The sequence below is a fragment of the Methanosarcina flavescens genome, from assembly GCF_001304615.2.
Taxonomy (GTDB): Archaea; Halobacteriota; Methanosarcinia; order Methanosarcinales; family Methanosarcinaceae; genus Methanosarcina; species Methanosarcina flavescens.
The window spans coordinates 1038089-1095759 of record NZ_CP032683.1; the positions used below are offsets into that span (position 1 = coordinate 1038089).

47 protein-coding genes, 2 tRNA genes and 3 pseudogenes (1 of these 52 cut by a window edge) are annotated in these 57671 nt (G+C 41.1%); 27 read left to right on the top strand and 25 right to left on the bottom strand.

Annotated features, from left to right (window positions below):
- Positions 1-116: 116 nt before the first annotated feature.
- The gene (thpR, locus tag AOB57_RS04695) at positions 117-662 is read right to left on the bottom strand and encodes an RNA 2',3'-cyclic phosphodiesterase (protein WP_054299250.1); all 546 of its coding nucleotides are present in this window, start codon (positions 660-662) and stop codon (positions 117-119) included.
- Between the two features lie 578 nt (positions 663-1240).
- On the opposite strand from thpR, the gene AOB57_RS04700 reads away from it, so the two are divergent.
- Both AOB57_RS04700 and AOB57_RS04705 read left to right on the top strand, forming a co-directional pair.
- Positions 1241-2116, top strand: a complete 876-nt coding sequence (locus AOB57_RS04700; RefSeq protein WP_054299251.1) for a DNA integrity scanning protein DisA nucleotide-binding domain protein — start codon at positions 1241-1243, stop codon at positions 2114-2116.
- 190 nt (positions 2117-2306) lie between these two features.
- Positions 2307-3026 carry a DUF1614 domain-containing protein gene (locus AOB57_RS04705; RefSeq protein WP_054299238.1) on the top strand — a complete coding sequence of 240 codons (720 nt, stop codon included), beginning with the start codon at positions 2307-2309 and terminating at the stop codon, positions 3024-3026.
- Positions 3027-3177: 151 nt separating this feature from the next.
- Here the strand turns inward: AOB57_RS04705 and AOB57_RS04710 are convergent, their stop codons facing one another.
- The 4 genes from AOB57_RS04710 to AOB57_RS04725 form a co-directional block, all read right to left on the bottom strand.
- A complete protein-coding gene (locus AOB57_RS04710) occupies positions 3178-4425 on the bottom strand; it encodes an S-layer protein domain-containing protein (protein ID WP_226999644.1) in 1248 nt (415 codons plus the stop codon).
- A gap of 773 nt (positions 4426-5198) precedes the next feature.
- Positions 5199-6251, bottom strand: coding sequence for an mRNA surveillance protein pelota (locus tag AOB57_RS04715; protein ID WP_054298259.1), 1053 nt, complete (start codon positions 6249-6251; stop codon positions 5199-5201).
- On the bottom strand, positions 6248-8446 hold the full coding sequence (gene rqcH, locus AOB57_RS04720; protein WP_054298258.1) for a ribosome rescue protein RqcH: 2199 nt from the start codon (positions 8444-8446) through the stop codon (positions 6248-6250). The genes AOB57_RS04715 and rqcH overlap by 4 nt, the downstream gene beginning before the upstream one ends.
- 252 nt (positions 8447-8698) lie before the next feature.
- On the bottom strand, positions 8699-9502 hold the full coding sequence (locus AOB57_RS04725) for a formylglycine-generating enzyme family protein (protein ID WP_193726278.1): 804 nt from the start codon (positions 9500-9502) through the stop codon (positions 8699-8701).
- A gap of 631 nt (positions 9503-10133) precedes the next feature.
- Between AOB57_RS04725 and priS the strand changes: the two genes are divergently transcribed.
- From priS to AOB57_RS04780, 11 genes are all read left to right on the top strand, one after another.
- Entirely contained in the window at positions 10134-11396 is a 1263-nt protein-coding gene (gene priS / locus AOB57_RS04730) for a DNA primase catalytic subunit PriS (RefSeq protein WP_054298256.1), read from the top strand.
- Positions 11362-12087 (top strand): DNA replication complex subunit Gins51, encoded by a 726-nt coding sequence (locus AOB57_RS04735; protein ID WP_054298255.1) that lies wholly within the window; start codon positions 11362-11364, stop codon positions 12085-12087. The genes priS and AOB57_RS04735 overlap by 35 nt, the downstream gene beginning before the upstream one ends.
- Positions 12088-12527: 440 nt before the next feature.
- A complete protein-coding gene (locus tag AOB57_RS04740) occupies positions 12528-12806 on the top strand; it encodes a 50S ribosomal protein L44e (RefSeq protein ID WP_054298254.1) in 279 nt (92 codons plus the stop codon).
- A 6-nt stretch (positions 12807-12812) separates the two neighbouring features.
- Positions 12813-13001 (top strand): 30S ribosomal protein S27e, encoded by a 189-nt coding sequence (locus AOB57_RS04745; RefSeq protein ID WP_048168571.1) that lies wholly within the window; start codon positions 12813-12815, stop codon positions 12999-13001.
- 72 nt (positions 13002-13073) lie between these two features.
- Entirely contained in the window at positions 13074-13880 is an 807-nt protein-coding gene (locus tag AOB57_RS04750) for a translation initiation factor IF-2 subunit alpha (RefSeq protein WP_054298253.1), read from the top strand.
- A 6-nt stretch (positions 13881-13886) separates the two neighbouring features.
- Complete coding sequence (locus AOB57_RS04755; protein WP_082384119.1) at positions 13887-14042, top strand: RNA-protein complex protein Nop10; 156 nt, start codon at positions 13887-13889, stop codon at positions 14040-14042.
- 9 nt (positions 14043-14051) lie between these two features.
- Entirely contained in the window at positions 14052-14822 is a 771-nt protein-coding gene (locus tag AOB57_RS04760; protein WP_054298252.1) for a proteasome assembly chaperone family protein, read from the top strand.
- Positions 14823-14877: 55 nt separating this feature from the next.
- The gene (locus AOB57_RS04765) at positions 14878-16215 is read left to right on the top strand and encodes a TIGR00375 family protein (protein ID WP_054298251.1); all 1338 of its coding nucleotides are present in this window, start codon (positions 14878-14880) and stop codon (positions 16213-16215) included.
- Positions 16216-16362: 147 nt separating this feature from the next.
- Positions 16363-16446: transfer RNA gene (locus AOB57_RS04770), tRNA-Ser, on the top strand.
- An 83-nt stretch (positions 16447-16529) separates the two neighbouring features.
- Positions 16530-16721: transfer RNA gene (locus AOB57_RS04775), tRNA-Trp, on the top strand.
- 315 nt (positions 16722-17036) lie between these two features.
- Positions 17037-17801 carry a hypothetical protein gene (locus AOB57_RS04780; RefSeq protein ID WP_054298261.1) on the top strand — a complete coding sequence of 255 codons (765 nt, stop codon included), beginning with the start codon at positions 17037-17039 and terminating at the stop codon, positions 17799-17801.
- 105 nt (positions 17802-17906) lie between these two features.
- On the opposite strand, the gene AOB57_RS04785 is transcribed toward AOB57_RS04780, so the two are convergent.
- The 6 genes from AOB57_RS04785 to groES form a co-directional block, all read right to left on the bottom strand.
- Positions 17907-19091: a pyridoxal phosphate-dependent aminotransferase gene (locus AOB57_RS04785; protein WP_054298250.1), complete on the bottom strand. Its 1185-nt coding sequence runs from the start codon at positions 19089-19091 to the stop codon at positions 17907-17909.
- A 247-nt stretch (positions 19092-19338) separates the two neighbouring features.
- Positions 19339-19968 carry a hypothetical protein gene (locus AOB57_RS04790; protein WP_167829545.1) on the bottom strand — a complete coding sequence of 210 codons (630 nt, stop codon included), beginning with the start codon at positions 19966-19968 and terminating at the stop codon, positions 19339-19341.
- Positions 19969-20080: 112 nt separating this feature from the next.
- Positions 20081-20908, bottom strand: a complete 828-nt coding sequence (locus AOB57_RS04795) for a ribonuclease H family protein (protein ID WP_054298249.1) — start codon at positions 20906-20908, stop codon at positions 20081-20083.
- A 129-nt stretch (positions 20909-21037) separates the two neighbouring features.
- A complete protein-coding gene (locus AOB57_RS04800) occupies positions 21038-22147 on the bottom strand; it encodes a transposase (protein ID WP_167829546.1) in 1110 nt (369 codons plus the stop codon).
- 606 nt (positions 22148-22753) lie between these two features.
- Positions 22754-24364 (bottom strand): chaperonin GroEL, encoded by a 1611-nt coding sequence (groL, locus tag AOB57_RS04805; RefSeq protein WP_054300015.1) that lies wholly within the window; start codon positions 24362-24364, stop codon positions 22754-22756.
- 122 nt (positions 24365-24486) lie between these two features.
- A complete protein-coding gene (groES, locus tag AOB57_RS04810) occupies positions 24487-24765 on the bottom strand; it encodes a co-chaperone GroES (RefSeq protein WP_054300016.1) in 279 nt (92 codons plus the stop codon).
- A gap of 236 nt (positions 24766-25001) precedes the next feature.
- Here groES and AOB57_RS04815 point away from each other — a divergent pair, with 236 nt between their 5' ends.
- Together AOB57_RS04815 and AOB57_RS04820 are read left to right on the top strand one after the other, a co-directional pair.
- Positions 25002-25409, top strand: coding sequence for an ArsR family transcriptional regulator (locus AOB57_RS04815; RefSeq protein ID WP_054300017.1), 408 nt, complete (start codon positions 25002-25004; stop codon positions 25407-25409).
- 101 nt (positions 25410-25510) lie between these two features.
- Positions 25511-26650: a DUF362 domain-containing protein gene (locus tag AOB57_RS04820; RefSeq protein WP_054300018.1), complete on the top strand. Its 1140-nt coding sequence runs from the start codon at positions 25511-25513 to the stop codon at positions 26648-26650.
- Positions 26651-26786: 136 nt separating this feature from the next.
- On the opposite strand, the gene AOB57_RS04825 is transcribed toward AOB57_RS04820, so the two are convergent.
- From AOB57_RS04825 to AOB57_RS04835, 3 genes are all read right to left on the bottom strand, one after another.
- Positions 26787-28751 carry a PRC-barrel domain-containing protein gene (locus AOB57_RS04825; protein WP_054300019.1) on the bottom strand — a complete coding sequence of 655 codons (1965 nt, stop codon included), beginning with the start codon at positions 28749-28751 and terminating at the stop codon, positions 26787-26789.
- A gap of 154 nt (positions 28752-28905) precedes the next feature.
- Entirely contained in the window at positions 28906-29700 is a 795-nt protein-coding gene (locus tag AOB57_RS04830) for a PRC-barrel domain-containing protein (RefSeq protein WP_054300020.1), read from the bottom strand.
- 143 nt (positions 29701-29843) lie between these two features.
- Positions 29844-30662 carry a PRC-barrel domain-containing protein gene (locus AOB57_RS04835; RefSeq protein ID WP_054300021.1) on the bottom strand — a complete coding sequence of 273 codons (819 nt, stop codon included), beginning with the start codon at positions 30660-30662 and terminating at the stop codon, positions 29844-29846.
- A gap of 567 nt (positions 30663-31229) precedes the next feature.
- On the opposite strand from AOB57_RS04835, the gene AOB57_RS04840 reads away from it, so the two are divergent.
- Complete coding sequence (locus AOB57_RS04840) at positions 31230-31448, top strand: hypothetical protein (protein WP_054300022.1); 219 nt, start codon at positions 31230-31232, stop codon at positions 31446-31448.
- A gap of 65 nt (positions 31449-31513) precedes the next feature.
- Here AOB57_RS04840 and AOB57_RS04845 read toward each other — a convergent pair whose 3' ends face one another.
- Complete coding sequence (locus AOB57_RS04845; protein ID WP_226999645.1) at positions 31514-32095, bottom strand: hypothetical protein; 582 nt, start codon at positions 32093-32095, stop codon at positions 31514-31516.
- Between the two features lie 435 nt (positions 32096-32530).
- On the opposite strand from AOB57_RS04845, the gene AOB57_RS04850 reads away from it, so the two are divergent.
- Positions 32531-33283 carry a DUF6438 domain-containing protein gene (locus AOB57_RS04850; protein ID WP_054300023.1) on the top strand — a complete coding sequence of 251 codons (753 nt, stop codon included), beginning with the start codon at positions 32531-32533 and terminating at the stop codon, positions 33281-33283.
- Between the two features lie 289 nt (positions 33284-33572).
- Here AOB57_RS04850 and AOB57_RS04855 read toward each other — a convergent pair whose 3' ends face one another.
- Positions 33573-35660: an MASE3 domain-containing protein gene (locus AOB57_RS04855; protein ID WP_226999646.1), complete on the bottom strand. Its 2088-nt coding sequence runs from the start codon at positions 35658-35660 to the stop codon at positions 33573-33575.
- A 127-nt stretch (positions 35661-35787) separates the two neighbouring features.
- A pseudogene (locus AOB57_RS04860) lies at positions 35788-36826 on the bottom strand (IS630 family transposase).
- Positions 36827-37449: 623 nt separating this feature from the next.
- Here AOB57_RS04860 and AOB57_RS04865 point away from each other — a divergent pair.
- Positions 37450-38103 carry a phosphoribosyltransferase gene (locus tag AOB57_RS04865; protein ID WP_054300028.1) on the top strand — a complete coding sequence of 218 codons (654 nt, stop codon included), beginning with the start codon at positions 37450-37452 and terminating at the stop codon, positions 38101-38103.
- Positions 38104-38170: 67 nt separating this feature from the next.
- Positions 38171-38851, top strand: a complete 681-nt coding sequence (locus tag AOB57_RS04870; protein ID WP_054300027.1) for a dienelactone hydrolase family protein — start codon at positions 38171-38173, stop codon at positions 38849-38851.
- Positions 38852-38901: 50 nt separating this feature from the next.
- Here AOB57_RS04870 and AOB57_RS04875 read toward each other — a convergent pair whose 3' ends face one another.
- The 4 genes from AOB57_RS04875 to AOB57_RS04890 all read right to left on the bottom strand — a co-directional run bounded on the left by AOB57_RS04875 (position 38902) and on the right by AOB57_RS04890 (position 44741).
- Positions 38902-39147, bottom strand: a complete 246-nt coding sequence (locus AOB57_RS04875) for a hypothetical protein (RefSeq protein WP_054300026.1) — start codon at positions 39145-39147, stop codon at positions 38902-38904.
- Entirely contained in the window at positions 39137-41230 is a 2094-nt protein-coding gene (locus AOB57_RS04880; RefSeq protein WP_167829547.1) for a CHASE4 domain-containing protein, read from the bottom strand. Before AOB57_RS04880 ends, AOB57_RS04875 begins: the two co-directional genes overlap by 11 nt.
- Before the next feature lie 342 nt (positions 41231-41572).
- Positions 41573-43069, bottom strand: a complete 1497-nt coding sequence (locus AOB57_RS04885; RefSeq protein WP_054298384.1) for an FAD-dependent oxidoreductase — start codon at positions 43067-43069, stop codon at positions 41573-41575.
- A gap of 130 nt (positions 43070-43199) precedes the next feature.
- Positions 43200-44741, bottom strand: a complete 1542-nt coding sequence (locus tag AOB57_RS04890) for an FAD-dependent oxidoreductase (protein WP_054298401.1) — start codon at positions 44739-44741, stop codon at positions 43200-43202.
- A gap of 315 nt (positions 44742-45056) precedes the next feature.
- Between AOB57_RS04890 and AOB57_RS04895 the strand changes: the two genes are divergently transcribed.
- Complete coding sequence (locus AOB57_RS04895) at positions 45057-46247, top strand: AAA family ATPase (protein ID WP_054298385.1); 1191 nt, start codon at positions 45057-45059, stop codon at positions 46245-46247.
- A gap of 165 nt (positions 46248-46412) precedes the next feature.
- Here the strand turns inward: AOB57_RS04895 and AOB57_RS04900 are convergent, their stop codons facing one another.
- A complete protein-coding gene (locus AOB57_RS04900) occupies positions 46413-46820 on the bottom strand; it encodes a DUF1699 family protein (RefSeq protein ID WP_054298386.1) in 408 nt (135 codons plus the stop codon).
- Between the two features lie 643 nt (positions 46821-47463).
- Here AOB57_RS04900 and AOB57_RS04905 point away from each other — a divergent pair.
- From AOB57_RS04905 to AOB57_RS15120, 4 genes and pseudogenes are all read left to right on the top strand, one after another.
- Positions 47464-48558 (top strand): NosD domain-containing protein, encoded by a 1095-nt coding sequence (locus tag AOB57_RS04905; RefSeq protein WP_054298387.1) that lies wholly within the window; start codon positions 47464-47466, stop codon positions 48556-48558.
- A 173-nt stretch (positions 48559-48731) separates the two neighbouring features.
- Positions 48732-49319, top strand: coding sequence for a pentapeptide repeat-containing protein (locus AOB57_RS04910; protein ID WP_054298388.1), 588 nt, complete (start codon positions 48732-48734; stop codon positions 49317-49319).
- 356 nt (positions 49320-49675) lie between these two features.
- Positions 49676-50176: an inorganic diphosphatase gene (locus tag AOB57_RS04915; protein WP_054298389.1), complete on the top strand. Its 501-nt coding sequence runs from the start codon at positions 49676-49678 to the stop codon at positions 50174-50176.
- A gap of 337 nt (positions 50177-50513) precedes the next feature.
- Positions 50514-53362: pseudogene (locus AOB57_RS15120) on the top strand (PAS domain S-box protein).
- 45 nt (positions 53363-53407) lie between these two features.
- On the opposite strand, the pseudogene AOB57_RS04930 reads toward AOB57_RS15120, so the two are convergent.
- The 3 genes and pseudogenes from AOB57_RS04930 to AOB57_RS04940 form a co-directional block, all read right to left on the bottom strand.
- Positions 53408-53521 (bottom strand): annotated as a pseudogene (locus tag AOB57_RS04930) (IS5/IS1182 family transposase); the annotation flags it as partial.
- A 323-nt stretch (positions 53522-53844) separates the two neighbouring features.
- On the bottom strand, positions 53845-54339 hold the full coding sequence (locus tag AOB57_RS04935) for a type IV pilin (RefSeq protein ID WP_226999647.1): 495 nt from the start codon (positions 54337-54339) through the stop codon (positions 53845-53847).
- Between the two features lie 335 nt (positions 54340-54674).
- A complete protein-coding gene (locus AOB57_RS04940) occupies positions 54675-55175 on the bottom strand; it encodes a type IV pilin (protein WP_054298393.1) in 501 nt (166 codons plus the stop codon).
- Positions 55176-55469: 294 nt separating this feature from the next.
- Here AOB57_RS04940 and AOB57_RS04945 point away from each other — a divergent pair, with 294 nt between their 5' ends.
- From AOB57_RS04945 to AOB57_RS04955, 3 genes are all read left to right on the top strand, one after another.
- The gene (locus AOB57_RS04945; RefSeq protein WP_054298394.1) at positions 55470-56438 is read left to right on the top strand and encodes a type IV pilin N-terminal domain-containing protein; all 969 of its coding nucleotides are present in this window, start codon (positions 55470-55472) and stop codon (positions 56436-56438) included.
- A 40-nt stretch (positions 56439-56478) separates the two neighbouring features.
- A complete protein-coding gene (locus tag AOB57_RS04950; RefSeq protein WP_226999648.1) occupies positions 56479-57480 on the top strand; it encodes a hypothetical protein in 1002 nt (333 codons plus the stop codon).
- Positions 57481-57547: 67 nt separating this feature from the next.
- Positions 57548-57671, top strand: the 5' end (the start) of a protein-coding gene (locus AOB57_RS04955) for a hypothetical protein (protein WP_054298395.1). The gene runs 1418 nt beyond the window's last position; 124 of the gene's 1542 nt are visible here — the first part of the coding sequence; it begins with the start codon at positions 57548-57550; the stop codon falls past the right edge of the window.

The following is a 57671-nucleotide window of genomic DNA, read 5'->3' on the forward strand; positions in this document are numbered from 1 at the left end:
AAAAAGTCACAAATACGATTTGCTCTAGGGCAGCATAGAAAGAAGATCTAACAGAGAAAACAGAAGTAAGAAGAGAAAAAAGGTGTTGAAGAGGAAGAAAATATAAAACCGAAAGTTTAATCCATGTACACTGTGTGCAGGGTTTCATAAATTGGTCCTTCAGGGGTAAGTGTGCTTTTCTTTAGAGCCACTTTATTTACCCACATGGTACCAATTTCAATATCCTTTAACTCCTTCACGGTATTTATAAAGGCATTTTTCTTATCTTTCTTGAGGAATTTTATCCTGGCAAGAGTAGCATGTGCGGTAAATTCCCTGTCATCTTTTTCGAACTTGAAAGGTTCCAGTAAATTCTCCACATTCTCATGTAACGCCCAGAAATTTCCAGTTGCACCCAGCCATAGCACTCTAGGATTCGAAGGTTTGGGGAAAACTCCAAGCCTCCCGATTTTTGTCTCAAAAGGTTCACACGTAATGGAATCGAGGGCTGCGGAAAGCGATGGAATCTTTGATTCGTCCACATTTCCAAGGAATTTCAAAGTTATATGAACGAGTTCAGGATCAACAAACTTTAGATCAAAACCGGAAAATCTATCCTGAAGCTCTCGAATCTTCTCTATAAATCCGGGATCTAATTCTACTGCTATAAATGTCCTGATCAAAACATTCACCAATCTTAATTGAAAAGCGAACCAGAAAAATCTTCCTGTTACTCTTTTCTATCTGCCTATTAACTATCTTCTGGAAAAAATTGGCTTCAGATCCCTGTTGAGGGGATTGTAAACCTTCCTGAAAATTTTTGAGAAAAAAAGAAGTTAGAGGAAAAATGCAAGAAAGCCGGAAAGAAAAAAGGAAAAAAACGAATGGATCACAGGGCAATTATAATATATAAGAGATAAGTGGCTCCGTAGAAATCCTCTTAAATAGCCAATCTTAACAAATTAAAACTAAATTGCCTGATTCATTTTGCTGAAGAACTTTAAGTCTATTGATGACGATTAAGTAGGTTTTCTACAGAGCCAGATAAGTACAGATTTGTAAATAAGCTTAAGTATTTATAAAGTTGGCTTCAATGTTAACCTTAGGTAGACAGTTATAACCCAGAGAAAAGCGGTAAATTAAAAAAATATAACCCTAAATTTAAGAAAAATAATATTAATTCAAAAAAAGTAATTTTAACTTTATAAATAAAATGTAGGAACCAAATCGGTTGCTGCAAAAAGAAAAAGCGGTGGATCATATGGATAGAGCACGTATAATTGCAGAAACGGCAGCCCGGATTTCCAAAGAACTTGATGCTGCCGCAATTATGGTTTCCGGGGAGCTGAGTTTTGAAGGGATTGAAACGGGGGGAATTCCGGTCTATTATATCTCCATGCGCCCGAAAAGCATAATAGACCACCTGGTCTCAACTGGAAAAGATGGAAAAGCCCCCTTAAAGGAGCTTGGTGATCAGATAAATCGGGAAGCTTCGGGGAACTCAGAAAACCTTCAGCAGGCTGCCGCCATAGAGTACGTGCTCGGGAATCAGGAAAGCGGGATTATTGTAGGCGTGGTTGAAACTCGTGGTTCCAGTTCGATTATTGTGCATAGCCTCGATGAAAACCCCCTTATAAAAGCCATGAAGGAATGCCAGGAAAGGATAAAATCTGAAGTGATGAGTGCAATCATGAAAATCTCATTTGATATTATCCTGACAGGCAGGGAAGGCAAGAAAATGGGTGCTGCCTTCATTATAGGTGATTCTGAAGAGGTTCTGAAACGCTCTCACCAGTTAATACTGAATCCGTATGCAGGCCACGATGAAACTTACCGGAGCGTCCTTGACAAAAGAAACTGGGAATCCATAAAGGAATTTGCCCAACTGGATGGAGTTTTTGTGGTGGATGAAAATGGTATTATCCATGCAGCAGGCCGTTATCTTGACGTTGATGGGAAAAATGTGGATATTGAAAAAGGACTGGGAGGCAGGCATGTATCGGCAGCCGCAATCAGCAGGGATACGGTTGCGATTGCAGTTACAATATCCGAATCAGGTGGAGTTCTCAGAGTGTATAAAGATGCAAAAGAAATAATCTGTATGGAGTGCCTGAAGCCTGCGGTGAGGTACATTTAATCCATAGTATCAAAAACTTTTTTCCTCAGGATTGGAAGCTCTTGATTGCACATTGGAAGTGTAGAGTTGTAGATTTTCAAGAGCGGATACTTCGAAGGAATATGAAGGAATAAGGGCAGTACATACACTCATAAACAAAGAGAAATATACTCCTGAATATGCGGGGAGATAAAAAGAACGGGGTAACTCCATGAGAAGGCAACTTTTTTACATTCCTTTTAGCATTACATTCCTCCTGTTTTTAATCATCTTTGTTACCTTTGGGCTTAGTTTTCTCTTTTTTGGAGTAATTATTTCAGCTTTTGTGAAAATAGGCTTCTCTATAGGACACGCATTTCTTATCCTGCTCCTGTCCCTTCTCGGAAGCGGCATCAATATTCCTCTGGCAACCCTCAGGTCTGATACTCCTGTAGTAAGAGACGCTTATATTCGCGTGTTTGGCGTAGCTTACAGGGTTCCAGTCCGGCATGTGACAAGAAATGAGACGACAATTGCTGTCAATGTAGGGGGAGCAGTTATTCCTATTTTGATTTCAGCTTACCTCATTATGAGGTTTCCCTCTTCTCTTCTGCTTACAGGAGCCGGTGTCCTGATAGTTTCAATCATAACTTATTCAGTAGCAAGGCCTATTCGCGGGATAGGTATCGCAACACCTGCACTGGTACCACCCCTTGCAGCCGCCCTTGCTGCGATTTTACTGACGTCTGCAGTTTCAATTTCTGATTGCCCGATTGACCAGTGCCGCGTTGTCACTGCCTATGCAGGAGGAGTACTTGGAACACTCATAGGTGCTGATCTACTTAATCTTGGAAAAATTAAGAATCTGGGCGCTCCAGTTGCAAGCATTGGAGGGGCAGGAACCTTTGATGGAATCTTTTTAAGCGGGTTCATTGCCCTACTTCTGATATAAAAGAAAATCAGTTAGAAATCAGTTACAAAAATAAGAAAGCAGTCATAAGGTTAAAAAACTTAAAAAATGGGGTAAAGGGGAAAAAGGAAGAAAAAAGAGGGGAATTTAAAGAGATTGTTCTTTTTTTATCTCATTCTTCAGGATAATCCTTTTAATACCTTCTTTTTAGGAGAGCATGGCAAAGAACTACCCCAAGAATTCCTGCAAGCACATCGAAACTGGGGGTTTTTGCGGAAGTTTCTATCGCCATTTTATCATGAGGGATGTCACTGTCTCTGGAGTCATTATCCTCATTCTGAATAAGAGAAGTGGAAGATGCAGATTTATTAGAGGTTTCAGGATCGCTGCTACTTATGGTTTCCGTTATATTTGCTTCTTTTGCAGAAGTTGTATTCTCTTTGGGTCCTGAAATACTTTTATCCTCTACAATGACGTCGGCTGCTGGATAGATAACATATCCTTCTGGAGAAATACTGCCTTTTCCCTCATCCGAAGTCTGGAAATACCAGGAATCAGTAAAATAGGTCTTTTTATCCTTATCAATATCCAGGGTAATGGATTTCGAATTCTTAAGAACAATTTCACTTTCGGAAGCCTCAGTTACCTCGAAACCCTGATACTCGTCTCCTTTCTCGATAAGCATCAGGTCATCTTTGTCAATGAGCCAGGTATATTTGAAGACTGCAAATGAATCAGTTGCACTTGTGAATACCTTATCTACATAAGTGATAAAGTAAAGCTGGTCTTTCATATCCCCGAAATCTGCGGTTGCAACAAAGGTTTTATCGTTAACTGTTCCATTTGAACTTACAATTCCGGACTCGATTTCTTCTCCGTTTTTACAGAGGGAGAACCAGACCTTCTCGCCTTCCACGTCAACCTGGTTAACGGTAAGAGAATAGTTTTTCCCGAGATCCCAGGACTCTCCGGTCTTTAACTGTTTTTTCTCTCCGGAAGCCTGAGAGATCACAAGGGTTGTAAGCTGGGTAGAATCATTTCCAATGGTAATGTATGGTTTTCCGAACCAAGCAAGCTTATAGTAGAACATTCCGCCAAGTTTCTCAGGGATGGTTTTTGAATTCAGTTCAAGGGCGGAAACAAGTGTGTATTTGGAGGAGAACGGACGGGTGGAATATACGAGTTCTCCTTCACCGATTACATGGTTTCCGGGGTTATTTTTGCCAAGTTCGTTCTGACCGTCTTTCTCAACATACTGGAGGCGTTCACCAGACCAGTTTTCAGAAGCTACGAAGCTTTTGTGCTGGTTTACAGGATAGTTAAAGCCGCCAAAGGTGGCTGCAGTCCAGACAAAACCATCAGAGGAGGTTTCGCCAGTGTCGAGGGGAAACCCAGAAACAGCTGGAGCCGGCGGAGCTGCAGAACCTAGGGGAGTTAGCATCAAACATGCTGTTAGCGAAGCAAACAGCAATAGTAAAACTCTTCGAGTACAGGGTTTCATAGGGAGTATCACTCTTTTCTATTTGTTATTGTATATAATTATAATAAGTCTCCATAAATAAGCAAGTATTATTATAAATTGAGCAAAAAGTAACAAGATGTAAGGCTAAATAGTTAATAAATTTTACTAATTTGAACTAAAAAAATAAAAATAATACTAAGCAGAACATAAAAAGAAAAAGTAAAAATCCACATTTTTATTAGCCAGAGAAGCGAACGCTGGAGATTAAAAATAAAATAAAATAAAATAAAATAAAATAAAATAAAATAAAATAAAATAAGGCTCTGTAGAAAACCTATGAGATTACGAATATAAACCAGTTTAAACTGAATAGCCTGATATATTTTTGCTTATCTATTTTTTCGCCTCTTGAAGCTGGTTTAGATAAGTTTTCTACAAAGCCCTTAGATAATCAATTAAAATTCGTCATCCAATTTATTCTCTGCAAATTCAATTTTTATATCGAGCTTATGTTCCAGTTTTTAATCTCATAAACTGCCTCTACGGGGATCTCTACAATGCCGAAATAATATAGATTAAATTAAGGATTTCTACAGAGCCTAAAATAAAATAAAAAAGCAAAGGAGCCTGTACATTCCAGTCCCAGCATCTGCAGGATCAGTTCCCTGTCTTGAAGCGAGCAAGGCTACAAAATTTTCTAACAAAATTGATCAAAAGCAGTGTAAGAGGGATGATAAAAGGCTTGGTTGAAATTAGCCTCTCACCTTGAAACGAAGTAGGGCTGCGATTCCTCCCAATTTCTGAAGTTTTTCTCCGGGCTCAAAGGCCGTACTGAAAACAACGACTTTCCCCTGAGCCTGTTCGACTCTCATAAGGAGTTTGTCGATATCCCCCCCTTTTTCTCGCCTCTCTCGTAAGGTTTCGTCAGCAACAAGCAGGGTTTCCACAGCCCCGTAATCAAGGGCATTCTTAACATCGGCAAGACCGTAGGCAGCTTTGCCGTCCATTGAGATTTCACGGATAAGGTCTTCCATCAGTGTGGATTCGCGGGCTATCCGGGATTCCTGCATAATGCGATCCACTGCACCTCTGCGAAGAACTTCCTGAAAACCGGACATTCCTATCATGGAAGTATCTTCGATCAGAGCTTTTGAAGCCATAGCCGGCTCAGCTTCCTGAAAATATTTAACAAAATCTTCTTTGGTAAATCCAGGGCCAGCAACGACTATAGATGCTTCCTCAGGAACGGCATGCCTGAGCTGTTCTACAACTTCCCTGAAGAATTCATTCCTCAAACCGGATTCTCGTTTGCCTGAGGACTGCCTGATATGAGAATAAAGCTCTATTCCATAGTGGTGCACAAAGCCGATATCGGCATCGCCCTCTTCTATTGCGACCATTACGACTTTCGGGCGTTTTGAAGCTTCTTCAGCGTCCTGTATCCGCTGGAGCTGATCGTTCTTCCAGTGTTCTTTGACTATAGAAAGATTGGTTCCAATCTCGATATTCAGAGTATGATAGGAGCCTGCATCCATCCCATGCTCTATCACTCCATGCACCCTCAGCCGATTTGCAAACTTATGAAACTCGATCTCCTCAACCCTGATCCCCAGTCTTACCTTTACTTTCTCAACCTTCTCAGGGCGGATCTTATCGCTTGCCGTATCGGCTTTCCTTTTGGTGACCGCAAAGACCAGGTCCCCTTTTTCGATTATGTATTTCAGATGCCAGAGATCATCGAGGGTTTCGGCTGTTACTGCAATTTCCCCTTCCCTTCCTCTGAGGGAGCGGTTTGTAACTCTCATACCTTTTTCACTCCACGAATTTCAATTTCCCCTTTAATTCCTTCTCTGCTATCCTCAGGCTCGTGCTCTATTTCGAGGGTTTTGTATTCTTCTCCGTACTCGACTTTCTCTCTCTTTCTTTCAGGTTTTTGGCTCTTTAAGTCCGATTCTCCGGGTGGGATCATCATGGCTATCTGATCAGGAGAAGCTATCTGTTTCACGAAGCGGGGGTCATTGAGCTCATCCACATAAATTCTGTAGATTTTTTTTGAAATATCGTTCTGATTAAAACTCCCAGGGACTATTTCGAGGATATAATCCCCATGTTTTCGGACAGCAGATGCAGGCCCGCCTATTACTCTGGTCTCGCCTCCTTTGAGCTCAAGACCAACTGCAACGCCCAGAGGAACGTCCTTAAAGTAATTACGTTCCCCACGGATAACAAAAGCCCCTTTTCTAAGATATTCTCCGGATTCCGGGGTCTTTGTAACCTGTTCGGCTTTGACTAAGTAGCAATCACCGCTGAAATGCCCGGCTTTCCACAGGCTGGAGTAGGAAACAGCAAACTGTGCCGCTTCCTGCAGGGTAGATTTGGGAACTTCTTTTCCGCCTGTCTTAATAATGGTAAGGGGAGCACCAGGCGCCTGGGTATGGAATACAAGATCTCTCTTTTCCAAGTATTTTTTGAAAACTTCCTCATTAGTATCGGCATCCCTGCCTCCTACAACAAGGAAGCCGTCCGAGGACACAAACCACCTGAACCTGTCGTACCAGTGCTTTTTCCGCGATACCTGAAGTTTCCTTCCTGCCTTTGTAGCTTTTGCCACGGCTTTTTTCTCCATAGCCTTCCTGGTATCTTCAATAGCTTTGAGAGCGCCTTCTTTTTTCTTGTTAAACTTTTTGATCTTCTCATAGTATTCCTGAGCGTTCTGTGGAACTGTCTTCCGAATATCAAGATTGACACTCTTTCCTTCAAGATCTACAGTTATGGTCCCGGTTCTTGGGTCGATATTTGTGATCTTTTGCGCAGCAGGTACGGTCTTTTTGGCCTGTTTCAGAATGGATCGTATCTCATCCCAGGAATAGCCCTTTGCCCTTGCACCATTAAGCACGGAAAAAAGCTCTTCGATAATCTGGTAATTTGCGTAGATAGTCTCAGCAAGGATGTTATTCTTCTCGATCTCTTTTTCAAATTTTTTAAGGCTTTCCTCCTGCTGGAGAAGCCTTCTCTCATAAACACCAAGAGTTTTCTCTTTTTTCTGAGCCTCTTTTACCTCTTCAACTTGCTCAAGCGCTTTTTTTCCAAAGAATTCATCAAGCGCAGTGTTAAAAGAATCGAAATATTCTTTTTCAAACCCGGAATAGCGAATAAGGTCAAAGGGAAGCACATCGAAGGTTTCCAGCTTTCCGTTAATTTCCTTTTTCACATGCTGGGGCCTGAGTTCAGGAGCTTCGGCTTCAACCCCGCTTTCTGTTTCTCTGATACCTTTCTCTCCGGCTCCTGTCCTGAACAGCGGGGAAAAGAGTTCATGCATTGCATTGCAGAGTCGCAATGCGTCTTCTTCGGTTGCTTCCTTCGAAGGCTTTGATTTGTCAATTCCTGCCCTGGCACACACTTCTTCTGCCAGAACCCCTCCCAAATTGAACTTTGTGGCAATCGTGCGGACAATATCTGCTGTAGACCTGGAAAAAGCCTCCATGAGGTCTGAAACCCTGGCTTCCAGCGGGCTCAACTGAGCCTCTGGCAGTTCGTAAATTTCTCCGCTCCGAAGCCGCCTATCCTTAAGTGTTACAGGATTCATAGGCAGGATAATCCTGTTTTCCGAATCGACAATAAGCACGTTTCCCCGGGCGAAAAGCTCCACAATAAGAGTACTTCTGATCCCTCCTCTTTCGATCCCGATCTTTACTATCCTGTCAAAATCGTGCTGCTCGATAGATACTATCCTGCCTCCCATAAGGTATTTTCTGAGCAGCATCGGAAAAGCCTGTGGAAGCTTAGGGCTTGCCCTGATATACTTGCTTAGATGAATTCGCTTTCCTGCCTCAATAACCAGGTTGTCCCTGCCCTGGTGAAAAACATAAAGATTGATGCGGATCTCCTCATTAGTGGGCTGGTAAATCTTCCCGATCTTCGCATCAATAATGGATTTTGGACCCGCTGACAGCTCGGCAACAACTGCAGCAACATCCGCACTTGACATATCCTGTTTCATGAAGTGGATATAATAGAGGCTTTTCGTATAAGTGTTTACTTCCCGAGTTTCGCTTCGGGAGCACGAAGTCCTTTTCGCTTCGCTCAAGAGGACTCATTGACGGTGACAGTATTGGATAAGTTTTGAAAGGGTACGGGAAAAGAAAAATGGACTGGACGCAAGTAGCCGGAAATATTGTCTTTAACCTGTGTCATATCCCGCACCTTCGGCGTTGCTTTCAAGAAATGGTCGCGATATAGGAGTGAAGAAAAATCATAGTTCTCTCAAAACTCGAAACCCAAGATTGGCGAAACGACTCTCAGGTTCGCGCTTGAAGCGACCAGCGGAACGGCAAAACCCTTTATTGCAGAGCCAGCTACACCCGCGAGAAACACGATTGGAACTATTTCCTTCCTCCCATGCCGTACCATCCAACGGAGCCCCGTTGTAATTTTCATGCCATTTATCCTGCACCCATTCCCAGACATTCCCGTGCATGTCGTAAAGTCCCCAAGGGTTTGGTTTCTTTAGACCGACTGCATGAGTTTTACCGCCTGAGTTCTCAATATGCCAGGCGTATTCATCAAGTATTGACTCATCTTCGCCAAAGAAGCATCTTGTCTGTGTGCCAGCCCGGCAGGCGTATTCCCACTCGGCTTCTGAAGGTAAGCGATACTTATCAGTTCCTTCTATTTCATTTAGCTTCATGATAAATTGCTGGGCATCTGCCCAGGAAATCATCTCAACCGGGCGGTCTTCACCCTTGAAGTGTGAAGGATTGTTTTTCATTATTGTTTTCCACTGCTTTTGTGTGACAGCCGACCTGCCCAGATAGAAAGAGTTCTGAATTGTTACTTTATGGAGCGGAGATTCGGAATCTGACCTCTCTTTCTCTTCGGAGGATGAACCCATCTCGAATTCCCCGGCCGGGATCAGTACAAATTGTATGCCTGTAGAAGGACTGATAAAGATTTCAGTACTACCAGGATTATCAGCTTGTGCGAAGAGAGGTGACTCTTCAGTTTCTTCAGGTTCCTCTTTTTTCAGATAACATCTAACTGCACTAACGTAACTCATAATATTGGATTTGCTTCCCAAAAGACCCACATCCCAAATTTTTTCATTAGTTAGTTAATTATTACCTGTTAGATTTTACTTTAATTGGTTATAAGCTTCTATTTCCAGCTTTTAACTTCAACTTTTGCTGCCATGTCTATTTTAACTTTTTATTTAAAATATTCTATAATTCTACGATATCTATAATTATTCCTGTTAAAATTAAACTTTCCTGCTACCGAATGCTGTATTAAAAAGACGTTATGCTCTCAATTATAATAAAAAGCAATAAAAAAGCTTTCATAAACTAGAATTAACTGTTAAACTATTTTAAAAAAAGCTAATATAACCAAAAGTAAAATATGAGATTGATTTATCTTAGGAAAACCCAACCAAAATCCTAAAACAAAAACTTAATCAAATCCCTGATCAAAATCCCTAAACAATCCCTGATATAATCCTTGAATCAGATCCCTTGTTAAAACCCCGAACTAAAAATTCCTATTAAAATCCCTGAATTAAACCCTGATCAGAATCACTATATTAAATTCTTATCAGGATTACTAAAGCAAATCCTTGATCAGAATCCCTAAGCCATATACCTGATCAAAAACACCTAACCAAGATCCAAAAACCCAGAAGCTATGAAACCATGGACAGTCAAACCGCCAGTTTTTTGAGAAACCGCTTTCAGAACTATTACAAAAATGCCGAAATAGGTCTCCCAGACCATCTGCCTAACAGAGAATGGGCTTTCATTTTCTATGATGATATGCCTGGGAAGATGCACAGGCATAAGGCATTCGGCTCGCCTGGCGAAGCTCTTGACTATCTTTACGGCATGGCTCCTGCGCATGTTTACTACTCAACTGCGTATTACGAATATCCTGATGCCAGAAAGATGAATGAGAAGAACTGGCTCGGGGCAGAATTGATTTTTGACCTTGATGCCGACCACCTACCGAATGCCCCGAAAAACTATGTGGATATGCTTGAGCTTGTGAAAAAAGAAACTTTCAAGCTCATGGATTTTCTTCTTGACGATTTCGGTTTTTCGGAACAGGAAATCGAGTTGGTGTTTTCCGGCGGGAGAGGATATCACTTTCACGTGAAGCATCCAAAAGTAATCACTTTAGATAGTTCATCACGTAGGGAGATAATTAATTACATAAGTGGTAAGGATTTAAGAGAAAACTACGAATATTTAATTACAGAAGAAAAATTATTTGGGGATTTTGGGACTGGATCTAAAACATATAAAGGAAAAAAACAGGGAGTGACAATAAAAGTAATTAACGGATATGACTGTGGATGGGGGAAAAGAATTGCTGAGCACATAGTAGACTATTTAAAAAAGGAAGTTAGTAAAGAAAGTAAAAAAGATATGTTTAAAGATCTGCGCGAAAACTTAAAAAATGAAATACTAATAGGTCAAGAGACTATAAACAAATTAATAAAGATAGGAACGGATGAAAAAGCTCTTAATAGCATATTGAGTCGTGGTCGAGTTGATTTTGGATTCCTTAGAAATTCAGGAAAAATTTTTGAATACTTGGTAAGACAATCGGTTCAAAAATATGCCGTAGATTTTGGGGCCAGCGTCGATGAACCCGTGACTGCGGACATTAAACGGCTGATACGGGTGCCGGGTTCGCTGCATGGCGGGTCAGGGATGCTGGTTAAGAAACTTACTTTATCCGAATTAGAGAAGTTTGATCCGCTTAATGATGCCGTTATCTTTGGAGAAAGGCCGGTAAAGGTAACAGTTTCAAAGCCTCTTTCGGTGCAGTTAAAGGGCAGGGATTTAAGAATAGAGGAAGGCAAACAGGAAGTTCCTGAATATGCGGCAATTTATTTAATTTGCAGAGGTGTTGCGGAGTATGGATATAGAAGAAATCAGCCGAGTGTTATATAAAGAAGAAGAACAAAAATTAAAGGTAATTAAGGCTGATTTTTATCTGCAAGCTGAGAAATACATCAGAGAGCTTGAAGGAGAGATAAAAAGAATAGAGAATTCTCGTTCTCCGGAATCCAAGATGCTTCGTGATGAGTATGAGGGAGCTCTTTCTGCCCTTGAGACTATCTTTATGAAACGAATATGGAAAGTTATTGAAATGGCAACATTTCAGTCTCATGCGGATAAGCCTATCTCAAAGGATATTGAAAAACTGCTTCCTGCGGAAAAGAGACTTTATGATCTTGTATTGGAGGGAATCGATGCAGCAAAAACTGAACTTCTAGGTCCTATTCTGTACCCTGATTCCGATAATGTCGCAGTCTGGCCTGAAATCAGAGTGGAAAGGCAGATCTCTGCCAGCTTAAGTGGGGAAGCGGAGGCACAAATGGGAACTCCTGTTATCGTAGCCGCAGGAGAAATCAGAGCAGAGCCGGACAAAAACAATATAAATGAGGAATACGTTGTTGTGCGAATACTGAAGGATCTGCCTACCTTCACAGGTGCAGACGGCCGAAACTACACGGTCAGTGCCGAAGAAGTCGTTGTTTTGCCGCAGCTCAATGCTACAGGGCTGATAAAGCGAAACGCAGCCAAACTGATTGCCGCACAGGAAAGTTCCGGAAAAGATTCATTCCCCGGAAAAAATTAATTTCCTGAGATTTACAGCTTATTTTAAGCCTGGAAAAATGGATGGCAGCCAGTTTTAAAGTGCTGAAGGCTTTCACTTGAAGCAGGAAAGCCAGATAATAGTATGAGTATTTATATGTGTAGCTATATTTGTGTAGCATCTGTGTAGCTTAACCGTTATATACAGAATTTTCACTCAAGCCTTTCTCAAAAGGCTTGGTAGCATACTCTGATCTCATCCTCGATAGAAGAATGCCAATCATGATATCGAGACAGAAAGAGGTCTGAGAAACTTCAAGTTCATCAAATCAAAGGCTTCCCAAATAAGACCTTCCCAGGATCAAAACGCCATACGCAAACGCCATGCGTATATCCAATGTAAATTCAATTAGATATATTGTCTTCCCGCAAAGGTCGGAGAAGGCAAACTTCAGTACCAATAATCATTAAAAGGTGTAAAGAATGAAGATTCCAAAGCGAATGAGAACTTACTGCCCGTCCTGTAAGACTCATCAGGAAATTGTTGTTGAAAGGGTCAAAAAGGGACAGCAATCACCCATGACCCATATTGCAAGACAGAAGAGAAGACAGGAAGGTATAGGCAACAGTGGTAAATTCTCCAAGGTACCTGGTGGCGATAAGCCCACAAAGCGGATCTGGTTAAGGTACCGCTGTACAGTATGTAAAAAAGCCTTTCAGCCACCTGCTTTCAGGGCAAAGAAATTCGAGTTTAAGGAGTAAGATAAAATGGTAGACTATATCCAGAGACCAAAGAGCAGGTTCCTGCGCGTAAAGTGCAACGATTGCGAAAACGAACAGGTCATATTTGGAAGTGCAAGCCGTAAAATCACCTGCATCGTCTGTGGAAGAACCCTTGCTGAACCGACCGGTGGCAAATCGACCATTACCACTCATATCCTGGAAGTGCTTGAATAACCGGAAAGGTAAAAGCATTTTATCAGACTAGAATAAAAATAAATAAAATAAAAAATAAAAGAAGTGGTGCGAATGGGAAACGATAACTGGCCCGAAGTCGGAGAGTTCGTTGTCTGTACTGTGAAGAATGTGACGGATTTCGGAGCCTATGTCGAGCTTGAGGAGTTCGGAGGAAGGGAAGGTTTCATCCATATCTCCGAAATTAAAGCAGGCTGGGTCAAGTACGTCAGGGACTACGTAAGGGAAGGGCAGAAGATAGTCTGCAAGGTTCTTAACGTGGACCCTTCCCGCGGCCACATAGACCTTTCACTGAAAGATGTTAACGAGCACCAGCGGCGCGCTAAGATCCAGGAATGGAAAAATGAGCAAAAAGCCGCCAAATGGCTCCAGTTCGTGGCTGAAGAGACGAAAACCGATGAGAATAGCGTGAAAGCTCTGCACGAAAAACTCGTAGAGGAGTTTGGAAGTGCATACTCGGCCTTTGAAGAAGCTGCTATTGAAGGAGAGAAAGCTTTCAAAGGAATGAAAATCAATAAGAAATATTTAAAGAGCATAGTCAAAATAGCAGGGGAAAATATCAAACTGCCTTTTGTCGACATCGCAGGCTATGTGGATCTGACCTGTAACCTTCCAAACGGCATAGAAGTCATAAGGCAGGCTCTCAATGCTGCAAATTCTATCAGTGACGTTGATGGAAAAGATGTCAGGCTCGAAATAAGTTACATAGGGGCTCCGAGATATAGGATTAAAGTAATTGCCCCAGATTACAAGAAAGCTGAATCAGTCCTTAAAAAATCCGCCCAGACAGCAGTGGATACCATTGCCAAGCTTGGCGGGCATGGGACTTTCAAGCGGCACATCGAATCAGCAAAGGCGTGATATCCTTTGGGACAAAAGATCCGCAAATGCAAAAATTGCGGCAGGTACACTTTAAGGGAAATTTGTCCGGTTTGTGGGGGAATAACTTTCCCCGCACATCCAGCTCGCTTTTCTCCTCAGGACCCTTACGGTAAGTACCGCAGAATGGCAAAGAAAGGATAAGGAATTGTTATGCAGCGAAGTACACTTGTCCGCCTGAAAGAAAATCTTGAGCTCAAAAAACCCATACTTGTAGTTGGACTTCCAGGAGTAGGACTCGTAGGCAAACTAGTGGCAGAGCATCTTGTAGACGAACTTAGGGCCGAAAAAATTATGGAGGTTTATTCTCCACATTTTCCACCTCAGGTTTTGGTCAATAAAGATTGTACGGTCCGCCCGGTAAGCAACGCTATATACCTCGGAAAAGCGAAAGAGAATGATGTGCTTTTCCTTGTAGGAGACCATCAGAGCACAACCTCACAGGGGCATTATGAGCTATGTTCTCTCTACCTTGACATTGCAGAAGAACTTGGAGTGTTAAGGATTTATACGCTCGGAGGATATCCGACTGGCAAACTGACCTATGAGGAAACCGTCCTTGGGGTCGCTAACAATATAAACTTGATTGAAGAAATCAAAGCATATGGAGTAGAATTCAGGGAATCCGAACCCAGCGGAGGAATAGTTGGAGCCTCAGGCCTGCTTGTAGCTTTCAGCAGGATGCGGGGTATTGATGCTGCCTGCCTCATGGGCATGACTCCAGGATATTTGATGGATCCTAAAAGCGCTCAGTCCCTTCTGAAAGTAATCTGCAAATTGTTCGGAATTGAGGTAAATACTGAATCCCTTGAGAAGAAAGCTGAAGAGATGGAAAACATCCTTGAAAAGCTGAAGGAAAAAGAAGAGCAGCAAACCATCCAGGAAATCAAACCGTCCGAAGAAGACCTGCGCTATATAGGGTAAAAACGCATTGGACAAAACGAGCGCCACAATCAGGACTTCCGGAAAAGGTAAGTAAATGAAAGTCAATACAGACCTCCATCTCCATTCAAAGTACTCCATGGCAACTTCCAGGAAAATGGAATTGCCGACAATTGCCAGGGAGGCTTCAAAAAAAGGTATAGAATTGATCGGTACTGCCGATTGCACTCATCCGAAGTGGCTCGAGGAGATCAAAAAGGTCGCTGTTTCGGATGAAGAAATCCATATAGATGAGATTTATTTTATTCCTACCACGGAAATAGAAGACAGTAAACGCGTACACCATCTTCTTATTTTACCTTCAATTTCGAAAGCTGAAGAGCTGGCTGAACGCATTGCTCCTTATGGTAACATTGAAGCTGATGGACGCCCGAATGTCGGGCTGGATGGCAATGAGATTGCCGAAATTGCAAAAGACATAGGAGCGCTTATCGGCCCCTGTCACGCTTTTACACCCTGGACTGCACTTTACGGCTATCATGATAGCCTGAAAAGCTGCTACGGGGATATGACGGATTATATTTCTTTTCTTGAGCTCGGCCTGAGTGCGGACAGCGATTATGCCGATCGGATAGAGGAACTGCACTGCCTGACCTTTCTTTCAAATTCCGATGCACATTCTCCTTCTACCAATAAACTGGCAAGGGAATTCACGCAGTTTGATGTGCCTGAACTTACTTTTGACGGCTTGAAAAAAGCCATTCTCAGGAAAGAGGGGTATAGAGCCACCCTGAATGTTGGGTTCTTTCCCGAGGAGGGAAAATATAGCAGGTCAGCCTGCATCAAGTGTTTTACCCAGTACGCACTGCCCGAAGCAGTTGAGAATAAATGGCGCTGCCCGATTTGTGAAGGCGTCATAAAGAAAGGGGTTTTCGACCGAATAAATGAACTTGCAGACTTTAAAGAGCCGAAGCACCCTGACCACCGTCCCCCTTACCTTCATCTCATCCCTCTTGCTGAAATTATCCAGATGGCGCTCGGGCATGCAAGCGTTCAGACAAAAGGCGTCCAGACTGCCTGGAATAAGCTTATAGAACGCTTTGGAAACGAAGTCAATGCCCTTATCTACTCCAAACCGGACGAACTGAAAATCGTAGGAAATGACCGGATAGTAAATGCAATCCTGGCTTTCAGGAAAGGTAATGTGATAATCCATCCCGGCGGTGGAGGTCAGTACGGCTGGCTTGAGCTGCCTGAAAACCTGAAAAAGGAAGAAACCCGCAATGGACAGCTTTCACTTGCAGACCTTGAGAAGCTAAATCCCGAAAACGAAAGCAAGACCGCAAAGAAGAAGGGTAAAAAGCCCAGGAAAGAAACTGCCGAAACCGGGAAAGAACCGGAAGACGCAAGCCAGAGCTCACTTTTCGATTTTTAAGGAATTACTTTTAGACATTTAAGATACAGATCCTGCTGATGACAAAATATATATGAAGGAAAGTATATTCACTAACCCTGCATCTTAAAAGCGATGCACCAAAAAGCACAGGGTAGCTCCCGAAAATTTTTTCACTTTAAACAAAATGCCCAGGTAGTCTAGCGGTAAGGCGACGGTCTCGAAAACCGTTTCTCCTTCGGGAGAGCGCAGGTTCGAATCTTGCCCTGGGCGCTTCTCTTTATATTTCGGCATGTGAAGCATTTTTCCTGCCGATAGCTATTTAAAATAGAAAAGATATTTGAGTTTCTTGTTAAGGGGCTGTGGCCTAGTCCGGCATGGCGATGGGCTCCAGCGGATAAATGATGAACAACGGGTCTACCGAGTCTTTCCCGACGGGGCAGGACAATGAGGAACCGTTGGAGCACTGATAGATGCTCACCAGAAAACTGTATAAGCAGTTGTTCGGAGATACCCGTCGATCGTGAGTTCGAATCTCACCAGCCCCACCTTTTTTTAATTTAATTCTGCTCCTCATTGCTACTCTTTTAACATTTCATTCTGCGCTTACTTTTTTAACTTCTTCATTCCATGATTTTCTTTTACTCCGTCGTTTTTCTCTTAATATTTGCCACTATGTACAAAATTTTTTAGTGCCTTAATATCAAGTTCGGTAGATATACAAATCTAATTTTATAACACTTCGAAGTATAGAGAGTTTTAAGAGGTAATACTTTCATGTAACTCCCCCAATGATTAATAACCTGAAAATCCAATCTTCTTCTACCTGCTCAAGCCTGTTCAATACAAGCGAGGTTCTCACTTTGAAGCGCGAAAAAGAAGAAATAGCTGTCCTTGTCAGAGCCACCCCTGAGAAAAGCAAAAAGGATGGGGAGGGACATGCCGTAGGAGTGATCGGCATCAATAGACAGGGAGAATTGCTTAGGCTCTATCCTCTGGGGTTCAGGTATGGGGAAGGATTGGTTGATTTCAGGAAAAATGATCTGCTTGAGGTCACGGTTACAAAACCTGAGCACGACATCAGGTGGGAGAGCAAGAAAGTCCTTAGCCACACGAACCTCGAGAAGCCTCTTAAAGAGAGGGAAATAAAAGAGCTTGTCCTGCCGCTCGTAACGTCTATAGAAAGGCTGAATATTGGGGGAGCGAGCCTTGGAATAGTAAAGCCTGAAATCGCGAATATCGAGATAAATGTGAACAGCACCGAAGCTTATGACCGACAGCAGTATTTCAATCTCATGGGAGATTTTCTGGAAAAAGGGGAGAAAACTGCCAGAATGCCGGTTGAAATCAGATTTTTCTTCAGATGTAAGGGAGAAGAAGCTTGCCGGGGACATAAAATAATCCTGCTCGACTGGGAATTCAATGATACCGTCCGGAACATTATAAGGGAAGTGCACGAACCGGCTGCCATTGAGAGGAAAATAAAAGATCATTTCTCCGACCTCATCAAAGAAAAGGAACTCTACTTTATCATGGGAACACATTTTACGTATGGAACCTGGATAATAACAGGGCTTTTCTGCCCGGAGAAGAATGGAAAGATCCAGAGTAACCTATCCGGGTATTAAGAGTGTACTGGGAGAGGAGAATGGCTTAAAACACTCTAAAAAGAAAGGGTTTAAAAGAAAAAGAAAACTTATCGTAATTCGATCATAATCGGATTATAAAAATTTTCATCCATCAAGTTCTTTTTCTAAAAAGGCTTCCAGCCTGTCCATACCTTCTTTTATATTCTCAATGCTGTTAGCATAGGAGAAACGCAGATAGCCTTCTGCCCCGTTTCCGAAATCGATTCCGGGGGTAACTGCAACGCCAGCTTCGTTGAGGATACGACGGCTTAATTCAAGAGAATCGCTGCCGTACTTGCGGGCGTCGGCAAGGACGTAAAAAGCTCCCATAGGCTCTTTGCGGACTTCAAGCCCCATTCCTATGAGCCTTTTCAGCATATACTGGCGGCGCGTATTGTAAGTCTGCACCATCTCAGCAACGTGTTCCTGTGGACCCTTCAGGGCTGCAATTGCTGCCTCCTGGACAAAGGAGTTGGCGCAGATGAAAAAGTTCTGGTGGATTTTCTGGATTGCACGGACACACTCGGGAGGACAGATAATATACCCGAGCCTCCAGCCGGTCATTGCATAGAGTTTGGAAAAGCCGTTCAGGACAAAAGCGTTTTTTGTGTATTCCAGAATTGTGTGGTCGTCTCCGTCATAGATCAGGCCCTGATAGATCTCGTCCGAAACAATAGGGATACCTTTCTCATCCGCAATCTCGGCAAGCCCCTGCAAGCTTTCTGGAGACATGACGTGCCCGCTAGGGTTTGAAGGGCTGTTGATCAGGATTGCCTTAGTGTTTAGGCTCAGGCACTGCCTTACGGTTTCCGGTTCGAGGGCAAACCCATTTTTCTCGTTCGTATAGACAAAAACAGGGGTTCCACCAAGATATTTAACAAAATTCGGATAACAGGCATAATAAGGATTTGACATTATCACTTCATCCATTTTCTCAAGCAGAGCCATAAAAACCATCAAGAGAGCAGGACTCGTGCCCGAAGTTACAATAACCTGATCCGGGCTCAGGTCAACTCCGAACTTCCGGTGATAGGACTCAACTATTGCCTCTCTGAGCGAAAGAAGTCCCTGGCTGTGAGTGTATTTTGTAGATCCCCGGTAAATAGCAGCACAGGCAGCCTCACATATGTGTGGAGCCGTAGGAAAATCAGGCTCTCCGACCTCAAGGTGGATTATGTGTCTTCCCTTAGTTTCCAGAGCCTGGGCACTTTCCAGCACTTCCATAACATAGAAAGGAGGGATATCTTCAGATTTTTTTGATAGAATGCATTCTGAGTTTATCGAAAACATAAAAGACCTTCTGAAAATCAATTATCGTGAAAGTGACTGAAGTAAATGCAAATAAGCCGCTGAAGCTATATCTGAAACTGCGTATGCTTTCAAGATTTAAATATTCTATGGAAAAAAACCGGATCAGAATTGAGGGAACAAAAAGAAAAAGGTTAATCTCTTAGATAGCACAGTGAAAAAAAGTTAAATCCTGCAAAAACCGAGTGATAAATTAATTGCTTATGTGAAACCGATTTCATAAAGTAGCTTAACTTCTAGGCATGATTTTCTCGAGAACTTCTGTATCCGGGCTATCCCAGCCCTGACTCTCAAGCATTTTTGTAAATTCCCGCTGAAAATCCTGGAACTTTTTGACATTCTCGGGGATAATATTAAGGAAGTCATAGTCCCCATATGCCCCCGTAAAGAAAGAAGAAACGGTTTCCTCAAACTTTTCCTCGATTCTCTGCGGGTACCAAAACCCGTTCTGTGAGAGCAAAACAAGGTTAGGATCAGGAACAGGCACCTCGCCCGAGTAGGTATAAAGCCCTATGAAAATCTCTTCTCCAGATTTCGCAAGAACCAGTTTTTTCTCAACCCCGGGTTTCTGGAGTTTAAGGAACCACTCACTCTTTAAAAGATCCGCAACTTCATTGAGAACCCCGTGGGTTCTGAGTATCTTCTCTGCAAATTGCTGGATCTCCAGGATAAAAGTTTTGCGCTGTTCCTCGGGCATATCGAGGCAGGTTATACAACTCTCACCTTCTCGAATGCTAGCATACGGAACTCCCTCATCCTCTGGTTTCTTCGGTTCTTCAGTGTTTCCTTCAGCCTTTCTTTCGTATTTCTCTCCCAAACCCTGCTGTCGCATCTCATTCTCAGGATATTCTACCATCATTTCGTATCCCCTATGTATATAGGTAGAAGTACTCATAAATATTAGCTACTGCAAACCCGTGAACTTTCTCACAATCCTTTTTTACTGGTAAAAGGAGGTTCAGTGAACAAAATTACCTGAAGCGTTCAGCTCTTCTTAAGAGATTTTGAGGAGAACGGTCCACCTCATCGCAGATAATCCTGTGACGAACCGAGCCTGGAAGAATGGAGCAGGTCTGATTATCCGTGCTCCGAAGCCCCCAGGTTTCGTCTGTCAGCAGGAAGTAGGAATTCTCAAGCCTGACACCTTTTGCTTCCAGCGAAGAGAGAACCAGTGGATCGGACAGGTCTTTTCTTATTTCTCCTGCTACTTTTACCTGAGCGCCAGGACCTCCTTTTCTTATAAGATAAAGCCGGTCATCTGAAAGAATTTTGTCAATCGTACGGATTATCAATCTGTAGCAGGTTTTTTTATTCGTAGATTTTTCTTCGACTTTCTCGAGATAAAGAATATTGCGCTGATTTTGGGCAATATCGGATAGGATATCCTCTCTCCGAGAAAAAGACTCAACCTCACAGGTTGGAACGTTCAGGAAAAACACTGGAAATTTTTTAGACAAACTGTCTGCGATTGCCTGATTTACTTTTTCGCGTGGAATATACTCAAAATTAATATTGAGACCGGGTAGTTTCTTTTCAATTTCCTGCTTTTCCCTCTGGAAAACTTTTACGGCTTCAGTAGAATCATTATAAATGGTAACATCCTGGTCGCCCTTGGAAAAAATTCGGGTCAGGGTTACAGCGAAGTTAAGGGCTGCAAGTTCACAGTCAAGATTATTTTGAGGGGAATCAGGAATCTTTGTTGTAGACTGGTGAATCTGCTCTCCGTCCCGGATCACCGTACAGCCAATGTAAGAATCCTCACCCTCATTAAAGGAAGAGTCGCAGTAAACTTCAAACATGCTTGTTTTCACCTAAAATAAATATATTCTCTAGCACATACTGAAATTAGTTGTAAACAAAATTATTTAAGTAAATAGTTGACGTTTACACATTTATGAATAAATTATTTTTTGATCTCAGATTTTAAATTATAAGAATATCGGCTCTGTAGAAATCCTTAATTTAATCCATAATAATTGTATTACTTTTTTGTTTATATTATAGACTATTAGTTTAACTTTTACTTCTTTTACTTGATTTCTAACCTTTCTTGCTCTTAATGTTTCTCCAAATTTTCTTTTTACAACAGATATTATTGTCTCTACTATATTCCTTCTATTGTATTTGATCTTATCAAAGTCTTTGTTTAATTGTTTTCTATATTTTCCGTTTATTCTCTTTCTTTTTCTTTCTCTCAAAGGTACTATTGAATCTGCTTTTATCTCTTCTCTTATTAGAGTATGAATTTCTTCGGAATCATATCCTTTATCCATCACATAACATCGAGACTTTCTTGACCTGTTTGATTGTCTTATCAGAGTCTTTGCATGCTTGACATCATGATCTGTTTTTTGGCTAATTTTCCATCCTAATATTACTTTTTTAATAGTGTCTACTGATATTGAAGTTTTAAGGAAGCTCCTTCGGAGCTTCCCTGTTCTCTTAGAATAAGAAAGATATTGTAAGACTAAATAAGGATTCTTTAAATAAATATCACGGTGAAAAAACTGATTTCTTATTGCCAAAATAAAGCCCAAGAAAATATAATGGACTCCTTTTTGTTCATTAATGTCACCTAAAGAATACATGCCAGTTTCTAAAATTGGCTTATTAGGAGAAAAAACACAATTAATCAAATCAGATCCATCAAGATCAAATCTACCTGTAACATCTTTAATTTCAGCCAAGATCGCCATTATACCATTTCTTACAGTATCAATCATAATGTTACTAACGAAAGTATCCCTACATCTTTCGACCAAGATGGGATGAAATTTATAGATATCAAACAAAAGTTCTAAAGCTTCTTTTGGCAAATCGGGACAAGAAATATCTGTAGAAAGTTCGCATAAAGCATTCTCAATTAGATTGTTAAAATCACCTTCAAATTTTTCTGACTCGTTGATAAAATGATTCCATTCGTCAATATCTTCCTCACTTAAAAATTGAATGTTCTCTTCCGTTACCATCCTACCTGTTTTGACATAAGCGTAAATTATGTGAGAAGATATTTCAGCATCCCTCATTATTTCAACCATTCGAGAAAAATGCTCGTACTCAGACTCTTTCTCAAATTCAGGAAAAAATCTAGAATCTAATATATGAGTCCTTTCGAACTGACGCTTTAATAATTCAGATGCATTTTCACTAAGAGGAATCACCTTCCCATTAGGAGAAGGAAAAAGTTTTGATCTTGGTTTACTCCTTCTCGTCTCTTTTGTGTTCATTTTATAGTTCGAGACCATTAATAAAGTAATAGCAAGTGAGTAAAATGTTTAAAATGTTAGTGGAATTACAATCCAGCCATAGTTATAGAATGAGTCAAAAAATCAAATTTTGTGCGGTTGCCTCACCTGAAAGGATGGAGTATGCTTTGAATCAGCTACCCAGTTATTAGAGAAGAGTATACAGTACACTCAAATAATGCTTCCTTAATTTAAGTGATCGAAGCTTTGATTTCGGTTTGCTATCAAACTCCTAATAACATAACAAAGAACGGTAATTTAAATATTTAAATCGAAAACAAAAATAGTAAGGGGGAGTTTCATCTCCGACATGAAGATCAGGGCATTCGTAACCCTATCAGCTCCCATATAATAAAGAGGACAGGGAAAAAGAAAAGATGAAAAAGGGAGTAAATGCAATTAGATAATAATTGCAGCGGTCCTTTCGTCCTTTTCTTCGTCGAATTCAGTGACAAGGGCTTCGGTTGTGAGTACCATTCCTGCAATTGAGGCGGCGTTCTGGAGGGCGCTTCTGACTACTTTTGTTGGGTCGATGACACCTGCTTCGAAAAGATCTTCAAAAACATCCTTTTTTGCATTGTACCCATACAGTTCGTTTGATTCAGCTTTTATGGTTGCAACCACCTCAGCTCCTTCCCTGCCTGAGTTTGCAGCGATCTGACGTACCGGCTCTTCGATAGCCCTCTGGACTATTTTTACACCTACCTCCCTGTCGTCTTCGAATCTCAGGGAATCCAGAATAGCAGCCGCACGGAACAGGCTTATTCCGCCCCCGGTAACCACACCTTCTTCAACTGCAGCTTTTGTGGCATTGAGAGCATCGTCAATTCTCATTTTTTTCTCTTTCAGTTCGGTTTCGGTTGCAGCTCCGACCTTGATTACTGCGACCCCGCCTCCTAACTTTGCCTGACGCTTTTTGAGTTCGGTCTTCCTGTAATCTGTGTCTGCGATATTAATCTGGGCTTCGATGAGTTTGACCCTCTCATCAATCTTTGCCTTGTCGCCCCTGCCTTCCACAATAATAGTTTTGTTGTTGTCAACAGTGACTTTCCTTGCACTTCCAAGCATATAATCCTTGAATTCCTCAAGCTTCATGCCCTTGTCTTCGCTAATTACCTGCCCGCCGGTCAACACGGCAATATCCTCAAGCATATCTTTTCTCTCATTTCCGAAACCTGGAGCTTTGACAGCACAGACCTTCAATGCTCCGCGGATGATATTAAGGATCAGGGCAGCCTGGGCATCCCCATCAACGTCATCGGCAATAATAAGTAAGGGACGGCCTTCAGAGGCGACTTTTTCAAGTAAGGGGATAATCTGCTTCATGCTGCTAATTTTCTTGTCCGTGATAAGGATGTAAGGATCCTCGAACTCGCAGATCATCTTCTCTGTATCGGTTGCCATGTATGGAGAGACAAAGCCCCGGTCGAACTGCATACCTTCCACAACATCCAGGCTGGTCTCCATTGTTTTGGAATCCTCAACCGTAATTACTCCATTGTAGCCGACTCTTTCCATGGCATCGGAGATCAAATTGCCTATCTCTTCATCATTGTTTGCAGAAACCGTAGCCACCTGTACGACTTTTTCCTTGCCTTTTACTTCAACGCTCTTACTCTTGAGATAGCCTACAACATTTTCTGTCGCAATCTCTATACCTTTCTTGACTTCTATCGGGTTTGCTCCGGCACTGATGTTTTTCAGGCCTTCCCGAATCATGCTCTGGGCAAGAAGGGTTGCAGTAGTTGTTCCATCGCCGGTGTTATCCTGGGTTTTGGAAGCGACTTCTTTAACGAGTTTAGCTCCCATATTCTCGAACTTGTCGCGAAGTTCGATTTCCTTTGCGATAGTTACTCCGTCGTTTGTGACCACAGGTTTTGTACTTTTGTCCAGTACAACATAACGTCCCCTCGGTCCCAGAGTGATCTTGACGGTATTTGCAACTTTGTCCACACCGTTTAAGAGTGCCTTTCTCGCACTCTCGTCAAACATTATCTGCTTTGAAGCCATCCATATTCACCTAGATTAAAATCAAATCTTTTCCTAAATCGAATTTGAATGTATCTTTAATTTTCCTGGATTACTAGAATATGTTTTTATTCTCTCTTCTTCAGAATTGGCGTCATTCAACATTATTCTTCTTCAACTGTTGCCAGGATGTCCTTAAAATCGACAAAAAGGTACTTTTCACCGTCAATTTCAATTTCATCTGATTGATATCCCCCATAGATTACATGGTCACCTTTCTTCAGGGGAAGCTCCTTTCCATCCTCGAAGGTTCCCACTGCAATGACGAACCCTTCCTTTTTCTCCTGCCGTGCAGACTCAGGGATATAGATACCGCCTTTTGTGATTTCTTCTCTCTTCTGGTGCTTGAGCAAAACTCGTTCACCAATAGGTCTTATAATCACTCTATTTTTCCTCCTTATGCGTAAGTGACCCCATATTAGCTGAACATTAAAGGTAGCTATGAGTCATTATGGGATTGGTCGATATATTGAGCGCTCGTGCGCTCAGCAATTCGCATATAATGCGAAACTCATATTTAAAAATTACCGGAAAAATAAACATGATTAGTAGAAAATCGAGATGATATCGATAAAATACAAATAAACTATATATACGAGATATTTTAAAATATAAACTGATGGCTCAACAGATAATCCTCAGACACCTTGAAAAACCGCGTGTTAAAAGTCTGGAAGAGGATCTTCTATGGTTATGCAATAGCTTCGGCTTTTCTTCGGGAAGAGACACGGAAAACATCTCGACCAGGATAATTTTTAGTCTGCTTGATAAACTTTCAAATGATGAAATAACTTCTTCAGAAGCCCTTGCTAAAGACCTTGAGATGAAAATATCAAGGGTAAACCATCATTTAAGGAATCTCAACGATTCTGGGCTCCTTTACAGAAAAAAACGCCTGATATACCTGAGGGGAGGCAGCCTGAAAGCTGCAGTAAAAGAAATGCGAAAAGATTCGGAAAGAATTTTCGATGAACTTGAATGCATAGCTGGAGAAATTGATTCCAGAATAGGAATAAAAAACCGATAAAGAAATTAAAAATTGATGAAAATTAAGAAAAGAGCTCGGAAAAATGCCAATTAAGCCGTACCGGAAAGAAATTTAATAATAAACTCATTTATTTTCCAACCGTGAACCGAGTATCCATAATACGCTGCCCTGATTATTCTGGAACAAAAAAAGCTATAGCTGAAGCTCTGGAACTGGTAGGAGGTCTTGAGAATATAATCCAGCCAGGCGACCGTGTGCTTCTGAAACCAAATATCCTTGCAGCCAGTTCTCCAGAAAATGCAGTAACCACCCATCCTTCAGTTGTAGCGTCAATGTGCGAGTTTGTGCTTCAAGCCGGAGGGAAACCTGTAGTCGGGGACGGAGCTGGCATCTCAAGACCAGGAGCCACCTCAAAAGCCCTGAAAGCTTCAGGCATAGAAGAAGCCGCTCGAAAAGCCGGAGCGGAGATAGTTAACTTCGAAACCGCAGGCTTTACCCTGGTAGATGTGCCTGATCCCCTGCAGTTTCGCAAACTATACATCGCAAATCCTGTCCTTGAAGCCGATGTTGTGATATCCCTTCCAAAATTAAAGACTCATGAGCTTACTTACTACACAGGTGCGGTCAAAAACTTCTTTGGGACCTTACCTCTGAAGTGTCGGAAAGAGGCACATCTTCTTGGAAAAAGGGAACTTTTTGGCGAAGCCGTTGCCGACGTGTACTCGGTTGTCATGCCCGCTTTTGCCGTCATGGATGGGATTATAGGCATGGAAGGGGATGGTCCCTCTCATGGGAAACCCATAAACTCAGGGGTGATTCTGGCAAGCCAGGACTGTGTTTCCCTTGACATTGTGGCTGCGGAAATGATAGGTTTTGAACCTCTTAAAATTCCCACGACTGCAGGAGCTATGAGAAAGGGCTTTGGAAACCAGTGCCCTGTTGTTGTAGGAATCCCGTTAAAAGAAGTCAAAATCAAGTTCAAATCGTCCAGCGGAGGAGTCAGCACAGCCCCTTCCTTTCTTACTCGCAGCCTTGGCAAGTACTATAAGATCTATCCCAGGATTAACAGGAGAAAATGTACACACTGCGGAGCCTGCTATTTAAACTGTTCTCCCCACGCCGTAGAACGGCTCGAAGACGGGAGTTACAGGATTAATGAGGATAAGTGTATTTTATGTTATTGCTGCCGTGAACTGTGCCCTAGCAACGCAGTAGAAATCAAAAAATCCCTGCTTGCAAGGCTTATGGCAGTAAAAGAGGATCTAACTGGAAAAATATGAAAATAAACCTGAAGAATTGTAAATAGGCTGTAAACCGAGAAGAATGAGCCGCTATAAACCAACTTAACCCCGGTTTACACTTTTACCATCCATTAACTCCAGGGAGACATTTAACATGCCTCCCCTATTTTTATCTTCAATGATACTTGCGTTCCCGTCTTGCTGCGATCTCTTTTTCTCTTTCCAGCCTCTGCAGCCTCTCCTCATCAGTCTCGGTCTTTTCCATATGTTCTATCCTCTCTTTTTCCTGCCGCGCCATTACTTCCTCTGCGGTTTCCAGGGTCCCTGTTCTCTCAGTACGAGTAGTCCTCTGTGGTTCGGTCTCTACTCCTGCCGCCACCCCTCTCTGCCAGTAAGGCTGGTATCCGTAATAAGTGTAGGTTCTGGAGAGCTCCTCACGGGTTAAGGGCCAGTTGTCCTTATCAAAGCCTTCTGCCCTTTCCAGAACGTCCCTGGAAATATCAAGGACTAAGGCGTGTTCATGCGGCCTGAGCGATAGAGCCTGCCAGGGGATAGCAAACAGCTTATCGGCCATACCCAGGAATCCGCCAAAAGACATGACAGCATACGCTACCCTCCCATTATCGAGATCAATCATTAGCTCTTCAATCCTTCCAAGGTCTTCTCCAGCCGTATTGATGACCCTATCAGTTTTTATCGTGCTTGCCGACAAAAAGTCAGGTGTCACTCTACCTTCTGTGCCTCTTGCCTGGACCATAGTTTCGGCTTCTGCCCGCTCTCTCTCAAACTGTGTTAACCTTTCTCTCTCGGCCTCAGCCTGCCTTTCTACTTCAGCACGTTCTCTTTCCAGCTCTGCCAGTCTCTGCCTCTCGGTCTCAGCCTGTTTCCGGGCTTCTGCACACTCTCTTTCCAGTTGAGTGAGTCTCTCTCGATGGGTTTCTTCCTGTGCCTGTACTGACCTCAACTCATCTTCAAGCCGGGATACTTTTTCTCTTTCTTCCTGCCTTCTTGCTTCCTGCAACTCTTTTTCCAGTTCTGCCAGCCTCTGCCTTTCGGCCTGTGCCTGTCTCTCTGCTTCAATTCTCTCTGTTTCCAGCCGCCTCAGCCTATCTCTTTCAGTCTCTGCCTGCTTTTCGGCTTCCATCCGCTGCTTTTCTAACTGCGAGATTTTCTCTTCTTGCGTTCTCCTCAATTCTTCAAGTCTTTCTCTCTCTTGCTGCGCCGCTCTCTCTTCTTCCGGTCCTACCGGCGTCGGTCTCTCACTTTCCATCCGGGCTATCCGTTCGGATTCTGTTTCAGTCAGCATAGCTTCAGCCACTCTTCCTGCTGCCGCAGCTCCTGCTGCAGGTGCCGCCATTCCTGCCTGCCAGTAAGGCTCGTATCCGTAGTGGGAATAGGTTCTGGAGAGTTCTTCGCGAGTTAAGGGCCAGTTATCCTTATCAAAGCCTTCCGATTTTTCGAGAGTTTCTTTGGGAACATTAAGAGCAAAAGCGTGCTCATGCACTCTCAGTGTAAGAGCCTGCCAGGGAACGGCAAAAAGTTTGTTTCCTATACCCAGGATCCCGCCATGCGAGACTACAACATACCCTACTTTTCCATCTTGGATATCGATCATAAATTCTTCGATTTTTCCAATATTGTCTCCAGTAGGACTTACGACCTTATCCCCCTTTAGCGTGCTTGCTGACAGAAAATCCGGTTTTTCCCTATCTGCAGACGTTCTTCCAGCCCGGGTCATCCTCTCGGATTCAGTCTCTTCAGGCATTCCTGCAGCCACTCCTGTCTGCCAATAAGGCTGATATCCATAATAATTGTATACAGTGGACAGCCACTCACGGGAAGTTACAGGCCAGTTGTCCTTATCAAAGCCCTCGGCTTTCTCAAGAGTCTCTTTAGGTACATCAAGGACGAGGGCATGGTCGTGAAGTTTTAATCTAAAAGCCTGCCAGGGAATAGCAAACAGCTTATTGCCCAGCCCCAGGAATCCCCCAAAAGAAAGCACTGCAAACGCTAACCTTCCATCACGAAGGTCGATCATTAATTCTTCAATCTTTCCAAGGTCGTCTCCAGCTGCGTTAACGACCTTATCCCCCTTTAGCGTGCTTGCTGACAAAAAATCTGGATTATTTCGATCTGCCATAATTTTAACCCCAAAGTTTTACAAACATATATTTAAACGCCTGTACCCAGGCGCAATTCCGAATTTTTCCCCGATAAGTTTGTTTCGCATCCGGTTTACCAGTAATGAATGCCTGGTCTGTTTACCCGATCAAGGCTCAGATCTGCCTGATCGGCTATAATCTCGGTGTCTGCCAGTAAGGCTCATATTCGTAGTAGCTGTATACTTTAGAGAGCCAATCATGTGTAGTTACAGGCCAGTTATTTTTATCAAAGCCTTCTGCTTTTTCAAGAGTATATTTAGGGATATTAAGTAAGAAGGCATGTTTTTGGAATTTTACTTGGAGAGCCTGCCAGGGGATAGCAAAGAATTTGCCGCCCATACCCGGAAACTCATCAAAAGAAAGTACGGCATATGCTACTCTTCCAGCCTGAAGGTCGATTACTAACTCTTCAATCTTCCCAATATCCTCTCCAGCAATGCTGACAACCTTCTCCCCTTTTATCGTGTCTGCGGGCAAAAAATCTGGATATTTTTTACCTGCCGTTCTTCTCATTCGAATCATTCTTTCAGGCTCGGTTTCTCCAGGCAATCCGGTTTGTTCTGCCATTATAGTCTGCCAGTAAGGCTGGTGTCCATAATAAGTATAGACGCCTGAAAGTTCCTCACGGGTTAAAGACCAGCTATCCTTATCAAAACCCTCAGCTTTTTCCAGAGCCTCTCTGGAGATATCAAGAATAAAAACATGATCATGCATTTCTGATTTAAGAGGTTGCCAGGGAATGGCATAGAGTTTATCTCTCCTGTCCAGGATTCCACCAAAAGACAATACGGCATATGCTATTCTTCCATCTGCGAGATCGATCATTAATTTTTCAATCTTCCCAATATCCTCTCCAGCCTTGTTGATGACCTTACTCCCTTTTAGTGTACCTTCTGACAAAAAATCTGGATTATCTCTATTTGCCATATTTTCCAGCCCCCCAAACTCAGGAGATACAGTATTAAAATCTGCACTCCAGGCATAACTTCAAACCTCTACCCCAATTAAATCAGTTCCAACCTCCTATTTGCCAGTAATTGATACACATATCTGTCTGCCCGATTAAGGTATCAGAGATTACCCGGCCGATTTTCTATACTCTCTACCTGCCAGTAAGGCTGGTATCCATAATAATTGTATACAGTGGACAGCCATTCACGATTAGTTACAGGCCAGTGATCTTTATCAAAACCTTTCGCATTTTCAAGAGTTTTCTTAGGAACATCAAGGACAAAAACATTTTCATCAAGTCTTGGTGAAAGAGCCTGCCAGGGGATAGCGAACAACTTATTGCCCAGACCCAGGAATCCCCCAAAAGAAAGGACAACATAAGCTATTCTTCCGTCTTGAAGGTCGATCATCAGTTCTTCAATCTTCCCAAGATGTTCTCCTTCTTTATTGACGACCTTATCCCCTTTTATTTCACTTGCTGACAAAAAATTCATTCTGCTCCTGATCTCTCTAGTTTCCGCCCTGGCCATCCTTTCCGTTTTGGTTTCTCCCGGAGCTCCGGTTTGTTCCGTCATTGCAGGCTGCCAGTAAGGGCGGTACCCATAGTAGGTGTAGGTATTGGAAAGCTCCTTATGAGTAGTTAAAGGCCAGTTATCTTTGTCGAAACCTTCTGCCTTTTCCAAAGTTTCTTTAGGAATGCCAAGTAAAAAGGCATGCTCGTGTACTCTTAGTGTAAGAGCTTGCCAGGGAATAGCAAACAGCTTATCGCCCAGGCCCAGGAATCCCCCAAAAGAAAGGGCAGCATACGCTACTCTTCCGTTCTGAATGTCAATCATCAGTTCTTCAATTTTCCCCAGATCCTCCCCTGTACTGCTGATAACCTTATCCCCTTTTATCGTGCTAGCTGACAAAAACTCTGGATTACCCCTATCTGCCATAGTTCAAACTCCCTAAGCTTCAGGAGACACCATTTCAAAGTCCGCGTCCCCAGACACAGCTCCGAAATCAACCCCTAATTAATATTATTTTTTTGATGTTACTTAAAACTACCGGAATCATTAAAAGTAATATTCTATGTTATTAAGTAGAGATTTATGAATAAATATTATAAAGAAAAAGTAGAAATGAAGAGATTTTTTGGAAAATTTACATATTAAATTTAAGGATATCAGGCTGGCAAATTGCCTAAAATGCCGGGAAAGAATATTCCTGCGGTTAATTATATTGATGAAACTAGCTATTAAAAATTCAGAATTTAGAAGGAGGAATTTATGAGTAGTTCCAAGAACCAAATATTTGTGATGTTTTAGATCTCTCATAAAATATTTTAACAATTCGTATCGGGGGGGGCTGCAGATCCTGAAAGAAGGGGAAAGCCGGTAATTAAGTTATAACCTTTTCCTTTTTATCTTTTTGAAAGCTCTTTTAACCCAGAAAGCCGAAAATATGTATCAAAAGGATTTTTTTGACAATATTTCTATAATCTTACCTTCGAAGGTGATAGGATGCTCCATACCTATATAGATACTGAATATGCTCCGGAAAAATGCTCTCTTTGCGGCGGGACCGGACATGTCAACGGCGGAGTTTGTGAAGCTTGCGGGGGACAGGGTGACGTACTCGTTGCTCAGCCTGCAATAGCATGTCCAGTCTGTAACGGATCCGGAAGTCTTGAGATCGGAACATGCAGGGCATGTGGAGGAAGCGGCTGGGCTCTTCTCTGAAAAGGGTTTTCCTGAAGCAAGACTCAAAAAACGATTTATAAGGGGACTCTGAATTTTCCGTATATCTATCGGTTTTGCCTTTCCCGAAATCCCACTTTTTTCTCGTCAGGCAAGCAGTCAAAACAGGTCTCATAGCTCACGGATTTGTATTTTTTCCTGCATACTGGACAGAGATTCATACCCCTGAGGCTTGCAAAATGGCAGCGTTTGCAGAGCACAATTGCATTTGCCAGAGATTCGCATTCTTCCTCTGCTTTTTTAACTTCCTCCTCAATCAATTCATTAATCCCGGTTTCTTCAAGCCACTCGTGATAAAGCTTTTTAAAATTGCCTTCTCCCGTGTCCTCAAGAAGAACATCGGTAAATTGTTCCTCAAGGTCAGTATGGTCAGGCTCGGTTTTATGCACAGTTGAGGCTTTATGCCAGTTAGGGTGGCTTTTATGCCGATGTTTGCCGGTTGGGATGCGTTCGAACTTCTGGTATTTCTGCCTGCAAATCTCCCTGAATCTTGTATATGCAGCACTGTAAATCTCAGATTTGACCTGAGCCGGAGAATAAGTTCTGGGAATATGTATACACAGGGAATCGGAAGACCCGCACCATACACAGATCTTACTTTTAAGAAATTTGGCTCTTTTTCTTTCCATTCCTTTGTATTGCATTTCATAGGACAACCACAAACCAGCTTTGTTAAAACGGACATTTTGAGAATCAAGGCATCAAAAGGAAGTTCACAGGATTGTCTTAATGCTTACTGGCAGCCTGAAATTAAATAATTATGCCTCTGAGTGCGAATCAAGAATGTTACTGAACAGATTAAGGAAGTTCTTTAAATTGATCAGGATATACGCAGAGAGAGTCAAAGGGATTAATAATTAATATACCGACCAAACAAAAAAAACAAATTGGATAAAGACACAATAATTGAATAAAAAACAAAATTTCGCAAAGTAGGAAATTAATTTTCAGTCTTAATAAGAAGTTGAAAGCAGTAAACCTGAACAGTGTAAAGAGGGGGGACTCTAATTAATAAAATAGTTTTCATTCTATTTATAATTCTGATAACTTTTTCAGCCGGATGTATGGAAGGACAATCAGGACAATCAGGAATCCCAGAGAATATAACAATAATCCACAAGACCTATGGGGCTTTTACGCTTCCAGAAATGCAGCTACAGGTCTTGACTGTAAACAATACGCATGTTGTATTTACGACATCGGGTATGGAAGGGGAATTCAAGCAAGTATATGAGAAACCTTTTAATGAGACTGATTTTGAAGAACTTGTAAACCTGTTTGAGAGAAATGGATTTTTTGAGATGCAAGATCGCTACGTTCCACAGGAAGGACAACCTGTAGTTACAGATGTCGGGACAGTGGAAATAAGCCTGATTGAGAAAAATAGGTCAAAAACAATAATTGTAGATCCTTACTATTCAGAATATATGCCTGAAGGTCTTCAGGAAATCAATTCAGCACTGCTCGAGCTTCGAGCCTATGCCGTATCCACTTCGCCTGAGGAAGCCGAAGAAATAGTAGAAAACTGGATAAAGAGTGCTCCTACGTACAGTTTCGACGGCTTTGACCTGAAGCTTGAAAATCATGAGATTCTAGAGTCAATTCCAGAACAGCATATTTTAACCTATAATTTTACAAGCAGGCACGGAGGTTATGGGAACCGGGCAGACCAGATCGTAACTGAGGCTCTTACTCCCCATAGAATAGAAATCACAATCTCAGACAGGAATGTTACATCTGCCATAATCGATGGGGAATGGGACGAACTTGCCCAGAAACCTGCCGAGAGAGAAACTGAAAACACTGACATTACTTAAACACAGGAGGATATTGGATTTTTAAAGTTTATTCAATCCCCAGGGGATTATTGAGTCTCCGGGGGAGTACTGATTTTTCTTATTAATTTCGTATTTGAGCTAAAAATTTCCAGGGGAAAAATTAAAGGGTTTCCGGCGGATGCACCACCGAATTTCTAACTATCTTCTTTGACCTGAGAAATTGTCAGATCATCAACCATACCGGTAGAATTGTTGGTCTCGTTTTATCTTGGAAGGCGAGAAGACCCTTCCAAGATAAAGTATAAAACCTGCACCCTGAATTCCAACCTTACTTTTCTTTATTGTTAAAACAGATTGTAAACTCTGTTCCCGGGTACCTCTTAAGCTCGATATAACCGTCGATTTGCTCTACAAGAATGTTTACGAGCTGGAGTCCCAGGGAATCAGTAGTTTGAAAATCAATCTCTTTGGGGATTCCTTTTCCATTATCTCTTACAGTAAGTATATAATTGAAATTATTATAATATTTAAAGTACCTATCACCTGTATGTTCCTCTCTGTCCGGATAGTCCTGTACGTCCCGATAGTTATTCGGATAGTTATCATCCGGACAATTATTGCCTGCCGGATTGGCTTTATCCTGACCCGGGATCCCATATCTTGCAGCAAATGTTTCAATCCTGCAGAGATTTATGCTGATCTCGCCTTCCCTTCTCTCAGGGAAAGCATGCTTGAGGGCATTTGAGATAAGCTCGTTTACAATAATTCCCAGCGGGATTGCAGTGCCCATGCCCAGATAAACCGGTTCGAGATTCAACTTGAGGTTTATATTGTTATTCCCCACTCTGTAAGAACTGAAAAGATCTGCGGTTAGATTTCTAAGGTAATCTGAAAAATCGAGAGTGTCCATGCTTTCACTCTCATGTAGCTTCTCGTGGATCATTGCTATGGATGCAACCCGGTTTTGACTTTCCCTAAAGGCTTCAATTACCTCTTTGTCATCGAATTTTTCGGCCTGGAGGCTGAGCAGGGATGAAATTACCTGAAGGTTATTCTTTATGCGGTGATGGACCTCTCTTACCCGGATTTTGTCTATTTTTTCCAGAGCTTCTTCTGCCATCTTGCGCTCAGTGATATCATAAATCAGACCCTGGAATTTCCCTGAGTTCTCAGGTTCCTCCGGAATCTTCTGGATTATTTCCCTGACCCATTTTACTTCCCCATCTTTTTTCTGTATTCGGTATTCGCTTTCAACAATAGAGTTCGGGTTTAATCTCAATTTCTTCCTTTTCTTAAAAATAGCAGGGCGGTCTTCAGCTACGACTATCTCCTGCCAGTCGACCTGTCCGGAGACTAAATCCTGCCCGGGATAGCCTGTCATCTCCTCAACAGGACCATGTATGAAAGTTATCTTAAAGTCCTTACTGAATTGGAAACCAATTCCCTGGAGATTTTGCATGAAAGAACGGTAACTGCCTGAATCTTCTTCTCGGTTTCCTCTGTAGTCTCCCTCCTCAATTCTTCGAGGCTCGATAAGATACCTCTTGCCTATCATCCTGCAAATATGACTGTACTCATCCCCAAGGAAAGCCGCTTTCTGCCTGAGATCCTCTTCCCGGTGTTTAAGCTCCCTGAAGAACAAACTGCAGGGCTCCTCAAATCCGATGTCTACAATTGCTTTATAAATCAGGTAAAAAGACAGGAGTTTGAAAACGAGACCTATAACGTTTGAAGTTTCATCCATTTGACTGTAAAACATAAAGGACAATTCTGAAAGGATTGCCAGGATTATGGATACTGAGAGCAGGTTGAAAACATCTTCCTCAAATCTGTCCCTGGTTATATACAGGAGAAACAAGGAGAAGAGAAACATGAAAGAAATAAAGTATCCACTAATTATTTTGAATTGTGTGAACTCTGAACCCTGGAGATAAGAATTCGGGAAACTCTGTAAAAAGAAGATTGAAACTACGCAGGTGATGGTAATTACTGCATATATGAGAAAGGTCTTCCAGGCAAAGGCTGCATTATTTAGAGTTCGGACATTCCCCAGCCTCTCTCCAGTGTATATTAAAAATAGCGGAGCTACCAGGAAAGTAGCACTTCTCAGGAACCTTGCAATTATGTGCAGTTGAATGGTAAGGTTTGTGTCAAACCCAGGAAACACTCCCATCCCATGGAATGCAAGCGTGCCCAAAAAGTCGACGCTTCCGACAAAAAAATACCCGATCCCCAGAATAATAAGATACCGATTCTCCAAGCGGGTTCTTGATTTCCATACTATGAGAAATATTACATATGCAACGTAGACACTGAACAACTCTACTACTGTATAAAACAGGAGATAATTGCTAAGGCTAATTAAGTAAAGCAAAATAATTATGGTGACCCAGACTACTACCTCATAGAAGTCCACTTTTAGCGTATTTTCCCTGACGTCTAAGATGTTCAGTTACCCCCGTTACACTTAAACCCTGAAAAGTTAAGTATCTATATTAAATATCTATAATAAGATTGAGTTTGTTTACACTATAGTTCTTCTCTCAACTAGTTACACTTTTAATTTGTGGATAAAATTTTTCTATCCAGCTTTTTGCAAATGATAGCGAACCCTCTATCCTGTTAAATTCATTTTTGATTATATTTCTCAAATGTTCTTTTGATTGAATAAATCTGACCGATACTTCTCTTTTAATTGTTTTCCATATTAACTCTACAGGATTCAAATCTGGTGAATAAGGTGGAAGAAACACAAGTTTAATTCCCAATTCTTTTGCTTTCATCTTTGTTTTATCTGCTTTATGTGCTTTAAAATTATCAAGTATAAGTACTATGATTTTTCCTCTGTTCTCTTCCATTATTTTTTCAAGAAACTCACATACGCTTTCTGCCTTTGAACTCTCTTTAAAATCAATCAGATTATTCCCATTAATTGAGTAAAAGGCAAATGCATTTGCCTTTATGTAATCTGTATTTTTTATCATTGAAGATTTTGTAAATGACCACAAACGCTGCGTATTTGCTTTTGTTTGTGGTGAGGATTCATCAAGGAAACCTATTACATATTTCTAATGTGAAAGAGGATACTTTGGAACTGTTTCACTTAACTTTTTTTAAAATTTCTTCTGCATCTTTAGGTCTCCTGTAGTCGAGAATATAAGGTTTTGAATGATGCATTCCAAAGTTTTTCAGTATAACTCCTATCCTTTTTAATGAGTACTCAACGCCATATTTTTCCTTTATTAGCTCTAATACTTCTCTGGTAGTCCAGAAATCTTTCTTTTTCAACAAACTCTTTAATTCTATCATTTGTTCGTCAGTAAGCTTAGGCTTTCTTCCTCCACCAAATTGTGGCATCAAGGCGGCATAGCCGCCTTTATTCCAATAATCTTGCCAATAATAGCCACATTTCTTAGTTACCCCAACTTTGATGGCAGCTTCTTCAACAGAACCTCCTAAATACCTAAATTTGATAAAATAAAGCCTTTTTAGAACGCGAGAGTTATTTTCATGTTTGATTAAGGAGTTAACCTCATCAAGACTTAACTTCTGATCAATAGCAATTTGTTCCTTCCCCACCATAAAAGGATAATATGAGTTAATGTGTGTAATACCTTACGTCAAGGACTATAAATTGTTAGGCATACAAAGCAGCTTTAAACCCATAATAAAACCTGGCATTGTTTTAGACTTGCAAAGACTTACAAGTGAATGGAAAGGGAAGAGCAGGACGGATCGCAGAAAAGAGATTAAGAAGAAGCCCGGAAGCTCTAATCCCGTTTACCGTATCCCCCCAATACAGCAGCCCAGCCGATATTTCCCCCCAGATATATCGATTCTGAGCAGGATAGGCCTCCAGGCAATTCTTTAATTTATTTCATACTAGACTTACTTCCTAACTCCACAATATATTAAGGACATGAATTATTTTAAATTAATTATTCAAAAAATAAGATGCAAACAAAATATAAATTGGCATCAAATATTTTAAGCTCTGATGGATTTCACATGAGCGATACATCTGGAAAAAAGAATAATTGTTTTTAAAATTTAATTTTTCCTAGCTTTCACTTCATATAAGGAAGTAATTATATAATATTTTAAGCTTAATTATATTAATCTATACGTTTAAGGGTTTGAACATGTAATATAATTATTATGGCTTATCTTATCAATTAATTCATTCAACAGGGGTTGAGGGAAATATGTCATTTTTTAAAGATAGGGTGGATGCTGGAAGAAGGCTGGCGAAAGAGCTTTCTAAATATGCAAATCGTTCGGATGTATTGATACTCGCGCTCCCACGGGGTGGCGTTCCAGTGGCATTTGAGGTTGCAAAGGAACTGAATGTAAAAATGGATGTGTTTATAGTGCGGAAACTGGGAGTGCCCGGAAATGAAGAACTGGCAATGGGAGCTATTGCTTCTAACGATATCCGCGTGTTGAATGAAGATGTTGTCAGGTCGTTTCAGGTACCCGATAGAGTAATTGCTACCGTAGCTGCGAATGAGCTCAGGGAACTTGAGCGCAGAGAACGCCTTTATCGCGGAGACAGGCCCAAACCCGATATAAGTGGGTCGACTGTAATTTTGATAGATGACGGCCTTGCTACGGGCGCAACAATGCGTGCAGCTGCAGCTGCCCTTAAAACCAAAAACCCGGCTAAAATCGTTGTTGCAGTGCCAACAGCTGCACCTGACACATGCGAATTTTTCGGAAGGGAGGTAGACGAAGTAATATGTGTGACTACGCCTGAACCTTTCTATGGGGTTGGAGCCTGGTACGTTGATTTCAGGCAGACAACTGACGAAGAGGTAATTGAACTCCTGGAAAAGGCAAGAACTCTTCCGGCTAAATGAAAACTGATTTGATATCTGCTTGTATCCGAATCTGTGATTAATAGCAGAACTTTTTGGGGGGATTGGCATGAGCGAATTATCGAGTAAAAGCAAGAGCAGTAATGAGATTCAAATCCCGATTGATTCCATCACACTTGAAGGAAATCTCACTATTCCTGAAGAAGCGAAAGGAATTGTTGTTTTTGCACACGGCAGCGGGAGCAGTCGTTTTAGCTCGCGGAACCGGTTTGTTGCACAGGAACTTCAGAAGGAAGGCCTCGGAACGCTGTTATTCGACCTGTTGACAGCCGAAGAGGAGAGAATTGACATGGTAACGGCCCATCTCAGGTTTGATATTGACCTGCTTGCAAACCGGCTTGTTGAGGTTACAAACTGGCTTTTGAGCAATCCTGATACTAAAAACCTCAATATAGGTTATTTTGGCGCCAGTACGGGAGCTGCAGCCGCACTCATAGCTGCAAAAGAGCATGCAGGTGTTGTAAAAGCAGTCGTCTCCAGGGGAGGAAGACCTGATCTTGCTGAAAAAGCTCTGCCGGATGTAAAGGCTCCAACACTGCTTATTGTGGGCGGGCAGGATTTTCAGGTAATCGAGATGAATCAGTGGGCATTAGACCGGTTGAAGGCAGAGCAGAAAGAACTTAAAATCGTTCCCGGAGCAACTCATCTTTTCGAAGAGCCGGGCACACTTGAAGAAGTTGCAGATTTAGCTGGAGAATGGTTTAAAAGATATCTTCTGGAAGGGAAATAACAGGTAAGTAGCGAATTGTTGAATGAGTAAAAAATAACGATTGCTTTGTTTTAGTTTATTCGGCTCTGTAGAGAACCTATCGAAATCAGCTTAAACAGGCTAAAACTAGAGTTTCTAAGGTAAATATTTTCGCTTACTTCATAACTACGGAATACACGGAAAGCACCGACGAGCTGTACCCGTATTATCCCTATTCCGCGTTTTCCGTGCTTTTCGTGGTTAACGATTCCTACAAAGCCGTTTATATCTTCCGTCCCTGTTTCAGTCCTGTTATCTGCTACAGATCTAAAGCTCACTTTTAAAATGTATAATAAACTTTGTTCCATTTCTCCTTTCCAGATCTAAACTGCCCTCTATCTGGTTTATAAGAGCGTTTACAAGCTGCAAACCCAGAGATTCAGGGTTCCTGAAATCGAGCCCTTCCGGAAACCCTTTCCCATTGTCTGCATAAATAAGCTTATAATTTTTACTCGCTCCGGAAAGCTTTCCTGAGCTTTCAAGAAGGATTTCACCCGTGGAATTATTTCCTGTTATTTCTTCTATAGATTTTTCTCTGACCAGTGAAATCGAGATTTCACCGCCTGCTCCTGCTGGAAAAGCGTACTTAATAGAATTTGTAAACAGTTCATTTATTATAATGCCCAGGGAAACCGCAGTATCGACCTCCAGGAAAACAGTACTGATATCAAGCTTTACGCGAATTTCACCGGTTTTGGTATTGTATGATTTGATAAGATCGGCTATCAGTTTACGGAGATAGGACGAAAAATCAAGAGAATCCAATTTTCCAGATTCGTAGAGCTCCTGGTGAATAAGAGACATCGATAGAATACGGCTTTCGCTTTCCTTAAAAGCTTCAATGACCTTTCTGTCACTGAACTTTTCAGCCTGAAGATCAAGCAGGGACGAAACTATCTGCAGGTTGTTTTTAATTCTATGGTTGATCTCTCTCTTCCGCAACTGCTCAGCTTTTTTCTTTTCCGTAATGTCCCTGCACATCTCAAGGATGCCTATAATTTTTCCATCCTCTCCGGTTACAGGAATTGCCTGAATGTACCAGGTCTTGCCATCCTTTGTAGTAAATTCCCCTGATTTTTTATTGCCTGTTACAAAAATCCGCTCAAAATTCAGGTAACTGGATAGAAGGCCAACTGTACCAGGAATATCTTTAAGGGACATTCCAATTGCCTTTTGAAGCTCTATGTTCATACATTCAAGGGCAGACCTGTTTACCCAGATAATTTTAAGCTCAGGGCTTACGAAAATAACCAGCTCATTCAGGGAATCGAGCAGGACTTTCTTTTCTTGTTCCTGTGCCTTTAATTCCTGTTCTGCAAGATTAATTTCATTTAACATCCCGTTAATCTCTTTTGAAAGGCGATAGAGCTCATCATTATTCTCAAGGGACAACCTTCGGGAAAGATCCCTCTCCGACCTGATCCGAGTAACGAAATCGTCAATTTGTATTATTCTTGAGACGAACAGCCTGTCAAGTGCAAATTTAACTCCTATGCCTGTCATAAGTCCGGTTAGTAAAAGGAAAAAATACATATTATCCAGGATTCTCTCGCCATTTGAATAGAGCCTTCTGGGGAAATCTGCTTTAATAATAAGGGCAGGCTTGCCTGAAATATCTTCTAATTCGAAGAAACCTGCTATTCTCTCATCGTTTTCAGGTATAATGATGGGTCTATCTGGAAAATCCGAAAAGCTTTTAATCTGTGATCTGACGTCAGCAGGCAATTCTTCATAAGTTCTGTACATTGTAAGGGAATAACAGGTAGCATCTTCGAAAGAAGCCAGAAGTGCCTCATCAAAATATTTTCCGAAAATCAAAGTGCCTCTCACAGGTCCCTTTGAATTTGACGTAAGGATTGGATGACAGGCAATAAACATAGGGCTTTCTTCGAGTAATACAAAACCGCTTATGGTTTCATTTTCTGCTTTTGTAAGAAGAGTTCCGTCTTTTATCAGTTGAAGTAACTCCTGAGGGACCGATACTTCTTCTGCGGTATCAATATCTATTGATTTTGCATAGACCACATCTCCGGATTCGTTTACAAAAAGTGTCACATGAAGCTTGATTCCTGCAAGGGTCTGATTCTGTAGATTTACATTGATATATTGCAGGTTTCCATTCTCAATAAATTCATAAGTATCATCCCAACAAGCCCAATCCTGCACGATGGAATCCAAGTACTCCTGTTCAGCTGAAACGGCATTCTGTACTCTTTCTACATTCTCCAGTGTATCATTATGTTCAAGTTCCAGAAAGTTAGAACGCTGCATGCTATAGGTGAGAGTAAAGGCAGCTGTAAGAACAGCAAAAATTAAAAGGGTTACTAAAAGAACCTTTTTACTGATATCTATTCTGGACACCCCACAGCCTGTAAATAAGAAAAAACTAAAATTTATTAAAGTATAAAGGGGGAACAGTATATAAAATTTAGGATAAATATGAGATAAATTTAAAGGAAAGAATACTTTTCTCGAATTTCAAGTGTTTGCAGCTACAGAGAGAATAATATCGGAAATTGTTCTCAAAATTTAGTCTTGATACACAGGGATATACATAGAAACATATTCAATAGGGTCCATCGTATGGTAAGGATATATTATAAATGAAAAAAAATTAAGAGTCGAGCTCAATAGATTAAAAAAAATTGAGAGCTATGACGTTTATGAAGATGTATTAACAGACAGATAAGTTATTTATCGAAATCACCGATACTGGTTCTGCTCCTTTACTTTCTTCTCCAGAAGCCCATAAACAGCAGGACTCTGAATTACTTCTCCCCTGGCATTATAACGAGAACCGTGGCAATGGCAGTCCCAGGTTCTATCAGCATCATTCCAGGATACCGTGCATCCCATGTGCCTGCAGGCAGGATTGAGAGTATAAAGTACGCCCTGAGGGTCCCTGTATACAGCCACCTTGTCCTCTCCTTTCTCAACAAGGGTGCCCTGACCTGGTTCAACTTCTGGGAGATCTTCCCGGATAATGAGTTCGGATATTTCTCTGAACCTTGATGGATCGTATACCTCAGCCCACGGATTATCCCTGCCAAGAATCATATCCGTGATTATCACTGCTGCCGCAGTGCCAGTTGTCATGCCCCACTTCCCGAATCCGGTAGCCAGATAGGAATGCTCGCTGTCCGGAGTAAGCCTTCCTATAAGCGGCACACCATCTTCAGATACTACATCCTCAGTTAACCAGTGGTAGTCAATAGACCTTACATTATAGATCGACCTTGCCCAATCCTCAAGCTGCCTGTAGTGCTGATGTGTTGGATTTCCACTCCCTGTCGGATGCCCGTCGCCAACTGCAAGCACAAGTTCACCTCCCTCAGCAGGCTGGGAGCGGAGGGACCGGGCAGGCTCCTCAGCATTTATAAACATTCCATCCGGAAATGTTTCTTCAATGCGTAGTCCAAGTACATACGACATAGACTGAGATAGTTTTTTGAACAGTTCTCCTGGCTTATCAAGGATCGGGAAATGCGTTGCCTGAATTACATCGTCAGCTCTTACTGTCCCCCTATCAGTTTTAATTACTACGGGCTCTCCTCCTTCTATCCCGAGTGCCCGAGTTTTCTCAAAAATATAGCAACTATCTCCCTCAATCTCTCTGGCAAGGGCACACAGGTATTTTCGAGGATGAAACTGTGCCTGTCTGTTAAAGCGGACTGCTCCGTAGGTCTCAAAAGGCAACGGTAGACTATTTTCAAATGAGGCTGGAAGCCCCAGGCTCCTGGCTGCTCGGACCTCATCCAGAATTTTCTGTGCAGAATTTTCAGAACCTGCATAGACATACGCCGACTTTTGAGCGAAGTCACAGGATATGTCCCATGAACGAACGATATACTCTATTCTGTCGATTGCCGCCTGATTAGCCTCAGCGTACTGTTTCGCCTGTGCTCTTCCAAATCGTGAGATCAGTCTGTCATAAATAAGGTTGTGCTGGGATGTGATTTTTGCTGTTGTATAGCCTGTAGCTCCTTTTATTATCCTGTCTGCCTCGATAACTGCGACAGACACCCCCACTTCCTTCAAAAGAAAAGCCGAAGTAATTCCGACTATTCCTCCCCCGATTATCGCCACGTCAACATTAATATCCCCTGAGAGAGCAGGATAGTTTGATTCAGGGGTAGTTGCTAGCCAGTATGATTCTGCCCTGCCAGGCAGAGTATAACCAGTATTTTTCCCATGTGTCATATTTTTCACTTAACCTTTGTTCTAGTTTATCTAGGAGATCGAACACTTCTCTCATCGATAAAGAGCGAACGCTTATAGGATAAAGATCTCGCCCGGTGCAATCATGCAGTCCTGAAAAGATAATGGAATCTCACTCCCTGACCTTCTTTTCCGAAAGGCTATATACTGCAGGACTTTTGATTACCTTTCCAGTTGCGCTGTAGCGGGAACCATGACACGGGCAGTCCCAGGTTTTTTCCGCATTGTTCCAGGAAACAATGCATCCCATGTGTTTGCAGGAGGGGTCAAGAGTATGGAGCACCCCTGCCTCGTCCCTGTATGCTGCAACTCTTTCTCCTTCGATTTTTACAATTGCACCCTCTCCAGGCAAGATCTGTGAGGCTTTCTCATGAGTGGGAACTATCCGTTCTCCCACAAGGCCTTTGGTTGCTTCGGCAACCTGTGAGAAAAAGGTTTTAGCCGATTCAAGAGGCTTGAATCGTGAAGGATTATATACCTCCTCCCAGGAGTTAGATTTTCCGAGGATCATATCTGTAAGAATCATCGCTGCAGCAGTGCCTGTGGTCATACCCCATTTCCGGAATCCTGTTGCAATATACATGTTTTCGTCATCAGAGGTCATCTGGCCAATGTAGGGAACATGGTCAACAGTTATGACATCCTGAGTTGACCAGTGATAATCGATGGAGTTGACTGGGTAGATTGATCTTATCCATTTCTCGAGGTTTTGATAGTGGTCGATTTCATTCCCCTCCCCAGTCCTGTGCCCTTCTCCTGATACAAGTATTAGTTCGCCTTCCCCTGCAGGTTGGGAACGCAGGGATCTGATAGGTTCTTCGGCACTGATAAACATTCCCCGCGGGAAAGGCTCTTCAATATGAAACCCCAGGACATATGAGCGGGACTGATACAGGCGCTGGAAAAACAACCCGGGCTTGTCGTGAATCGGAAAATGTGTCGCCTGGATAACTTTGTTTGCTTTGATGGTCCCTTTATCCGTTATTATAGTTATAGGGCCATCTCCTTCGAGCTTCAATGCCTTCGTCTTTTCAAAGATATGGCAGCCATCGCCTTCAATCTCCTTTGCCAGGGCACAGAGATATTTTCTGGGATGGAACTGAGCCTGATTGCCGAAACGGACTGCACCGTACGTTTTAAAAGGCAGCGGAAGGTCAGATTCAAACGAAGCCGGGAGCCCGAGGCTTTGAGCTGCATCTACCTCGTTCCGGATATTTACAATCGACTCTTCTGAACTGGCATAAACGTAAGCCGGCATGCGGACAAAATCACAGGCTATGCCTTTTGAGCTTACTATGGAAGCTATCTTCTCTACGGCTGCCTGATTGGAGTCTGCATACTGCTGAGCCTGTTCTTTTCCGAATTTTGAGATCAGGCTGTCATAGATCAGGCCATGCTGGGATGTAATTTTTGCTGTTGTATAGCCTGTTACCCCTTTGAGAATCCGATCCGCTTCGATCACTGCCACGGACGATACCCCTGCTTCCTTTAGAAGGAAAGCAGTTGTAATACCCACTATCCCGCCTCCCAGAATTGCCACATCTATATGAATATCTCCGGAAAGAGGAGGATAGCTAGATTCAGGCGTGGTTGCCAGCCAGTAAGACTCTGCCCTTCCAGGCAGGATATAGTCAGTTTTCTTGTTGTCTGCCATATCTTCCACCATAAAAATCTTGAGGGAACCCGCGCACCTGAGCTCTCTGATAGTCGTGCACTCTAAGCAGCAAACCCCAGAAACTGGCTCAAGCTTTGTAAACCCCCTTTACTCACGGTTCTCCCCTGTATCAGTTCTCAAACGGATACCATAGAATTATCTAATCAAATATTAAAAATTAATAGTAACATTAACTCAGGTATTACTGTAATAGACAGAACTAAAACGCGAATATAAAGCTGGAATATCGGAAATTAAAACAGAGATGAAAACTATCTGTCCATTTGAGGTTTATAAGAAGTATTGGGGTATGACATGAGGTATATGGTGTTTTTGAGGGGAGTGCCCGGTTCCGGCAAATCAACTTTTGTCAGGGAAAATAACCTTGAACCTTATACAATTTCTTCAGACAGTATCCGGCTGCTCCTTAAGCCTCCTGTTTTGTCTGTCACCGGAAGACCAGTTATTTCTCAAAAGATCAATCGCCGGGCCTGGGGGCTCATTTACTCGCTTATAAAAAGCCATATGGAGGAAGGAGATTTCATAGTCCTTGACGCAACGAATGCGGGAAATGCAGATATTGCAAAGTACAGGAAGCTTGTCAAAACCTACAGGTATAAAGCCATCTGTATTGATTTCTCGGACATTCCTCTTGAGATTGCAAAGGAGAGAAACAGGAAAAGGCCTGAGTATGAGATTGTGCCTGAGACTGTAATTGATGAGATGTACTCCACAATAAGCAGGCAAAAGGTACCTTCATTCGTTACAGTAATAAAGCCACAGGAATTTCATGAAAAATTCCTGTATAAGGCTACTGACTTTTCCCATTATAGAAGAATCCATCACATAGGGGACATAAACGGGAATTATAGGGCTCTTAAGGAGTACCTTGCATGCGGGCTAAATGAGAGTGACCTGTATATTTTTCTAGGAGATTACGCAGGTAGCAGAGCTGAAATCTCTGAGAACACTGAGGTTGTTAAATTTCTTATCTCCATAATGGACAGGAATAACGTTATCCTGCTCGAAGGAGACCAGGAAGCATATTCTTGCAGCCTGGCAGGAGGCGGAGAACAAACCCAGACCTCCGGGCTAGAGGATAGAGTGCATAATATTCTAGAAATGAAGCAGGCAGGCATTATAAATAACGATATTTCCATCTTATGTAAGAAATTGAGGTTATCTGCTTACTATAAATTCCATAACAAATGCGTGCTCGTAACTCATGGAGGCCTGAGTAACCTTCCTGAAAACCTGATTCTTATAGGAGCCGATCAGATGATTAACGGCGTGGGAGAACCCGAAGATGCCTATCTAGTTGCTTCGAGTTTCAACAGAAACACAGGTGAAAACATTTATCAGGTTCACGGGCACAGGAATCCTGAAAATCTCCCCATTGAAAACGGAAGAACGTTCAATTTGTGCCCTGAAGAAGAAGGTTCCCTTAGAATCGTCACTCTTGACAGAGAAGGCTTTCACAGCCAGGAAATCAAAAGAAGCGTATAACAGGCAAAGAATTTAAGATCTAAAGATTAAATATAACTTCAACAAAATAGGTAAAATATAGTGATAAAAAGAAAAAAATTCTTTAAAAATTCCCTGAAATAAAAAAATAAGTTAAATTTTAACCCAGGGAAGTAAAGAGTTTAAAGACAATTTTATTTTGCGGATTCAGGCTGGAGCATCTTTGTTCATGATATAGGCAACCATTTCACGGTTGATTTTGCTCTCCCTTGAGACCTTTGCTTCAATATCCTCATTGGATTTACCTTCGATTCTCATTTCCTTTATTTTCTCAATAACTGATGATGGAATGGTGTAGTATTCGTTAATATCCTTCCTGTGCCCCCATACATCACCTTCAATAAGCTGGATTTTCTGCATTTCAAGGAACATTTCTATAGATCTTGAAATTGTGCCCTTGTAAGATTTAGGTAACTGAATAGCCTCAATCTTCGGACAGGTTTCAACCAGTTCGAAAATGTCCTTGTTCGAAGGTCTGAAAGCCAGATGCACCATTCTTTCATTTGGATTCAGTGTAAAAATCTCGTTTCTTGAGCTAACAACTCTAATTTTCATTGTTTTTTCCCCACTATAAAGCTTTTTTACGTTTTATATCCATATAAGCTATTTACACTGACTATAAATATTTATCTTACTGTTCCATTAATTTTTATACAGTCTTCTGCCTTTTTGCGTCCATTAATTTCCTCCAGTTAATCAAGAGAACGAGTTAGCTGAAAAGCAATTGGAATTCAGGAGTTTACCTGGAGTACAAAAATATAAGATCATCAAATAAAAAGTAGCTTGATCAGTTAACGCAGCCCTATCAGATATTTACTATCAAGCTGTTAATTAAATGAAAGCTTAAGCTGTTATGATAACGGGTTAGTCAATATATATAAATATAAGTAAAAATTATATGATAATGTAAGTCCCGGAGATTAAGGTCATTCTTACGGCTTAAATTGCCCAAAGATCTCATCTTCTCAAAACAGAGTACTAAAACTTTATTAATAAATCAATAAGTTAAAAAAACGAGAGTTTTTGATTATTAATTGCTTTACAATTAATTAAATTCTGAATAATTAGATATTATCTGGAGAATCAGTCATTAAATAGTTAATTAAATTTTTGATGATAATTAAGCTTCTCGCGGTCAGTTAACAAGAATACTAAAGGACTTTAATGGTGTTAAGTAAATTTATCGGGGGTTTTGGTCTTGCAGAAAACAAAAATAGTTATCTTGGTGGTACTAGTGCTTTTTACACTTCGAGCTGTTGCTGGCAGCGCTTCTGCTGCAATTATTTATGTAGAGCCTGGAGACTCGATTCAAAAAGCAGTAAATAACGCGCGACCGGGCGATACAATAATTGTAAAGCCAGGAACATATAACGGAGATATAGAGATTTCAACCGCAAATCTGACTCTAATATCAAGCAGTCCGCATAAAACAATAATTAAAGCTAAGAATAATGCCTTTAATATTTACGAAAGTAATGTTGTAATAAAAAATTTTGATATAAGAGGTCCGGGTAAATACTCAGGCATTTGTTTTTCGTTTAGCCGCACCGAATCTACCAATGGAGCTTTTTACTGCACAGTTCAAAATAACAGGATATCTAATTTTAGTATAGGTGCAGATATTGGATTTTATATGAATAGTGGAGGTGAATACATTCTCAATAATGATATTTTCAACTGCGAGACAGGAATATATGCCTTTGATCTTATGTTCGAAACCCTGACAGTTAGTGGAAATCGTATTACAAACTGTGATAATGGATTATATCTTATTGATGCCCCATGTATTGTTATAAACAATAATTTTAATAATACCGTAAATATAAATGCTCCTGAAGGGATTGAATGTATATTCAACACTACGAAAACGGCCGGGAAAAACATTGTAGGTGGCCCGTATCTGGGGGGCAACTACTGGGCAACCCCATCAGGCAGGGGCTTTTCACAGACCCATTCCGACAAGAACGGAGATGGTTTTGCAGATGAGCCATATAAACTGGACAATTCCCACAATTCCATTGATTATCTCCCTCTTATATCTTTGAAATCCCCGGTTGCTGCTTTTTCGGCATCTCCTACCTCAGGGAAAGCCCCATTGAAGGTTAAGTTTACTGACAAAAGTACAGGCTTACCCACCTCATGGAAATGGAGTTTTGGAGACGGAAATTATTCAACCGCCAAAAATCCTGTGCATAAGTACGGTAAAACCGGAAAATACACCGTTAGCTTAGAAGCTAAGAATAAAAAAGGCAGTAACACTAAAACCACTTATAATTATATCAGTGTAAAGTAAGCAGTGCCTTAAACAAAAAAGATCAAGTCTGAGAGTAAAAGATTACGCCTAAAAAGCAGGCACGATAGATTCAGATAGAAATCATTACAACTTTCAGAACTGAAGCCTGAAGAACGGAAAACATTTTCATGGCATGGTAACTTTTATTTTAATTCAGAGCCGATTAATCGTACATGGTGGGTATTGCGGGAAAGAAAAATCTGCGAGGAGCTAATCTTAAGGGAGCTGACCTTCGAGGAACAAACTTCCAAGGAGCTAACCTCGAAAAAGCTAACCTTATAGAGGCTGACCTCAGGAAGGCTAACCTTACAAATGCTAACCTTAAAGGGGCTGACCTTTTTGAGGCGAACCTTAAAGAGGCTAACCTTGAGGAAGCTTATCTTATATGGGCTGACCTCAGATGGGTTCAGCTTGAAGCGGCTAACCTTGAAAAAGCTCATCTTGAAGGGAGTAAACTTGAAGGAGCCAACCTTGAGAGAGCGGATCTTAAAGAGGCTAACCTTGAGGGGGCAAATCTTAAAAATGTTAACCTAAGAGGAACGAGTCTCGAAGGAGCTAACTTTAGAGGGGCAAATCTTGAGGGCATTAGCCTTGAGGGAGCAAACCTTAAAGCATCTATCCTTGAAGAGGCATACGGTCTGTCAATTGAGCAACTTTCGAAGGTTAGAACCCTTTATAACGCAAAATTAGATGAAAAACTACTCATATCGTTGAAAGAAAAATATCCTGCCCTTTTTGAAAGACCTAATTATAAAGAATAACAGGGAATTAACAGAACTTTTACCGGGGCTTTTTGCTTTGTATATTCTGTAGAAACAGTATTCAACGTGATTTCAAGATAACCTTTCCCATATCTGTGCGGTGTTTATGCTCCTATAAGCAGAAGTGATTGAAGACACAGAATTTACGCATTACTCTATTTCATTTTTAAATAGCTACCAGTATAACTTTAAATTTGTATTTTTCCCTTTTATTTATTCGTTCATATAAAGAAAATTAATCCACATAAGGCATCTTTTAATATTATGACTTTATCAAGACACATAATCTTTGAGCGCACTAATAATTACAAACATTTTGAAGCAATATTTAATAACAATAATCAGGAAGTGCTTGCATGACTGAACGACAGGTCGAAAGTGTACTTATCGAAATCCCGAAAGGAAGCCGGAACAAATACGAGTACGATAAAGAAAAAAAAGTAATTAAATACGACAGAATGCTTTCTTCATCAATGGTATATCCTTCAGATTATGGTTTTTTCCCAGATACCCTGGCCCTTGACGGTGACCCATTAGACGCTATGGTTTTAACCTGGGAACCTACCTTTCCGGGTTGTGTAATAGATGTACATCTCGTAGCACTGTTTGATATGGAAGACGATAAAGGAAGAGACGAAAAAATCCTCTGCGTTCCGAAGAACGATCCTATGTGGAACTATATTGAAACAACTGACCAGGTTCCACCTCACCTATTTAAAGAGATTACTCACTTCTTCCAGAATTACAAAAAATTAGAGGGCAAACATGTGAATGTTTTCGGCTGGAAAGGTCTCGAAACAGCCGTTGATATACTCCAGGAAGCTAAAGCCCGTTATATTGAACAAAAAAAGCAATGAAATTATCAAATCATTGGGATTGAGAAGTCATCATCTTGCTTTTATGACTAGGTGACATAAAAAGTATACTCTCTGAAACGGCATAAAAAGCATGCTGCATGGAATTATACTCTGCTAAAAATAATACATAAATCGCTCAAAATTAAAATAAAACTTTTTGGGATAGACACGAGGAACAATTATTTATTGGAACTATATCCACATAACCGACTCTTATATATCTAAACTATAAAAATAAATCCTACAAAAGCGATTTCAAGTTGAGTAGAATAAAATATTAGATAAAGAAATAATATTGGAAAAAAATAGTTTGATTTTCACCTGATAAGAGAATATTATGAAAAACAATAACAGAGTTTCAGGCATTGATATTATTGGAAATGTGCCATGGGGGATACATTTCTGCCAATTCTACCAGACAAAAGAAGATTTAACGGATATACTTATTCCCTACTTCAAGGCAGGACTGGAAAATAACGAATTTTGCTTGTGGGTTTTGCCAGTTGAGTTAGATGAAGAAAAGGCAAAAGAAGCTTTAAAAATGACTATTCCAGATATTCATGCTTATCTAGAGAAAGGACAAATAGAGATTATCCCATATACTTGCAAGCAAGTAGAAGAGGGTGCTTTAGACCCGCAGATAGCATTAAACCATTTGATTGAAAAAATCAGTAAGGCACTTGCCAGCGGATATGACGGTTTGAGGTATAGTGGAAGCGATTTCTGTGGTCAAGAGGGAATACTGGAATCTGTCACTGGTAAATACCCGATAATTGCCCTTTGCACTTATTTCCTTGACATATGTAATGCTACTACCAGTTTTGATGTCGTTTCAAATCACCAGCTTGCTTTGATTAAAAGAGAAGGCAAATGGGAAATAATAGAGAGTTTCTGCCAGAAAAGTATCATGGAACGCAAGCAGGCTGAGGAGGCACAGAGTGTAAGTGAGAAGCGCTTTCGTGCTTTGATAACGGCTAGTTCGGAAGCGGTGTATCGTATGAGCCCGGATTGGAGTGAGATGCATTATCTCTATGGTCAAGGTCTTCTTGCAAATACAGAGAGCCCAAGCCATACCTGGCTTCAGGAATACGTCCCTCCAGAAGATCAGTCGCATGTAATTGCCGTCATTAACGAAGCTGTCAGGGCGAAGAGTATTTACGAACTTGAACATCGAGTTTGGTTAGCCGATGGCAACATAGGATGGATAATTTCACGTGCGGTTCCCATTCTGGATGAAAATAGCGAAATTATTGAATGGTTCGGTACTGCCAGTGATATTACAGAGCAAAAAAAGTTGAATCTGAACTGAAAAACATTCTAGAGAATCTAGATAAATTAGTTAAAGAACGTACAGAAGAGCTTCAGATGGCTTATGATTCATTGAAAAAGAGTGAAAAAAATCTTGCTGAAGCTCAAGAAATAGCTCATCTTGGAAGTTGGGAACTAGATTTTGCAAGCAAGGAATTCCATTGGTCTGATGAAACATATCGTATTTTTGGACTTAAGCCTCAAGAATTAAAAGTGAATTACGATATTTTCTTAAGTTATGTGCATCCAGAAGATCGAAAACAAATAGATAATGCCGCTAAAGAGGCATTAAAAGGAAAACCTTCTGACATTAATTTAAGGATAACTCTAGCTAATGGAAAAGAGCGCATAGTCCATGTAAAATTTGAAATTATTTTCGATGAGAAAAATAATCCTGTCAGGGCTATAGGGACAACTCAGGATATAACAGAACATAGGAAAGCTGAGGAGAAAATTCAAATACTGGCAAATGCTGTGGAATCGTCAAATGATGCTATAATAACTAAGTCTCTTGATGGTGTTATTACAAGCTGGAATAAAGGAGCAGAGCAAGTTTATGGGTACTCACCAGAAGAAGTACTTGGGAAAGCCATAACCATCCTGGAACCATCCATATTAACTGGAGAAACCGAAAAATTAAATGAAAGGATTAAACAGGGAGAAAATATCCACAATTATGAGACTTCAAGGTTAAGAAAGGATGGTACGATAATAAATGTTTCAATAACTCTTTCCCCGATTTTTGATTTATCTGGAAAGCTGACTGCTGTTTCAACCATTACCAGAGATATAACCGAAAGCAAGATTGCAGCAGAAAAACTTAAAGAAAGCGAAGAAAAGTACCGAAATATCGTAGAGACAGCGAGCGAAGGTATAGTCATAACTGGGAACGAAAATATAATAATTTACGCTAATGAGAAAATGACAGACATGCTCGGATACACTTTGCAAGATTTTATTGGCAAACCAATATGGGGTTTCATCAGCGAAGAATGTAAACCTGTCATCAAAAGAAATCTGGAAAAAAGGAGGCAGGGAGTAATTGAGAGTTATGAATTGAAATTAATACGTAAAGATGGCACCCCTCTCTGGGCACTTCTGAGTGCTAAACCTCTTTTTGATAAGGAAAGCAAGTATATAGGTGCTATGAGCATGTTAACTGACATCACCAAGCGAAAAGAAGCTGAAGAAACTCTTACTAATATCGAAACTGCCCGTAAAAAAGAAATCCATCACCGCATTAAGAATAATCTTCAGGTAATTTCTTCTCTGCTCGACCTTCAGGCTGAACAGTTTAAAAACCGGGAAAATATTAAGGATTCCGAAGTTCTCGAAGCCTTTAGAGAAAGCCAGGATAGAGTTATATCTATGGCTCTTATTCATGAAGAGTTGTATAAAGGTGGAGGATTTGAAACACTAAACTTTTCTCCATACATTCAAGAACTCGCTGATACTCTTTTTCAAACCTACAGGCTTGGGAATACCGACATAAGCTTAAACATGGATCTGGAAGAGAAAATTTTATTTGATATGGATACTGCAATCCCGCTGGGGATAATAATTAATGAGCTTGTTTCCAACTCCCTCAAACATGCATTTATAGACAGAGATAGAGGAGAGATTAGAATCAAGCTACACAGGGAAGAATCCATAGAACCTGAAAGCGAAAGCTGCCAGAGTACAGGCAGTAGTTTTATTCTAACTATTTCCGACAACGGAGTTGGCATTCCTGAAAATCTTAATATTGAAGACCTTGATAGTCTTGGCATACAGCTGGTAACCTCCCTTGTAGAACAGTTAGATGGTGAGCTTAAACTAAAAAGGAATAATGGGACTGAATTCACCATAAGGTTCACGGTAGCAGAAAAAAGAGAATAAATTGTGCTATTTTTAAAATTATTTATTAGTCCCCTCTTCACCTCCTTATTCCGAAAAGGCTTGTAATTCCTTTCTTTCCTTAATCCCGTAGTTTACAGTTATCTCTGATAAAAGTACAGCTAAAAAACGGTACTTTTGGATAAAACACCTCATATATCTGGTTTAATTAGTAAAAAAGGAAAAATAGTTCTTGATTAAATAGTAGATTTAAGAGAACTCCATTACATTGATTTAATAAATTCCTCGTCAAACTATCAATTTTTTAATAAGATGACTTTTAGTATTATCTGGCTGGATTCTTTTTTTCAGCAGACTTAGTATAAGTGAGAAATAGATTTTAAAAAAGTTACTTTTAAACTTTAGAGAGGTATAAGTAGTTCTGTAAAAGTACTTGCTGAAGAGACAGCGAGAAAATTCCAGTTAAAATAGATTGAGTAGAAGAAATAGAAAATAAGCACTTTTTATGGTGCTTGTTTCCTTACTTAGAACCGTACAGTCTTGTCGCAAATAAGCTGATTAGTTTTTAGATCAATAATTTTTATATTGACAATGCTACCGCGTATAACTTCCTTGAGATAAGGTCCCTCACCATCCGCATTATTATCCTCTTCAATTAATCTAAGGTCTTTGACATCACCAACACTTAAAACGCCAAGATCTGCCTTAATGGTACTGGAATCAAGTTTTTTAGAGTCTTTACCATCAACAGATACCATAATTTTTGTAGTTCCGTCGGTTTTGAAATTAATCGAGTCTCCACCAAGGTGTTCGATTTTTACACTTGCTGCTGTATCTGCCCCATTACCACCATCAACGTAGATATCACCTGCTCGAATGTCGAGATTTGCTTGCGGTGCGGATCGTGCAGTACCCTGTCCAAACACTGTAGATCCTATTGCGGCGGCGAGGATGACGGTTATTGCAACCATCAGGACGACGCCGATAACCGGGGAAACTGCTTTGTTACTTATAAACAATTTCTTGAAATCCATATGTTACTTCCTCCGGGTTAAAAGTATCCGGCAGGCTTTTCTGCCCGAATACTTTTAACAATTTAACTGCATAAGCATACTATATACAACTTTTTAAACTGTGTATTTTCTTTATTCTTCATTTCTATATAACTTTTTCTGGATTATTAGAAGGTTGTCCTTGCCTGATGGTGAACTTTTTTCAGCAAATGACGTAAATTGAAACAATTTCCAAAAAGGGATTTAATCCTTTATATTTTACAGATCAGTAATGAAAAGACCCAGTAAAAAGAAAACTGAATATAAGAAAGAAGAAAAACACCATGTCAGGTGCCTAAATTTTAGAACCTTACATCCTTATCACAAATGAGCTGGTTGGTTTGTTTATCAATAATTTTGATATTGATAATATCACCAGAAGCCACAGATGCAGTAGAATCACCAGAGTTATCTACAATCGGGTCTTTTGGATTGTTATTTGAATCAGCATCTCTCAGTTTAAGTTTCTTGATATCACCGATACTAATTGTGCCAAGATCATCAGCTGCAACCGTTTGAGAGTTCCCACCATTAACAGATGCCACAACTTTTGATTTATCAAAATTAATTGGATCTCCACCAAGGTGCTCTATTTTTATGGATGCTAGGTTTGGGTCTTGTTCAGTATTAATTCCAGCTGCTTGAATGTTAAGATTCGCCTGCGGTGCAGGTTGTGCAGTTCCCTGTCCAAACACTGAAGATCCTATTGCGGCGGCAAGGATGACGGTTATTGCAACCATCAGGACGACACCGATAACCGGGGAAACTGCTTTGTTATTCATAAACAATTTCTTGAAATCCATATGTTTCTCCCTCCTGGTTAAAATTATTCGGACAGGAAAACCTGCCGGATACTTTTAAAACCTGAAATGTAATTGAACTTTTTTTAAATTTTTAACTTCAAGTATTCTTATTTCACACTATCTATATAAATTTTCTCGTTAGGTACTGAAAGGTAATTTCTGTCAACTAACCCCTCTTTCAATCAAAAAGTTTATTTGCACTTGAATTACATTGAAAATTTTCTTACAGTCAGGTTAATATTCTATTAGAAACATTTTTGAAAGTTAGTCTCGAATTTAGAAGGTGATCTCATAGTGGAGGGTAAAAAATGCAGGGCAATTGGCAAGGACTGTCAGGCAGTTTCAGAAGTGTATGGGCAGCTGTTTATGATAGGTATAATCGTTCTATCCTTTTCCACAATAGCCCTGACTGTTTTTTCAGACGGGGGAGCTGTAGACCCCCCACATACGCCAAGAACGGATCTGCTCGAGGAAATCGATACAGGTAACAATAAACTATACATCACACACAGCGGAGGGGAAGCTATTGATCTTGATGATATCAAGATAATCGTGGCTGCTGACAGGCAGCAGTATGAATTCAGCAAGTCCGACTTTAAAGATCCAGAGGGAAATGAACTCGATGACGTTTTCATTCTCGGGGACTGCATAGTGATTAGTGATGAGAACATCAAGAGCGGGATCGATATAGATATGCTTCTTGTGCACACGCCCTCCCAGCAGGTGATCCAGCGAACAGTGCTCCAGCGAGGTCCGGGAAAACTCCCAGACTGGATAACTCCTTACCCATACGGAAGTGTTTATGACAGTACTTCAGGCTGGTCATCCATGGAGCTTGTTAGCGAAATTAATGATGGACTTTCTATAACTACGGTTGCAAACTCAGGACAGACTTTTCATACCTATTCATTTGGGCTAGATGCTGATGAGATGGGTATTTCAGGCTTTTCAAAAATTCAGTTAAAAATAATTTACCAGACAGGTGATGACAGTTTTGATGAGCTAAAACTGGAAATATCTACTGACGGATATAACTGGCAACAAATAGATTCCAGAAAAGAAGGTAACCTGAAAGAACATGATGATTTTGAGGCTTGCAAAGCAGAGAACGAGATTTATACTCTCTATGATCCAACTAATAATGTAAACTACATAAAAAATACCGACGAACTTGAGGAACTTATGATCAGGTTTTCAGTTTTTGAAAATGAAGAAAGTGGAAAAGAGTTCTCGGTTGATTTCGTAGGAATCCATATAGAGTAACTCATTACAGGCCTGGATGCTGAAGCAAGGGGGACAAAAGGTGAAGAAAAAAAATCAAAGTAAGGAAAAGCCCGAAAAAAAGCCTTTTTTCCATTCGGAAACTGCAACATCAACTGTTATTGGGGTAGTATTACTTCTGGGGATTATATTTTCGGTATTCGCCATTATACGGATAGGATACGTCCCGGAGTGGAAAAATGATGCTGAGTACTCTCATATGAACGATGTATACGAGGACATGGCAGACCTCAAATCGAAAATCGATATGATGACAGTTGTCCTGGCTTCAAATCCAGATTCCTCATATATTAGTTCTTCGAATCCGGGCTCCTCTGCTCTTCAGCCTATTATGACTGTACCTATCCATATGGGCGGGGGAGAGATCCCATTTGTAGGCTCCATAAAATCGAGCGGAAGTCTTGCTATAAACAAAGACAGCTGCACAATGGGTATAGTAGTAAAAGAACCTTCAGGCACTGAAGCATATGTCAAATCTCTTAATTTCGGCACCATCACTTACAATTCTCAAAACAGATATTACGTTAATCAGAATTTCAGTTATGAATGTGGAGCCTTGATCCTTGATCAGGGAAAGCAGTCAGTTATGACGCTCTACCCTTCTATACGATTTTCGAGAACCCCAACCAACGAGTATGATGTTTCAATAAATGCTATAAGAATATTTCAGAAGCCTTACGTCCCTCCCCAGGTAATTTCCTCAAACAAGGAATGTTCTCTACGCCTTACAGGTCTCGATTACAGATCCCTCTACGACAGCGATAAGGTTGGAGATGTAAACCAATTCGTACTGACTATCAGCACAACTCATCCCGAAGCCTGGGAACAATATTTTAAAGGTTTGCTCGAGGATGCAGATATAGAATCAGAGGATTATGACCTAACACTATCTGAAAAAAATGGAGAGAATTTCGTAAGCTTGACCTTCCCTTCCTTCCCTTCAGAATCAAGCTCAACGCGCTTGAACAGGGTGTGCCTGAGTGAAACTGTAATTAAAGCAGAACCTGGGATTGGCTTGAGTTAAAATGGATAAATGAGAAGACAGGGGAAATCTAAGGATAGAGTAGTAAATCAGATAAAAAGGTTCGATAATGATTCCGAATGCCTCCTTTATAGGAAAAGAGACCAGAGAAACCAATCAGGGGATGTTCTCCCGCTTTTTAAAATCTGAGTCAGCTGCTGCAACAATTATCCTGGCAGTACTGCTTTTAGGGC

What these genes read in the sequence shown, in the direction of transcription:
- AOB57_RS04700 (WP_054299251.1), top strand. Translation starts at nt 1,241, where the DNA reads ATGGATAGAGCACGTATAATTGCAGAAACGGCAGCCCGGATTTCCAAA.
- AOB57_RS04705 (WP_054299238.1), top strand. Translation starts at nt 2,307, where the DNA reads ATGAGAAGGCAACTTTTTTACATTCCTTTTAGCATTACATTCCTCCTG.
- AOB57_RS04710 (WP_226999644.1), bottom strand. Translation starts at nt 4,425, where the DNA reads ATGCTAACTCCCCTAGGTTCTGCAGCTCCGCCGGCTCCAGCTGTTTCT.
- AOB57_RS04715 (WP_054298259.1), bottom strand. Translation starts at nt 6,251, where the DNA reads ATGAGAGTTACAAACCGCTCCCTCAGAGGAAGGGAAGGGGAAATTGCA.
- rqcH (WP_054298258.1), bottom strand. Translation starts at nt 8,446, where the DNA reads ATGAAACAGGATATGTCAAGTGCGGATGTTGCTGCAGTTGTTGCCGAG.
- AOB57_RS04725 (WP_193726278.1), bottom strand. Translation starts at nt 9,502, where the DNA reads ATGAGTTACGTTAGTGCAGTTAGATGTTATCTGAAAAAAGAGGAACCT.
- priS (WP_054298256.1), top strand. Translation starts at nt 10,134, where the DNA reads ATGGACAGTCAAACCGCCAGTTTTTTGAGAAACCGCTTTCAGAACTAT.
- AOB57_RS04735 (WP_054298255.1), top strand. Translation starts at nt 11,362, where the DNA reads ATGGATATAGAAGAAATCAGCCGAGTGTTATATAAAGAAGAAGAACAA.
- AOB57_RS04740 (WP_054298254.1), top strand. Translation starts at nt 12,528, where the DNA reads ATGAAGATTCCAAAGCGAATGAGAACTTACTGCCCGTCCTGTAAGACT.
- AOB57_RS04745 (WP_048168571.1), top strand. Translation starts at nt 12,813, where the DNA reads ATGGTAGACTATATCCAGAGACCAAAGAGCAGGTTCCTGCGCGTAAAG.
- AOB57_RS04750 (WP_054298253.1), top strand. Translation starts at nt 13,074, where the DNA reads ATGGGAAACGATAACTGGCCCGAAGTCGGAGAGTTCGTTGTCTGTACT.
- AOB57_RS04760 (WP_054298252.1), top strand. Translation starts at nt 14,052, where the DNA reads ATGCAGCGAAGTACACTTGTCCGCCTGAAAGAAAATCTTGAGCTCAAA.
- AOB57_RS04765 (WP_054298251.1), top strand. Translation starts at nt 14,878, where the DNA reads ATGAAAGTCAATACAGACCTCCATCTCCATTCAAAGTACTCCATGGCA.
- AOB57_RS04785 (WP_054298250.1), bottom strand. Translation starts at nt 19,091, where the DNA reads ATGTTTTCGATAAACTCAGAATGCATTCTATCAAAAAAATCTGAAGAT.
- AOB57_RS04790 (WP_167829545.1), bottom strand. Translation starts at nt 19,968, where the DNA reads ATGATGGTAGAATATCCTGAGAATGAGATGCGACAGCAGGGTTTGGGA.
- AOB57_RS04795 (WP_054298249.1), bottom strand. Translation starts at nt 20,908, where the DNA reads ATGTTTGAAGTTTACTGCGACTCTTCCTTTAATGAGGGTGAGGATTCT.
- AOB57_RS04800 (WP_167829546.1), bottom strand. Translation starts at nt 22,147, where the DNA reads ATGGTTGAAATAATGAGGGATGCTGAAATATCTTCTCACATAATTTAC.
- groL (WP_054300015.1), bottom strand. Translation starts at nt 24,364, where the DNA reads ATGGCTTCAAAGCAGATAATGTTTGACGAGAGTGCGAGAAAGGCACTC.
- AOB57_RS04815 (WP_054300017.1), top strand. Translation starts at nt 25,002, where the DNA reads ATGGCTCAACAGATAATCCTCAGACACCTTGAAAAACCGCGTGTTAAA.
- AOB57_RS04825 (WP_054300019.1), bottom strand. Translation starts at nt 28,751, where the DNA reads ATGGCAGATCGAAATAATCCAGATTTTTTGTCAGCAAGCACGCTAAAG.
- AOB57_RS04830 (WP_054300020.1), bottom strand. Translation starts at nt 29,700, where the DNA reads ATGGCAAATAGAGATAATCCAGATTTTTTGTCAGAAGGTACACTAAAA.
- AOB57_RS04835 (WP_054300021.1), bottom strand. Translation starts at nt 30,662, where the DNA reads ATGGCAGATAGGGGTAATCCAGAGTTTTTGTCAGCTAGCACGATAAAA.
- AOB57_RS04840 (WP_054300022.1), top strand. Translation starts at nt 31,230, where the DNA reads ATGCTCCATACCTATATAGATACTGAATATGCTCCGGAAAAATGCTCT.
- AOB57_RS04845 (WP_226999645.1), bottom strand. Translation starts at nt 32,095, where the DNA reads ATGGAAAGAAAAAGAGCCAAATTTCTTAAAAGTAAGATCTGTGTATGG.
- AOB57_RS04850 (WP_054300023.1), top strand. Translation starts at nt 32,531, where the DNA reads ATGGAAGGACAATCAGGACAATCAGGAATCCCAGAGAATATAACAATA.
- AOB57_RS04865 (WP_054300028.1), top strand. Translation starts at nt 37,450, where the DNA reads ATGTCATTTTTTAAAGATAGGGTGGATGCTGGAAGAAGGCTGGCGAAA.
- AOB57_RS04870 (WP_054300027.1), top strand. Translation starts at nt 38,171, where the DNA reads ATGAGCGAATTATCGAGTAAAAGCAAGAGCAGTAATGAGATTCAAATC.
- AOB57_RS04885 (WP_054298384.1), bottom strand. Translation starts at nt 43,069, where the DNA reads ATGACACATGGGAAAAATACTGGTTATACTCTGCCTGGCAGGGCAGAA.
- AOB57_RS04890 (WP_054298401.1), bottom strand. Translation starts at nt 44,741, where the DNA reads ATGGCAGACAACAAGAAAACTGACTATATCCTGCCTGGAAGGGCAGAG.
- AOB57_RS04895 (WP_054298385.1), top strand. Translation starts at nt 45,057, where the DNA reads ATGAGGTATATGGTGTTTTTGAGGGGAGTGCCCGGTTCCGGCAAATCA.
- AOB57_RS04900 (WP_054298386.1), bottom strand. Translation starts at nt 46,820, where the DNA reads ATGAAAATTAGAGTTGTTAGCTCAAGAAACGAGATTTTTACACTGAAT.
- AOB57_RS04910 (WP_054298388.1), top strand. Translation starts at nt 48,732, where the DNA reads ATGGTGGGTATTGCGGGAAAGAAAAATCTGCGAGGAGCTAATCTTAAG.
- AOB57_RS04915 (WP_054298389.1), top strand. Translation starts at nt 49,676, where the DNA reads ATGACTGAACGACAGGTCGAAAGTGTACTTATCGAAATCCCGAAAGGA.
- AOB57_RS04940 (WP_054298393.1), bottom strand. Translation starts at nt 55,175, where the DNA reads ATGGATTTCAAGAAATTGTTTATGAATAACAAAGCAGTTTCCCCGGTT.